We start from the raw sequence: 57,671 nt of genomic DNA on the forward strand, positions 1-57,671 counted from the left end.
AGACGGCAAACCTAACATCATTCCAGGTCACAACCAAGTGTATTCCGTACTCGGGGTTATTATCCTCTGGATCGGTTGGTTCGGATTCAACCCAGGTAGTACATTGTCTGCCATGGGAGATGGATTCTTCGGTTATGTTGCATTAACTACTAACGTAGCTGCTGCAGCCGGTGGTGTTGCTGCGCTGTTGATCTCATGGGCAGTACTTGGGAAGTCTGATATTCCTAGCATGTTAAACGGTGTGCTTGCGGCACTCGTTGCGATTACAGGAGCATGTGCATTCGTTGAACCTTGGGCAGCCCTGGTTATCGGTGCTCTGGCGGGTATCATCACATTCTTCACAGCACAGTACTTCGATCGTAAAGGAATTGACGATCCAATCTACGCTTTCTCCGTACATGGTATTGCTGGTATGTGGGGTGCGATCTCCACAGGTTTGTTCGCTACTCCTGAACTTGCCGAGAATGCTGGTGTAGGTCAAGCGGGTCTGTTCTATGGCGGTGGATTCCACCAATTGGGCGTACAGCTTCTCGGTCTGGCAGGTGCTTTTGCCTTCGTACTGGTAATGTCCTTCATTATTTTGGGCGGAATGAAAGCGATCATGGGCATTCGTGTTACTGAAGAAGAAGAAACAATGGGTCTGGATATCAGTGAGCACGGTACTTACGGATACCCTGAACAAATGAAAAATGTAGATTCTAAATCCAATGGTGGTACGTTCAGCTCCTGAGGTGAATGATGCTGAATCATGCTTCAAGGAGGCTGGACATGATGGAACCCATCTCGTATACAAACTATTCCTGGTCTTATCAGGGAATCGATGGTGCGGTGTCTTCTCAAGAACTGCGCCAGGCACGTGTAATATTACAGAACGAGCTCCAGGAATTGTTGTCCGCTTCCTTGTCGCCGATCGAGTGGTACCAAACGGTAAATGAACTGCATGACCGGATTGCACGGAAAGCAGTAGAGTTATGCATTCAGGGGATGGTTGAGGAAGGCTTCGGCCAACCTCCCGTCCCCTATGCCTTTATCGTATTTGGCAGTTCCGGCAGGGAAGAAGCAACGTTATGGAGTGATCAGGATAATGGCATGATCATTAGCGATACTCCACAAGAAGGTAAAGAGGAATATTTTGCTCAGCTCGGACTGCGAATGACGGATATGTTAGAAGAGCTTGGTTACGCCAAGTGCGAAGGCAAAGTCATGTGCTCTGAGCCACTCTGGAGAAAAACGCTGGCGTCATGGAAGCAACAATTAGCAGATTGGAGCTCGGATCTGAATTGGGAGCCCGTTCGTAATCTGATAATTGCTTCAGACATGCGTTTTGTTGCAGGTGAACAAAGTCTGGCGGAGGAATGGATCACGAGTTTTTATGAACAGTTCAGACTGGTTCCTGAACTTTCGGATGCAGTTCTTCGCAATACGGTTAAACATAAAGCTACATTAAATGTACTCGGACGTGTGGTCACAGAACGATTTGGTGAACATGCAGGCGGATTTGATGTCAAGTATGGCTTGTACATTCCGCTGGTGAACAGTGCACGTTATTTGGCTTTGCAACATGGGATCAAGGAGTCATCTACGTTAAAAAGAATGGAGAGACTGACTTCACTTGAAGCTGTTCCATTTACATTACTGGATGCATGCCAGCGGGCCTTCTTTGCCGCTTTGAAATTTCGCAGAAGTACACCGATTGTCATCCAAGGGGATTTGCAACATAGCAGTGGGTTCCTGGATGAGAAACAGATGAAACAAAAACAGATTCATTATGAGCTCAGGGATACGCTCGGGTTGGTACGACGAGTGCATCGTGCTTTGCAAAGACAGTTGCGTTTTGCAGAAAGGAGACGTCCATGAGAGAGCCGGCAAGGGGCAATACAGGATTCTGGAATTCGCTGCGTCAGGGAGGGGTTCCTTCCGCCATCGCTTCCATTATGGGAGCCCCTACGGCGCAACACATGGCGTTTATCCGCTCTATGATGAGAGAACAGCGCAGACCTGAGGTTCTGCATACACCTCTAAATGAGCTGGACGCAGTTGTATTTGATCTGGAAACGACGGGATTTTCGCCACAGCACGGGGATGAGATTATCTCATTTGGTGCGGTCCGTATACATGGAGGTGTGGTACTGGAAGGAGAACAGTTTTATACGGTGGTGCAGTCCAAGACCGCAGTTCCGGAACATATTACTGAACTTACAGGTATTACACAGGAGATGACGTTGGACGCACCAACTTTGCTGGAAGGGTTGCATGATTTCATGTCTTTTGTAGGTGGAAATGTTCTGATTGCACACGCAAGTGCGCATGACCGAGCTTTTCTGAATGCAGCTCTGTGGCGGACTTCAAAGGTAAGGCTGACACATCGTTTAATCGATACGATGATGTTGGCCCGCTGGCTTGAACCAAGCAGGCCGGGGTATGGTTTGGATGAATTGCTGGAATCCAGAGGGATTCCGATCTATGGACGTCACCATGCACTGGAAGATTCAAAAATGACTGCACAGTTATGGTCCTGCTACTTGGAGGACATGACTCGTAAAAATGTGGAGACCTTGGGTGATCTGTATACCCAGCTAAGTCACGCATAACGGAACGGGAAGCAGATTGTATGAAGGCACAACGTGTTGTGCCGGATCCTGCGATTCCTTCGAAGATTCAATCAGATAACCGTTCAGATGCATATGAGATACTAATCCGGCTGTAAGGTCAGGTGAGCCGATGAGGTACATCTGAAGCAAACCGGCGAAGGCCGGAAGAGCTTGTAAGTCCTCTAAGGAAGGAACAGGCCTGGTCTGGGGATGAGAATGGAAGATACCGATGAGCTTGGGCTCGGAGAATACGCACCGAATCCATTCGGCATCGTCCAGAGTAAAATGGTGCAGCGGGTCAGGTGCTACGTTACGAATGGGCTGAAACCGACTGATTCGTATACCGCCCGCTGCGGTTTCACCCAGCATAACCCCGCAGGCTTCTTGTGGCAGCGAAAGGAACATGTGCTTTGACATCTCTTGTTCTACGGAAGAAGGGATGTAGAAGGCGTTTTGCTGCCCGTGAAGTGCTGCCATTTGTATTCACCCCTCTCTCTTTGGCTCCTGCTACGGCAGGAGTCCTTTTTCATTTTATTTTCTGTGATGCGGATTGTAAAATTTTAAAGGAAAAGGGTACAATAATAAAGAGAACATTTGGGAATCATGTTCTGGTGAACTATGATAGAGCGTGATAAACACTTAGCATGTGCAGAAATTACGGTTTCAGTTTCAATATGCTAATTATATAAAAGGGTGGCGGGTTATGAAACGAAATATATACATACTCCTTGGTGTTGTCTTGCTGGTTGGTATTGCACTGGCCCAGAATGCGGGTGACGGCATTGCAGCCGTCTTTAAGCAGGAAGAACCGATGCCTACAGAGACGGGACCACGTGCGGGTCTTCTGGCACCTGCTTTTTCTCTGACAGCAATGGATGGAAAGACGTACAGTGTGGGCGGTGCCAAAGATAAGGCCACGTTCGTCAGTTTCTGGGCATCCTGGTGTGAGCCGTGTAAGCAGGAAGCTCCAGAGCTGAACAGAATGGCTGCGAAATACAAGGATAAGCTTGACATGTATGGGGTTAATGTAACGTCATACGATAAACTCAAGGATGCCAAAGCTTTTGTGGATAAGTACCAACTGACATTCCCCATTCCTTTGGATGAGAAGGGGACTGTGTATGCTCAATACAATGGGGTGGCTTTTCCAACGAATGTTCTGATTGACTCCAGAGGAGTTATACAGGAGATTGTTCTGGGCATATTACCTGAGAAAGAGTTGGAACGTAAGATTAAAAAGTTAATTGCGAATTAATTTTCATGTAAACAAAGAAGCCTTTGCATCCATGAATCATGGGTACAGAGGCTTCTTTATATTTTCCGGGAAATAAGCGTTATTAGTGGTTGCTTATCCCATGAGCAGGAATAGGGAGTGTGCCCGGCTCATCCTGTAATTTTTCTTGAAGCAATGCATAGCGGAAACTGTGAACGAGTGCTTCCCAACTTGCTTCAATTACGTTCTCGGATACACCAACAGTGTTCCATGTGTTCTCTGTATTTTTGGATTCGATCAATACACGAACTTTGGCAGCTGTGGCATCCTTCTCATCCAGTACACGCACTTTGTAGTCCGACAGATGCATGTTGGCAAGTGAAGGGAAATATTGTACCAGCGCTTTCCGAAGGGCGTTATCGAGTGCGTTAACCGGACCATTGCCCTCAGCAGCGGTATAAGCGCTTGTTCCGGCGATATTCACTTTGACAAAAGCTTCAGAAACAACGGATTTACCCGCCGTTTTCTCCACAAGCATTTTGAATGATTCAAACGTGAACAATTCTTTCATGTCACCGTTCGCTTCACGAATTAACAATTCAAGCGAAGCATCTGCGCCTTCGAACTGGTAACCCTGATGTTCCAGGTCTTTGATTTTCTCAATAATCTGACGTGAATTGGCACTGCTTGGATCGAACTCAAGCCCCAGTTCCTGGGCTTTGGATACAATGTTACTTTGTCCGGCAAGTTCAGAGACCAGCACACGTTGTTTGTTACCAACCAGTTCAGGCACGATGTGTTCATAGGTACGTGAATCCCGCAGGATGGCAGAGACGTGAATCCCACCTTTGTGAGCAAAAGCAGCATTGCCGACATAAGGCTGATTAATCGGCATATTCACATTGGCAATCTCGCTAACATAACGAGCCACGTTTGTAAGTTGTCTCATGGAATCATCAGTAACACATTCATAGCCAAGTTTCAGTTGCAGGTTCGGGATAATGGATGCGAGATTGGCGTTACCGCAACGCTCTCCATAACCATTCATCGTTCCTTGCACCTGACGGGCTCCGGCTTGTACAGCGCTGAGTGTGTTGGCCACAGCCAGTTCACAATCATTATGTGTATGGATCCCGAGATGTGCATGAGGCAGGCTTCTATGCAGTGTGGATACGATCTCGTGCACCTCGTTTGGCATCGTCCCGCCATTGGTATCACACATAACGAGCCAGTCCGCTCCAGCTTCGTGGGCCTTGGTCAAGACCGCTTGAGCATACTCCGGGTTATGTTTGAATCCGTCAAAGAAGTGTTCTGCATCAAAGATCACTTCCATTCCATTCTGTTTCAGATAGGCGATGGAATCATAGATCATGGACAAGTTTTCTTCCAATGTAGTCTGCAAAGCGGTGTGCACATGGAAGTCCCATGATTTACCGACCAGGGTTGCAGCCTGAGCACCAGATTCGATCATGCGCTTCAGGTTGGCGTCTTCACTGGCAACACTGCCTTTACGGCGGGTACTGCCAAAAGCAACAACCTTTGCGTTCAGGTTTAATTCCTTGACTCTTTTGAAAAACTCAATGTCCTTGGTATTGCTGCCGGGAATTCCGCCTTCAATATAATGGACACCCAGGTCATCAAGCTTCTTGGCAATTTTGAGTTTGTCGTCTGCCGATAAGCTGACACCCTCCCCTTGTGTGCCGTCACGTAAAGTCGTATCGAAGATGGAAATGGCCTTTGACATGAAGATCCTCCTTTGAGATAAAGCGCTCTTTTAAAAGTTTGGATTTTAAGTTAGGAAAAGCTGTTAAGTACGTTAGTGGACGAATCCTTCGATTCGGCAACGCTACACTGTGTTAAACTGGGTGCGCTGATTTGTCCTAAAGTCGTCAATTTGTATAATTAATTATTATAGCACCATTATAGCCAAATGCTACATAGAAATCGCAGTTTCATGTAACAATTAACGTATTTTAGAGAAAAAAGAAGGATGTTAATCATAATCCGGATGTATGTTATAATCTATTATTGAGTTTTAATTGGAATATATGGAAGAAAAGGAGGGGTGATTTTGACTTTTTTATGGGAGAATACGATTATTGCTCTGATCACTTTGATACTTTTTGTGAGTGTAGGCTGGTTAATTATTCGGTCTCTGATCAGATCTCGCAAAAAATAAATGCTCGTGACTGAATTAACATAACGGGTTTGATATACTATAGAAGAAAGAAATTCGTTTCATTAATTAGTGTGCATGAAAGGGCGGGGGTTCATGATGTCTTCAGACGGCAATCCTCCAGCAAATGTGGATCAATACTACCCTGCAGCCGGACGGGTGATTCTACATGTCGATATGAATGCTTTCTACTGCTCTGTACATGAAGCCGAGGAACCAGATTTATATAGAGGAAAAGCAACGGCCGTTGCGGGCAGCAGTGAACTGCGAAAGGGTGTAATTGTAACCTGCTCATATGCCGCTCGTAATCGAGGCATCTCAACAGGTATGGTTGTTCACCAAGCCATGAAAAAGTGCCCTGATCTCATTGTGATTCGTCCTGATTTCCATTTATATCGTCAATATTCAAGAGCGTTCATGCAGATTGCGTATAGTTATACCCCTCAACTTGAGGCGACATCCATTGATGAATGTTATCTTGATATTACAGGTTCAAGGCAATTCGGGAATCCGATGGAGATTGCGGAGAGTATTCAGCGTAGAATCAAGGATGAATTGGGGCTGCCATGTTCCATTGGCATTGCACCCAACAAATTATTGGCGAAAATGGCTTCGGATTTGGAAAAACCGAACGGTATCTCCATTTTACGCATGAGAGACGTACCTCGGATTCTTTGGCACAGACCATGCAATGAGATGTTTGGCATTGGCAAAAAAACGGCTGAAAAGTTGAAAAAATTGGGCATTGAAACGATTGGTCAATTGGCCAAGTCGGATGAGAACATGTTGACCGAACTATTTGGAGTTAATGGAGCATGGCTCAAAAATTCCGCGAATGGCATTAACCATTCCGCAGTTCACGCGGAACGTGAGGCCAATAAATCCATTGGGCATACAACCACTTTACCGGCGGATGTATCGGATATGAATGAGATTCATCGGGTGTTCCTCAATATAAGTGACCAGGTAGCCAGAAGGTTGCGCAAGCACGAAATGTTCAGTCAGGGGATTCAGATTACAATCCGGACACCGGATATGAAGACAATCACCCGATCACGTCTAATGGAAGTTCCTACGGAGGATGCAACGGTCATATACCGTGAGGCCTGTAAACTATTTGAGAAGCATTGGGGTAGTGGCAAGCCTGTACGCATGCTGGGTGTGACACTTCAGAACCTGATTCCAAGAGAAGAATCAGCTGTACAGATGGACTTGTTCGAATATGAGCAGAAGCCCAAGAAGGACAATCTGATTCGGATTATGGATCAGTTACGTGATAAATTTGGTGAGAATGCTGTTGTGACCGCCGGCATGCTTGGAGACGATCCTTCCGTGCTGCTTCGTAATCATAAAGTGCGCGGTACTTCCCTGCAAAAAGATAACTTGCAAAGTCTTGATTAAATAAGGGATAATAGAGACTTGTGGTTGCAAAATGTTTGTAATTATCCTTACTTTGTATTAATATGTTTCTAGATAAAAACACTGTACGTTTTGAATTTTAGGAGGAGAGAATGTAAATGAGTAAATATACTTGGGTTGAAAAAGACACATGTATCGCATGTGGCGCTTGTGGAGCAACAGCTCCAGACATCTACGATTATGATGATGAAGGTTTGGCTGAAGTTATCTTTGACGGCGATGCTAACCATGGTGTCAAAGCTATTCCGGACGACTTGTTTGACGATATGCAGGATGCATGCGATGGCTGCCCTACAGATTCAATTAAAGTAGCGGACGAGCCTTTCAATAAAGAAGGCTAAGTATTTCTCACATGAACATAGAGCACTTTCTTTTGTCCTAACGACAAGGGAAGGTGCTTTTTTTGCATTCATTTAACTGTGATTATCTGACTATGGATCAAGGACGAACATTCTCGAACCCCCTTTTTTTCGCCGGGTACTCAAGTCCTATGGATTCAACGCCTGGTTATGCCGATATATAATGATATACGGAAAAAGGCGAAATAGTGGAGGATCGGATGCAAAATACTCATTTAAGAACATATGTCAAGAAACATCCCGACAATAAAATGGCTTGGTACTTGCTTGGAAAGGAGTATTTGGGCGAAGGACAGGAGGCCAAAGCCAATTATTGTTTTCAGCAAGCGGGCGAGGTTTATGAGGCATTTGAACGCAGTAAAGCTCCTGCGGACATCTGGGTAGACTATCAGGATAAACTGGTGGAAATGTCTGAGCAAAAAGAGAAAAAACAACGTAGACGCAAAATGTGGCTTACGTTGCTCATGCTGCTTGTGCTGGCAGGTCTGCCACCTGCGGACGCTCCGGGTTTCAGTCGGGAAGCGGCCGACGCACTGTCAGCAGCACTGGAATCCACAGATGACATCGAAGCGCCTGTAGAAGCGGATAAACAGGTTGGAACTGCATCCATTGCGCCAAGCAATGTGTTCACTGCTGCGGCATTTGGCGGAGGTAATCATGGCGAGGCTGCGCTCGCAGCTGCCTGGTCCGGGTCTGGCCCAAAAGTAGAGACCTCAGCTGTACTGGGGATGCAAACCTCGGATGACTGGTCTTTATGGAAGCGAAATATGCCTGTGAAATACATAGTACAAACCAATACAAGCGGGAAATTGACTGCACAGAGTTATGATGCCAAGCAATGTAACTGTGAACCTCCTGAAATTACACCGAAAATCAAAAAGATGGCCTTGGCGTGGACCGCCAAGCAGGAAGCAGCTGCATCATTATCAAGTGCAATCGTTGCCTATCGCAAAAAAAATGACGCTTGGCCCAAGAGTGTAACGCAAATGGCTCAGCCATTTCCGAACAATATTCTGGGAGAGACTGCGTCAGGGATGACCGAGATGTTTCCGAAGCTGTTAGCTTTGCATCAAGGAAAGGCACAGGAAGGGAAGATCGATTCGAGTGGTAAAGAGAATGGTTCAACATCTTCAAATTTGTCTCAAGGCAAAAATGCCGCTTTTGCAGATACGCTGGGAGGTCAGCCTTTTTTGCAGGAACCGCTGGAGATTGTCATTGATAAGAATAAACATAAACTTGCATTAATTAGTGGGGATACCATTGTTCGTATGTATGATGTGGGACTTGGCGGTGATCGAACACCGGAGGGGTCATTTGTCATTACAGATAAAGTGGTCAATCCGAATGGACGCTCGAACGGGGAGTTTGGAAGCAGAGGTATGCAACTCTCGAATACGAATTATGCCATCCACGGGACCAACGAGCCAGACAGTATCGGACTGGATGAGTCCCTTGGATGTGTGAGAATGCGTACAGGAGATGTAGAAGAGTTATTCGCTCTTGCTCCGCAAGGCACTCCGGTACGCATTGGAGAAGATGTACTGCCAGATCTGACGCTTGTTCCAGAAGCAAAGCAGCGTTATCAGCATACGCTTGTTCCAAAGCAGAATAATCCGAACAAAACGTATCACTGGCTGAATTGATCTGTTTGATATGTAGAATCAGATGGATTCAGCCTGAATCATCTACATGTTGGCAATAATGATAAGAGCACCAATGATGATGATCAGGCCGCCTACACTGGCTGCTGTCCATGCAATGGCTTTGCGATTCACTTCTTCTTTCTTTTGCTGTAATGCAGGTGGTTTACGTTTGGGAGCCATGAGTTATTCCTCCTTATTTGGAATAGAACTGGTGTAGAGTAACCATGCTCTCATTGTAAAGAATTCAACTCGTCATTTCCAGTGGGCGGGTGGATTTCTTGTGAGCATTTTGTATTATTCGATTTGTGCTGTCTATGCGCAAACTACTTTCCTTTTTAATAAGAAACAGATAAACTTGTGAGTAGAGTGTTTTTTTACATATGAAAAGACGGACAACGGCTTTTTGGCGTACCGGACCAGAACGGAGTGAGTGATTTGTTATACAGAAGTCTTGCTAAACCTTTGTTGTTCAAAATGGACCCTGAACAGGCCCATCATCTGATTATTGGCGGCCTTAGTGGCATGGGTAGCATCCGTCCGGTTCCTTCCGGACTGCGTGTGATGTACGGCGTTCGTGAAACGTCTGATCTGGCTGTTGACATGTTTGGGTGTCATTTCCCTACACCTGTTGGTCTGGCTGCGGGTCTGGACAAAAACGGGCAGGCCGTAACGGGCTTTTCTTCCATCGGATTTGGATTCATGGAAGTGGGAACCGTGACACCACTTGCACAACCAGGTAACGATCAACCACGGCTGTTCCGTTTGCCTCCAGATGAGGCGTTGGTGAACCGAATGGGCTTCAACAATCTTGGTGCGGAAGCCATGGCAGGTGAATTGGCACGTCTACAGGATCGGCGTATTCCAGTGGCTGTTAACATCGGCAAGAATAAGGCAACTTCTAATGAGGAAGCTCACCTGGACTATTCGAAGTGCATTCAGGCACTATACGATTATGCTGATCTATTCGTGGTTAATATCAGTTCACCAAATACACCGGATTTGCGTAATCTGCAACATGGGAATGAATTGAAGGAACTGCTCGCTGCGGTTATGAACGAGATGAACGTGCAGCATGCACGAGCGGGCGGAGCGACCAAATCCGTTCTGGTGAAGATCGCACCGGATGTGAATGATCAGGAACTTGAATATATGGTTCGCACAATTGCAGACAGCGGTGTTGCTGGCATTATTGCTACGAACACAACCATCAGTCGTACAGGACTTTCCCACCAACATGCAAAAGAGACTGGCGGTCTGAGCGGTAAACCTCTGCGTGACCGTTCAACGGAGATTATTCGCCAGATCTATCGCCAGACCGAAGGCAAACTTCCGATTATCGGTTCAGGTGGCATTTTCACAAGTGAGGATGCATACGAGAAAATTAAAGCCGGAGCAAGCTTGGTCGAAATATATACAGCATTGATCTATGAAGGACCTGAGGTGAATCGGCGCATTCATGCCGGACTGCGTGAGTTGCTGCGCAAGGACGGTTATCGTCATATCTCTGAAGCGGTTGGTGCGGAGCATCGTTAAGAAGGAATGTGAATCCCCGGAATGAAAAATATAGAAGCATGGGAAGAGCGTAAAATGGTTCGGGACTCTTCCCCCCACCAAACATCATGTATAATGGAATAGAACAGGGGACGCTATAGAGACAGGAGGCATAAGCATGGACGGTAGAGACTGGGGTACATTTTTACTTCCTTATGAACAAGCGGTAGAGGAATTGAAAGTCAAGTTTAAGACAATGCGAGCGGAACTGAAGAAACGGGAAGAGTATGCCCCGATTGAATTCGTTACCGGTCGTGTCAAAAAAATATCCAGTATTCTGGAGAAATCCAGACGGCTGAATGTGTCGCTTGATGACGTGGAAACAGGCATTGAGGATATTGCAGGTATCCGCATTATGTGCCAGTTCGTGGATGATATCCGTCGGGTTGCCGAGTATATTCGAGGTCGTAAGGATCTCACGGTACTCATTGAGAAAGATTACATTACAAATTTCAAAGAGAGCGGCTATCGCAGCTTCCATATGATTATTGAGTATCCTGTTCAGACGGCTCTGGGACAAAAGAAAGTTTTGGCTGAGATACAGATCCGGACGCTTGCCATGAACTTCTGGGCTACCATTGAACATTCGCTGAGTTACAAGTTTCGCGAAGGGTTACCTGATGAGATGAGAACCAGACTGAAAAAAACGGCTGAGGCCGCGTTTATATTGGACAACGAGATGTCTGCAATTCGTCTACAGATTTTGGAGGCGCAGAAGGCATTCGAGGATGATTCCAATATCGTGTCAAGAACATTGAATATCATTCATCAATTATACTTCTACCACCTTGTCAGTGAAGCAATTGAAGCACAGAAGCGATTTAACGATTACTGGGAACGGCATGATATGGAAGGGCTCAAAGACTTGCTGGATGACGTGAAGAAACTTCTGAACAACGCCAGAAAGGGCGAAAACCCGGATGAGCATCTATGAGCCACTGTACGTTGACTACTTAATCTACTTCAATCGGGATCAGGATTATTTCGAGTGCCATGAGGTGCTGGAAGAATTGTGGCTTGAACGGAACCGGGATTCTCTCTATAAGGGATTGTTACAAATTGCAGTTGGTTTATACCACTTCAGGAATGGCAATCTCCGCGGAGGAACGATGATGTTACAGAGCTCACTTGATCTTTTGGAACCTTATCCTGCTACGACTCTGGGCATTGAGCTTGGGATTTTGGTACAGGAAGTAAAGGCAATCGTGAAGCAACTGTCTGAGCCTGACGCTCAGTCTGTGACTTATAGGGATTTGTCCATACGAATTGTTGATGAGGTCTTAGAACAAGAGATATCTAGAAGATCGCTTGAGCTAAAACCTAATATTCCGCAGCGCCGGAGTCCTACCAGAGGGCGAATATACGAAGAGAAGATGAAGGCGATGGATCAGAGTAAAAGTTGAACCGTAATCACGCTAACATTCAAATGAGCATCCCATGGATATGAAGTTCCATGTATATGAAACACCCCGACGATTCCTGTAAAGGGAACGATCGGGGTGTTTTTGAATGTTGCGTCATATTCAGATGATTGCAGGTGGTATAGCCTGTCCTTTAACAGAACAGTTTCTGGTGATACAAGTGCCTGATTGTAGATACTTGTGGGAACGGATCTAGCAGTTAGCTTGCCGAAGGAGCGGCACTGCCTTTATATTTTTGGAAAAATTGTTTGTAATCATCCAGTGTGTAGCCTTGGTCACTGCCATTCTCTTGCAGTCCGCCAACCATACGGTCTTTCTCGACACCAGCCTCATAATAGACGAGTGTAGGCGTGAACTCGATATTGTAATCGGTCCATCCTGCTTCGAATTCACGCAGATTGAACTGCGGAAGCTCAATACCTTCACTGTCAACCAGCGGCATCAACTGAGGTGTTGTTGCACGGCAGTGCGAGCAATCGGAAGCAAAGAAATAAACAAAAAAGCTGTCTTTGTTATCGATTTTGGCTTTGAGATCAGTGGGTACAATAATTTGTTGATAGTTGGGATCACTAAGTAGCTCCCGTGTAGCTGGATTAAGCTTGGAAGCAGCGATGCCATAAGCATTTTCCACTGAATCCATCTGTTTCTTGGATTGCTGGTCTACGACAACCAGTGCTGCAATCATAATGATTAAAATACCCAGGAAAATAAGGATCGCAGCACTTTTCTTTTTCTTCTTGGATTTCATTGGACATCCCCCATCGATCATATCGAAATATAGTTTGGGCAAAAATAAAGGTTGGGATAATATGCATAAACACCCGAATTTTTGCTCAGGAATCAATCTACTTGCCATTATACTACATTACACGCTGTAGTGGAATAGATACGATATGATAGGAAAGCAAAGCTTGGATATGATAAAATAAAACGATATTGCAATCTTACCAAGACAGGATGAGTGGGAATATGGGTGTAAAGTTACCTTTGATATTTGCTGAGCGAATGAAAAGTTTGCTGGGTGATGAGTTTGAACAATTTATGAAATCTTATGAACAGTCTCCACATGCGGGGCTGAGAGTGAATACGCTAAAAATATCGATGGAACAATTCGATGAGATTGCTCCGTTTGATCTAAGACCTATTCCGTGGTGTGAGACAGGATTCTATGTACCTCATGGTGTTAAACCGGGGCTGCACCCTTATTATCATGCAGGCTTGTATTATATACAGGAACCAAGTGCAATGGCTCCAGTTGAATTATTGCAGGTGGAGCCTGGAGATCGTGTGCTTGATCTGTGTGCTGCTCCGGGAGGAAAAACAACACAGATTGCTGCAAAGCTGCAAGGCAAGGGTGTACTTGTGACGAACGATATCCATGCTGAACGCACCAAAGCGCTGGCCAAGAACGTGGAATTGTACGGGGTGCGTAACGCGGTTGTTTTGAATGAGTCGCCAGAGCGGATCGCAAATGCATTTCCTCATTATTTTGACAAAGTATTAATTGATGCGCCTTGCTCAGGTGAAGGCATGTTCCGCAAGGATGAAGACATGGTGAAATCGTGGGAACATCATTCGGTGGAAAAATGTGTGCTCATGCAGCGGGATATCTTGGAGACTGCGGCACGGTTGCTGGCCCCGGGAGGAACCATTGTGTACTCGACATGTACCTTTGCGCCGGAGGAAAACGAAGCAATGATTGCGGAGTTCCTGAATGTAAACCGTGATTTCGTAGTAATGGACATTCCTGAAGAGACAGGGTTCGCTCCAGGACGTCCGGAATGGGTACGTCAGATGATGCCGGAGAAGGCAGAAGAGACGGAAGCTGTACTGGATCAAACGCGTGGCACCGCAAGATTGTGGCCTCACCTTTTGGAAGGAGAGGGGCATTATGTCGCTGTGTTGCAGCATCGTGCAGGGCAAGAAATAGAAACAGATCAACCTGGAGTAGTTAAAGAAGGAGCAATGGAGTATGGACAGGTCGTGGATGTGTCCAGGATTGAAGCAGAGGGGAACAAGGATCACTCTATTGCTGCTTCTTCAATTGCTATGACCAAGGCTGATCGTAAAAAGGAACGTTTATTGCGAATCGAATCCCGAGAGTCCCATGACAGACAGGCTGGTGGCGGCAAGAATTCGGGTAGACAGAGTAAAAAAGGTAAAGATCACGGTGGACGTAAATCGGAACGAGGTCAGGGACGCGGAGCTGATCCGGCAAGTATTGATCCGGTTGCGATATACAGTCAGTTTATGAAAGAACAATTGGAGATTGAGTTAACTGGAGAGACGGTATGTTACGGAGATCGGGTGTATCAATCATCAGTTGGTGCAGCTCGGTTGGAGGGACTGAAAGTCATTCGTCCAGGCTGGTTTATGGGCACGATTAAGAATGGACGATTTGTTCCGTCCCACCCGCTTGCGTGTGCTTTGAATGCATCTGAAGCACGGCGAAGCGTAAATCTGTCATCCGCTGATGGCGAAGCCGTGAGATACCTCAAGGGTGAAACGTTAAATATTGAAGAAGAACGAGTGGTGCTCAAGGCGGATACGTTTGCCAAAGGGTATGTTCTTGTATGTGTAGATGGTTATGCCGCTGGCTGGGGAAAATGGCTTGATGGTGTACTGAAGAATGAATATCCGGCAGGTTGGAGGTGGACATCGGTATGAGTGGAAAAGGAAAACAAACGTTGCGTCTGGATAAAATATTAAGCCATATGGGTGTGGGAACACGAAGTGAACTCAAAAAGATGGTGAAACAAGGCAGAATCCATGTGGACGGCAAAGCGGTGAAAGACAGCGGGGTACAGGTGAACCCCGAGGTCAACGTCATTGAAGCCGATGGAGAGCGGATTGTGTATCGGGAGATGATCTATCTGATGTTGCATAAACCTCCGGGTGTCGTGTCTGCTACCGAGGACAACAGAGATAAGACGGTACTGGATCTGCTGCGCAAAGAGGATCGGGTGTTCAATCCTTTTCCTGTGGGACGACTGGATAAGGATACGGAGGGACTGCTCATTCTTACGAATGACGGTCCACTTGCCCATGATCTGTTATCTCCACGCAAGCATGTGCCCAAAACCTATGAAGCCCGTGTGCTGGGAAACGTGGATGAAGCGGATGTGCAACGTTTCAAGGCGGGCATTCAATTGGATGACGGGTACGAGACATTACCTGCTCAGCTGACTATACTCGGTCAGGAAGAGACGGAAGAAGGTACGATCTCGTCGATCTCGCTTATTATTCACGAAGGGAAGTTTCACCAAGTGAAACGTATGTTTCAGGCGGTTGGCAAGCGTGTGGTCTATCTGAAGCGCGTAGCCATGGGTGAGCTGGAACTAGCTTCCGATCTTGCGATCGGAAGCTATCGTGAACTAACCGCAGATGAGTTGAATCTTCTGCGGAAGTAAAGCTCCCGTCCTTTGCGAAGCAGAGCAGGGAGTGGTGGAGGGAAGCGAAGCCCCGATACTAACCGCCGCAGGCGAGAAAGCTCCCGATCTTCACGAAGTGAAGCAGGGAGCCGGGCAGAGAGCGAAGCCCTGCCCGTAATGGTCCAGGTTAAGCTTGGGCGGGACCGCCGCTGACCAGCGGTGTGCTCGGCAACAAGCGTTCCAACAACAACCGTGACATAGCAAGACCCGACCTACCACCGGTGAGCAAGATGGGAGTCCAGAGGGCAGAGCCCTCTGGGGCCCTCCCTTGGAAGGGAGGGTTTGGGTGGGTGCGACTACTAACAGATGAGGATGAAGCCAGAATGACTTATAAATTAATTGCACTTGATGTAGATGGAACATTGCTGAATGATCATCATGAACTTACCGAATGGACTCAGGAGACCTTGATCCAAGCTTCCCGTCAGGGAGCAGAGATTGTCCTGTGTTCAGGTAGAGGTCCTGCCAACACGATTCCTTTTATGGAGCAGATGGGACTGGATGGATATGTGATTACGCATAACGGCGCCGTTACCGCGCAAGTCGATACCCGTGAGGTAGTTCATCATTTTGCATTAGATGGACAAGGACTGGAGCCGATTATATCTTACTGTCGAACCAATGGAGTACATTTTGACATCAATACGGCATTTGGTCTGTATGTGGATCAACCGGAAGGTTTGGGGTTGCAGGTGCGTGAGATGTATTACAACTTTATGGCCGAGCCGCTGAAGTTACCCAAGTGGGTTGACATGACAGAACCGCTGGCGAAGTTCACTGCATTTGGTCCGATTGAACAGATGGATTCAGTACTCCAGGAATGGTCTACCTGGAATCTGCCTTATTATATGACACGGAGTGGTGACTTTTTTATTGATCTGATGCATCCCGAAGCGTCCAAAGGCGCTGCACTGAAAAGGCTTGCCGAATCGAAAGGAATCATGCCTTCGGAGATTATGGCGATTGGCAACTACTTCAATGATATTACGATGCTGACCTTTGCGGGCAAAGGCATTGCCATGGATAACTCACCGGACGAGGTGAAAGCTGCTGCGGACGAGGTTACACTCTCCAATAACGAGCAGGGTGTGGCACACGCAATCCAAAAATATGTGTTATCCGTCTAACCCTACATCTTATACTTAAAATGCACGCTTTCCTCATAATCTACCGTCCTCAGGGGCATCCTAAGAGAATAACGTTAGGAATGGAGGAGGACACGTGATGAATTATGATGTGGAATTGGTTGCAGACCTGCGGACATCAGGTGGAGAAGTACAGGACGTGATGGTCAATGGTCAATATGCAGGCTCACTTTTCCTTGTGTATAGAGAAGGAGATCGTTTATCAGGTAGTCTTCAGATCGAGCAGGAGTCTCTGCCAGATGATACAGAGCAACGTATCGTGGAAAAAGTGCATGCCTATGTCCGATCTCTTGCAGATGCGTTGGAAGCTGCGTATTATGAAGTGCTGGTTAGTTGTGGCTCATTACATACGGTTCTGCATATGCCTGAGTCAGAGAAAGTGTGGCCGTCTGAAGAGATGAATCATGACGAAGGCAGCTATGACGATATAGGTAGCAGTGGAAGTAAGGTAATCCCTGTTTCACAAGCCGAATCGTTTACATATGAAGATCGGGATCAGGTTCTGGAGATGGAAATGGTAAGCGCAGGACGCAGCATATCGACTTATATTTTCAATGATGTCGAAGGGCAGGAACTAGCAGAAGCTTCCTTAAAACAATATGGCGCTGATGTACAAGGTGAAATACACTGGTATGACGAGCCGGAAGAGAATCAATTGGAAGCTGCGGCAGAGTTGCTGGTCAGAGAGCTGGATGAAGATATCATCGATACGATTACAATCCGCATGTGGCATCAGGGCAACGAACTCGAGACACTAGAGTGGGTACATCGCGATTTCTCCGAGGAATTTGAGGATACCGATGAATCGGATCTGGATGAGCTGGAAGCTGCTGAAGAAACATGTTATGTCATGCTGAAGCGTAAGGATCGGGAGTTCCGGGTATATGAGCTGTTTCTTCAGGAGCGAGGTGGATTGCCTGTGGGAACAGCAACAATAGACACTTCTCATTCCGATCTGACAGGATACATTGATTACGAGGTTCCTGGTACCAGCATTCAGCGAAAGAGCCTGGTCGAAGTGTTGATGCAGGAGTTGGACAAGGAAATGGAGTTTGACACCTTGCACCTGACGATGTTGTATCGAAATCAGATTATTGATGAAGCCAGAATAGATGGGTAAAGGGCAACCGCCTTTTACCTTTTTTTGTTCTCGTTTTGACGAAAAATCCATTTCCCGGTATAGTACCATTAGTTTAAAAGAGATCAGGAAGCGGAGGAGAACAATGATGCACTCATTCAGGATCAGTAGCGAATATATTAACGATGGTTTTCAAGCGGTTCAGGCGAAGCCGGAAGATACGGAGGATGTGATGTCGCTGCTGGTGGAGACAGCCGAATGGTTACAGAGCCAAGGTTCTTCCCAATGGAACGCTTTGCTTAAAGGTGAAGATTCACATGATACGGCAGGGGCGATTCGCCGTGGGGATGTGTTTGTATTCAAAAAAGGGGCGGACGTAGCGGGGATGGTCATCCTTTTGGTTCAGCCAAGTCCTTGGGATATTCATCTTTGGGGTTCAAAAGCTCATGCCGAGGATGGCGCAATTTATCTGCATCGGCTAGCGATTCGAAGAAAATATGCTCAGAGCGGTTTAGGACGGTCCATTTTGCAATGGTCCAGCAGCGGGATACATTTTGAAGGCAAACATACTGTTCGGTTAGATTGCGGAGCGAGCAATGCTACGTTGAACGCCTTTTACGCGCGGAACGGGTATACTTTTTTGGGAGAGACCGATGGTTACAGTACATATGAGAAGCCCGTGGAGCTACTGAGCTGAGAATTCTGACTATCCTATGAATATGTTGACGACAACTGCAAGCGATGGTCTGCTGAATTAGAGCTTTTGCTTCTGAGGGGAACGTTTCATGAATATGTTGTATATACGAGTTATCGTAATATAGATGTTCCGGCTTCCCTATGTCATAATGGATAGTAGAGTAATAAGTAAGTTAGAAAGGGGGAAACTAACGGTGAAATTGCTGCAGGCGCTTTTCTTTCCTCCGGAGCAGCCCGGAGGTGTATCCTCTATGATTCCGTATATGCAAGAGAGATTTACAACCCCGAGGTGGGAAATGGATCTGTTCTCCTTGCCAAAGCGAATTCGCAACAAGGGCAGAGAGGAAGTTCAGTTCGAAACGTTTGACTGGACGGAATATCAGGATAGTCCTGTTGTCCAAAAATATATTCAAACTTATCGTGATTATCTTTGGTGGACCAAACTGCGTATTCAGAAGCCCTATGATCTGATTCATGCCCACCATCCAATTGCAGGACTTGCGATGAAAACGGTTTTCCCGGATACACCCCTCATTCAGACGATTCACTCCAGTTATGAACGAGAATTAATCCTTAATGGACGCATTGAAACGGATGGACCGGAGCATCGATTCCTGCTTGCGATATATGGTGAGCTGGAACACCAGGCAGAGCGCCTCTTGACGGTGTCGGATTCGTTCCGTAGTTATCTCGCTCCCTACTTGAAGGAACCTGATGTCATCGGTGTGATTCCCAATGGATTTGATGAGAAGCGCTTTAAGCCGATCCCTCATGATAATGCGATACCACAACTGGTCACGGTATGTCGGCTTGTCCCGGCAAAAGGGTTGGATATTCTTTTCAAAGCTTGTGCGGAACTGAAGGACCGAGGTCATGATTATGTGTTACATATTATTGGAGATGGACCGATTCGTCCTGATCTGGAAGAATTGGCGCAACGATTGGGGATCTATAATGAGACCATTTTCTATGGTTACACACTGCACCCTGAGGAATTCATGCCATTCTTTGATATTTTTGTACTTCCTTCACGGGCAGAAGCATTTGGTTCCGTCTTCGCTGAAGCGGCGCTGAGTTGTCTTGCCCTTGTGGGTACGGATGTAGGTGGTATACCGGAACAGATCGAGAACGGTAGCAATGGGTTGCTTGTACCGGCAGAAGATCCTTCTGCATTGGCTGAAGCGCTTGAAAAGGTGATGCTGGACCCGGCTTATCGTTATGAACTTGCTCGTTCAGCGTGTGAAAAAGCCAAGACACATTACTCGCTCGGCAGATCGGTCAATGAGTTGAAAAAGATGTATCTACAGTTTCCTAGCCAAGCCTAAAACGTAGAGCAAAAAGTGCGAGCCGCTGTGCCAAACAGCGGCTTTTTGTCATGTTTAAGGAAAGAGTACCCGCGGTGACTTGTGGTTATGAAGTAAAAGGATGCTCGTATTCATGAAGTACATAACCGTGAAGTTTATATATTGTTGCGTTTACGAAAGGCGCCCCAGCGGTTCAGTACCAATTTGGCAGCCCAGATTAATGCCATACTTCCAAAGATGGGGTAAAGGATGGACAGCAGGGAACTGAATCCAAACTGGCTGAGTGAGTAACACAACAGCATAATGGTTAATGTAATGAAACGGGGATGGACACGTATATGTTGTCTCAGTTGCAAGGTCATTCCATAGATATCGGCTACAAAGGTAGTGAATATTTCCATGAAAATAAGGGATACATATACAGATTGCACTGCCCATCCAAGTTGAAAGGCAATGCTGCCCATCGGGATTTCGAATTGAATGATGCCGGGCATCTGAGCTGACATGGCAAAATGAGCTGCCATCAGCATGAAACCAACGCCAATTCCACCCAATACTCCACCCCACTTCAGCACATTCCGACTACGAATCTGGTTACCTACAGGCACAAGAACAGCTTGAGCCAACACCAGATTGAATGAAGTATACAATAGTGGAGACAGCCACACTTGAATAGGGTTTGAGTCTGTCGTCAGTGTGATGAATCGGGAAGCACCTGGATGATGGATGGTACTTGTGATCATGAGCAGAGATAACAGGAGCATCATGGGCACGACGATGCTATTCATTTGTAGGATGGCTTGAATGCCCCTACCGAGAAGCAGATATGTCCCTACAAGTGTGACGATCAGACCTGTCTGATAATGCAAACCCAGATGTTCGACAAAAACGGAGCCTGCTCCGGCAAGCATGACACTGTTCACGCCAATGAGAATGAGAAGGGTCACCCAGGTGATCCATTTGCCCGCCTTATGGCCGAATAAATGTTTGTTCAGATCCTCATAAGAGCGGGACCCGGTATCGTGAGCGATCAGCATCATTTTGGTACCTAACCAGACAAAGAGCATGGTGGATAAGCCTATGGTGATGGTGGCCCATTTGCCATACTGGGTAAAAAACTGCAAAATTTCCTGCCCTGTAGCGAAGCCGGCTCCGACAACCGTTCCGATGTATGTAAATGCGATCTGCAGCACCCGAAATGCCTGTTTCATGTGTTTCCCCTCTCAGGCCCCTGTATAGTTTGGACATGCGGGTACCATGGTACAAGGTATGCTTGACCCACGAAAGTCATGACAATCGATAATGAGCTTTGGCTTGAAATGCGTCTCAAGGACAGCGCCCAGGCAATTTCGCTTGAACTTATAGATAGATATATGATACTTTTACCTCATAGGATAGGCTTGGGAGGTCAAATCATGGAATTATTGAAACAACGAATATTACAAGAAGGTGTGGTTATCTCGGATCAAGTATTAAAGCTGGATGGTCTGTTGAACCACCAGATTGATCCTGCATTAACGATGGAGATGGGACGTGAGTTCGCTGCCCGTTTTCGTGAAAGTGGAGTAACTCGGGTAATCACGGTAGAATCCTCAGGGATTCCGGTTGCTTTTGCAGCAGCCTATGAACTTGGGGTGCCCCTTGTATTCGCCCGTCGTAAAAAAACACTTCTGGCTGATCCTGATGCTTACTGTGAACGTGTACCGTCCTTTACCAAAGGAATTGTAACTGACATTATGGTATCCCGCGAGTTCATTCATGAGAATGACCGCATTTTGTTCATTGATGATATCATTGCCAATGGAGATGCCGCTCGTGGCGTCATCAAAATTATCGAGCGTTCCGGTGCGGAACTCGTCGGATTCGGCGTTGTGGTCGAGAAAAGTTTCCAGGCAGGGGCACGCACGATTCGTGAACAGGGTATTCCGGTGGAAGCCTTGGTACGCATTCGTTCCCTGAACGATGGAACAGTACAATTTGACGATAACGAAATGTGACATTTTAAAGGAATAGGGCCTATTTTTTGAACTATGCCTTTGCATGACCGCCGATTTCATTTATAATGGGGTTATGTTAGGGAGAGGAGGCAACACCATGGGGAACCAACCGGCAACAGAACAATTTTTTAATGATAAGCTGGCGGAATCGAAAGTTCATTTTGAACGTGCCCTGGATTGTAAACATACGGAATTCGATGACCTTTATCCCTATATGATTGAACATCCTCAATTTTTCTGGTACAAACGCTATGTTGCCTGGTCAGAATTACTGACGATTGTAGGCTTGTGCGAAGAGTTGTCCTTCTCTTGGAAAGAACAATTTACACCGCATCAAGTGGAGTACCTTGAAGAACGTGTGATGTCCGCCAAAGTGCTTGATTTTTGGTTCGAGAAGAACGACAGCAAAGAGCACGCGCAGCGGTAACTTTCAGTCGGGACATAATTTCGAATGACATGACAGTCCAATACAGTCACGTGAGACCTAAATGACTTTTCATTTAGGTCTCTTTTTGTAAATAAATTTGAAATATAGGAGCCATGAAGATGATTAGTGATACAGAATTGGACGCCCTGCGTCTGTCAGGTGAGAAAGTTAGAGTCGTACGGGACGAGCTGGAATCGAACGACGTGAAGGGGATTGTGGTTGCCTGGGATGGCGAGCAGGTACTTATCCGTCGTCAGAATCGACGTGTAGTTAAGCTGGACCGAGGTTACAGCTATCAGCTGTTCAGCGAGCCGCGCCAGAGTCCACTTAGTGAGTAACAGCTTGTAATTATGGCAGGGCCATGAGCGTTAAATGTTTGGAATTACCATGATTTCTTGGCATAATTGGCTCACTCGGGAGAGAAGATAGGTACAGTGAGGAAGATCTGTAACTATAGCCGAGAGGGTGTGCTACAAGCCATGACATTGATGAATGATAAAGTTCATGCCTACAAGGATCAGATTGGAGCATTAAGCGATGTGCTGCCAGGTGTGGTGAAGTCGTATCATGAGTTTACCGGAGAATGCTTCCAACCTGGCGTGATTGATGCCAAGACAAAACAGCTCATTGCGCTCGGCATTGGATTGTTTGCCAACAATGAGGTATGTACCTTCTATCATGTAGAAGAAGCACGTGCCAAGGGCGCTACAGATCAGGAGATCATGGAGACCGTAGCCGTGGCCGGAGCTGTAGGAGGCGGACATGCCCTGTCTCAGGGTGCGATGCGAGTGCAGAAGGCGTTGCATTAAACTTAAGAAAATTTGCAAAAATAAAACATGGTCATACCCTGTTAGCACAGGAGTATGACCATGTTTTATTTAAAGTTCATCTTTACTTGTTTTACTGTTAAGTGTTTTATTGTATTTGTCCACGTCCGCAAATTTTTCCATTACGGAATAGCGTGCCTTATAATTTATTACTGATGATTTAGTCCGATATTCAATGGTGGATCGGTCACTGGTCCACTTATAAATAAAAGCGTTATTATAGCTTTCGAGCTCTGGTTTACCATATTTGTTCGTAAGCTCTTCCAAAATTTCATCAGATTCCGGATTAGTTAAAGTACGAAAATCGTAACTTGCTTCAATCAGTAAGTAATCATCCAAAGGATATTCATATGCTTGCTTCATCATGTCCTCTAATTGCTCATCCAATGTCTTTCGTATCTCATCTTTTCTTGCGTCTGTCGTATTTTCGTTATCAAGTTCCTCACGCAATTTGTTGTTATCTTCTATTTTTTCTGATATTCCTTCATTATCCAATAAATTAGTAAAGGAGTATTCTGCGTCTGCAGTCTTACCCAGAACCACCACATCGGAATAATTAATACTTTTTTCATGATCATTATGTACTTTTTCTTCATAGTTTGTGTTTCCGTTTTTTTCTTCAGATGAAATGACCTTGTTTATTTTACTCCCCCAAGATACTTCTCTGAAATCTTTAACTGTTTCACTACTGCAACCTAAACTACCTATTACTAAAATAACAAAACTTAAAACAAACATTAACTTTTTCAATTGTTCTCCTCATCTCCTTTTATTTCCTAAAACATTTTACATTGTTTAAGAAAGCAGTTGAAGACAAAAAATGGTTAAACAAAAAAGGCATCCGGTTAATAACCGATGCCTTTTTGTATGTGAATTACATTTTACCTAACATTTTATCGTACATAAACTGTCCAGTTACCCGACGTGCTGTTACGTAGCGGTCATTGAAGTATGGATTCGATAACTTCGTGATGCTTACACCTTTACTGCTGGAGGCATGAGCGAATTGTCCGCCGCCGATATATACACCTGTATGTGAAATGCCTTTGCCTGTTGTATTAAAGAACACCAGATCACCTGTCCGAACATTGCTCTTGGATACGGGAGTACCTGCTTTGGCTTGCTGCTGCGAAGTACGTGGTAATTCAATGCTGTATTTGTTGAAAAGATATCTCATAAAACCAGAACAGTCGAAGCCGGCTACAGTTGTGCCACCCCATTTGTAAGGAATACCTGTCATGTTGTTCACTACGGAGTTGATACTGCTTGCCTCTGTGCTTGTTGCCCCGGATGTAAATAATACAGCTGCTCCAAAAATGGAGATAATCAGTTTTTTCAAAATCAATGTTCTCCCTTCGATGCCTACGGAGTTAGCTAAGGGTTCGGTAGAAGGTTCCCTATATTTCCTATGTATAAGAATAATTCACCCAAATTGGTTCCCCCGTTTTCAAACATGAAACTCGGCAATGAATAATTAAGTTTTTGTAACTATTTGAAACTATATTGCATAAATGCGTAATTGTCAAACCCATTTAAACCCTTTCTTAATACCTCAATGTTAGCGGAATTAAGGTTTTTATATGAAAAAAGGGATCGAGTTTGGGTATCATTCATGACAAAAACGTCATTATTGATTCGTGTAAGACGAATTTGGATAAATAGATAGGTTTGTCATGAGTTAAAAGAACTATTCCGTTATGTAGAATTAGAGAGATTATATTCATTAAGTTGCATATATTGACAAAAATCGATTTTTTGCATATTATCTGATTATCCAATCCACATATTGGATTAAAATTGATTTTATTATGCGATAAATACAAATAAAGGAGGTTTAGAGACGCGTATCATAGGTAAAGTAGAAGTGGAAGATTTATAAAAACGAACATAGGAGAGTGTTACATTTGAAAGCGAAGAAAATAATTACTTTTGTCCTGGCATGTACGATGGTGTTCTCAGCAGTTGGAATGGCAGTTCTCCCTGTAGGGACGGTATCTGCTGCAGATGCGTCGGGTACTACAGCGAGTATTTCTGATATTTTGAAGAACCAGCTGCCGGATGGAGGTTGGAGAAAAGATTATAAACAGACAAGTGGAGAGTGGGCAAAGTCCACGATAGACAACAAGGCTACATACTCAGAAATTAGAAGATTGGCGAAGGAATTTAAAAAGACGAATGATCCGCGTTACTCCACAGCTGCAATCAAAGGAATTAACTTTTTGATCAACATGCAGTATTCAAACGGCGGGTGGCCACAAGTTTACCAAAGCTCCGGATACCACAAGCACATCACTTACAATGATGATGCCATGATTAATGTAATGATCATGCTGGATGAAGTAGCGGCACGCAAAGGTGATTTCTCATTTATCGACAGTACACTTGCTAACCGCAGTAAAAATTCAGTTGCCAAAGGTGTGGAGGCGATTCTGAATACACAGGTCGTTTCAGGTGGTAAGCTGACAGCATGGGGACAACAACATGATTCCAGCTCTCTTAAACCAGCGAGCGCAAGAATCTACGAAGTGCCATCGCTGACAGCTGGAGAGAGTGTAACGATTGTTAAATTTCTGAAAACCAGACCTGCTAACGCTAAAATTACCGCATCCATTAAAGGAGCGGAGGCTTGGTTTAACAAAGTGAAAATTACGGGTTACAAGTATGAAAGAGCTAATGGAGATAGTAAAATTATCGCTGATTCCAAAGCTGCACCAATTTGGGCACGCTTCTATGAGATCGGAACGGATAAACCAATCTTTATTGGTCGTGACGGGGTAGTTAAATACAAATTAAGTGATATTGATAAAGAAAGAAGAGGCGGTTATGCATGGTATGGCAACTGGCCTTCCAAGCTGTAATTTGTAGTATGCTTCCGTATTAATGAACCAAACTATTAGCAACAGTTAAAGGTAAGGCCCGAATCGACATGGACGTCTGATTCGGGCTTTATTGTTATTATTTTCAGTGTTGACATGATAGATTACGCATGATATATTATTTCTTGTCGCCGATATGGATGACGAAGATACAATATGCGGTCGTGGCGGAATTGGCAGACGCGCACGGTTCAGGTCCGTGTGGGCTAACCCCCGTGGAGGTTCGAGTCCTCTCGACCGCATCTAATAAAAAGACTCCTTAAGCTAACGCTTAAGGAGTCTTTTTTTGCATTTTTTGATATAACACTAACTTTAGTGATGAGTATTCAAGAGGTTAGTGCTTAGCTGCACGTACAGCAAATGTCTTCCATCAGCCATACGGAACGTTTATTGTGCTGCGGTAACATTAACGCTGTCAATATTCGGTCCTTCCGATCCGGTGGTAACCACTTTCAATGTATTGGTCCCCGTGTTCATGGGGACCTGTATTGTTTTTTCAACCCAAGTGGACCAGCTTCCCGTAGCCGGAAAGGGCTCGTTGCTGATGACTTTGGTTCCGTTCACAAAAATGTCGAGGTTCCGAGTGCCGCTTTCCAGCGCATAACGAAACTTTACGTTTTTGGTACCTGTTGTCGTGTTATTAATGCCGTTCCATTGAATGGCCGAACCAGTCATCGCATTGAAGTTAACATACCCGGACCCAGTGTAACCGGTGTAGATTGTTTCAATGGCAGCTTCCGTAAGTGACGTTCCGGTCTCGGCTTCATACGTAGTGCCACTGCCTGTATTCCCGCCGCTATTTCCGCCAGTAACGTTGGCAACAAACGTTGTTACGCTCTGAGGCGGGAGCTGTGCCGTGAAGGCTCCATTGGATACGTTAAGCGAGGTTCCGCTTGCCAGATTTCGACTGCTGTCCGTAATCCATGAGGACACAGTAGAGGCATTACCATTCTGCAGAACGAATTTTTGGCTTGTGGCTGAAGTTCCACGGTTAATTGCCACGACGACGACTTTGTTATCACCTTTATAGGCTGAGACAAATGTGTTCGTATCCGGATTTTTCGTTGCATCGACTCGCAGGTAGCCTGGACGCACGAATTTAGAGAAATGAGCCATATTATACCCGCGTTTGCTTATGGTACCGTCCTCTTTCATCGGACCATACTGTCTGCGGATGTACCACCACACGTAGGCCTGGAAATCACCTTCTACCATGGCATTGTGCATGTGATAGGAAACGTCTAATGCTTCAGGCCAGCGGTCTGCCGAGTTGTTGTCACTGTTTGGAACATACACTTCAGTCATCCACAGTTCTTTACCGGCTCCTTTTTGCTTAAAGAGAGGGTAGGCAAAATTCGAAATCTGGGTTCCATACGTATGTGCTCCCAGAATGTCCATGTTGGCAAGTGCCTGCGGATCATTCAGGATTGGGTCGGATATGTTCTTTAAGTACTGGAAGGATTCAGGCGCCATGACTTTGGTACCTTGGATGGACCCGGCATTTTCTTTCATGAATCGAAGGATCTCTTGTGGAGTCCACCAAGTCCAGTCATGAGCATAATCCGGTTCGTTTTGCACAGAAATGGCATACAGATCTACGCCGTTATTTTTCATGTAGGTTACAAAGTCGTTCAGATGTTGCGCATATGCGGTATATTTGTCGTATTTCAGACGTTTGGCATTTGTGTCCCCATTGCGGTTGAACGTTTCAACCATGCTGCTTGGAGGATTCCATGGGGATGCAAATACAATAGCACCCTTTTCGATAGCTCGTTTGGCTGTGGCAACTTCACGATACCAGTTATTGGAATCTGGATCAACGTAGATCCTGAGAATGGAGAAGCCTAATTGATTCTGGTCATTACCAAAAGCAGTTTCACGTTGAGCGGGAGTCAGATCACCAATCCAGGCAGGAAGGTTAATGCCCCCAAAGCCCTTGATCAGCTGTTTTTCCGAGGACAAATTAATGTTGGCATCACTGGCTGCTGACACATTTGTCGGGGTTAACATCAAAGGCAGGGCTGTTAAACAGGCCAAAAGAACATTAATCGTCTTTTTTAGTTTGAATTTCACTACTTTCATCCTCCTCGATAATAGTAAATGGTTACATAGAGAAACCGCGACCAGGAAAACAAACAAGAATAGCGGATTGTCTGGCATTTATTTTATGTAAACCCTTTCAAAACCTCCTTCCATAAATCATAGAATAGAAATGAAGCATAGAACCTCTTTCATTTGTTGATTCTACTAAATAATTCCTAAACTGAAAACCTGACAAATTACAGTATTTTTTCTAATTAATCTCTATTTTCTAACTATCCAATGACAGTTCTTGTCTGAATGCTAAGGAGAAAACGGGAATGATGGAGATCTTCACTTGAGATAGAGGTCTTCAATGGCGGGGATATGATCATTAAGGAAGGCTTTGGCTTACATATTCCTCCCTTCATTATCAAACAATGAGATCACAGAAGTTACGGGGAGGGAATCATGATGAAGGTACAGAGAAAGAATTATCGATTCATTTCAGGTATCATGGCATTATTGATTGTGATTTACGCAGGCATCTCGGCAGGAGGGCCTACAGCGGCAGCTTCAGAGTCCACATCGAATCACAAACGGTTAGCGATTATCATCGATGATGTTGGTAATGACATGAAGGGTACGACAGAGATCCTGGCGATGCCAGTTAAACTAACGGTAGCGGTTATGCCTTTTTTGCCAACAACAAAAAAAGATGCGATAGCTGCACATGAAAAGGGGATGGATGTGATTGTGCATATGCCCATGGAACCAAAGAAAGGACGACCGGAATGGCTGGGCCCGGGTGCAATCACATCCAATCTAACAGATGAAGAAGTACGGGAACGTGTGGAGAAAGCGATTGATGATGTGCCACACGCCATTGGCATGAACAATCATATGGGTTCCAAAATTACTTCGGACAAACGCATCATGTCCATTGTGCTCGATGTATGCAAGGAGCGGGGCCTCTTCTTTGTAGACAGCCGTACGAACTTTCGATCTGTGGTGGGGGAACTGGCCATATCCAAAAACATGCCACCTGTAGGCAATGACATTTTCCTTGATGATCAAAACTCCAAGCAACACATTCGCAAGCAACTGGATCTGGCTGCTCAGCGTGCGATCGATAAGGATATCTGTGTTGTCATTGGTCATGTCGGCCATTCAGGGATGAACACATCCGCAGTAATTCGTGAATCTGTCTCCCGTCTGCAAAATCAGGTTCAATTTGTAGGAATCGGTGATCTGGTTCGAGATGTGTGGCAATGGCATTCTGCTCCTACACTACCGACAGATAATAAATAATGCCATTGGCAATGGACTGGGCGATTCGTTTTTGCTCAGTGGGGTCACTCATTCTGGTTCGATCTGCCGCATTGCTCAAAAATCCGGTTTCGACGATGACGGCAGGTTGCTTCACGTAATTCAATATATAAAAGGGCTTGCCCCATACGACCCCGTGCTCCGTTTCGTATAACTCGTTCATGGCGTCCTGAATGGATTGGGCCAGCAAATAACTCCTGCCTTCTTTCTGGTGCAATACCACCGGGCCGTGTGCATTCGATCGGGGACTCCAGTTCGCATGAATGCTGACCACGATATCTGTACTTACTTCTTCGCTAAGGCTTTTACGTTGGGCAAGATCTCTGGTATGACGGGAGCGGCTGTTCAGCCAGCGGTTCTCATCACTAAGTGCATAATCACCAAGCCGATTGATGATAACGGCATAACCTTTGCTGCGAAGCAGGAGATAGACCTTTTGGCTAATGGCGAGGTTGATATCTTTTTCCAGCACACCTTGGGCTGACGTACCACCGTCAATACCGCCATGGCCTACGTCGAGCAGGATAACGGGTGCTGCAAAGGCATGATGACTTGAGCGATAAGCATCTCCATCGGTCACTGGCAGCATGGATGGACTGTTCTGGGACGGGGCTGCTTTTTCATGCGCGACATGGTGGGGCAGGATGGGAAGACAATGGAAGCTAATGAGCAAGGCCACCGAAGCGGTCAGCAGCTTATACATGGGAATACACACTCCTTCATGAAATAGGTACTCGATGCAGATTACAGACTGTATGGATACCTTTGGCATTAGACTGTGCATTTTGAGGGTTTTCATACTTCTTTCAATAAAAAAATGTTTAACCACTGCACATCCTGCACACAATAGAACTATCGTAAGCTCCGCGAATGTGCAGGAGCGAAGGAGGCAGAATAATGGCCAAAAGTGATGAGTTAGTAAAATACATTACGCAGCGTGTTGTTCATTATATCGATACGCCGAAGGATGAGCGGAAAAGTCGCACCAAAAGGAAAGAGCCGTGGGCGATGAAGTGGTTTGGTATGATCCCTTTTGCTGTATCCCTGTGGGTGGGGAAAAAGGAAAAAGAATTTGATACACAGTCTCATAAACGAAGTTCTTCGGGTAAAGGGTGACTATCGCTTACCTATTTCACTAATGGTAAACCAAAAGACGCAATCCCTTAATAAAATGGGAAGGCGTCTTATTTGTTGTTTAAAGGTTATCTGACTGTGTCTTAAGAATTTGCTGATGATCAAGGATTTACGAGGTAAAAATGGCCCTCTTGCTGCAATGTGCTCAAAGGGACAAAGCGTTGAATGGATGATTTTCCACCTAGCGCTACATATAGAATGGACTCTGCTTCCTGATCTGCATGCCATAGCTGATAACCGCTAACGGGTAGAGGACCACCGTATACAGCGTTACGATCACCCGCTGAGAAAACAATCTCTTGATTCTCCCCGTGTTGTATCACATCTTGTGCCCGGTCGGCAGCAACAGGTTTGGAGGTAATCCACAACAGATTGTCAGCCGGATTGAAGACGGGGCGGAGATGAAGTGGATCGACTGATAAAGATGGCGTTGTGGATAAATCAGTTATACTGGCAGAGGCATGTTTGGAATCAGCCTCCAGTAGGTTCAGAAACTCTGAAGGTAGTACATCTCCGTTCGTAGCATCAATATAAAGTGCAGGATGATTAGGTTGTTCCACTTTCCAATAAGCCAGTAGGGGAAGAGCATAACCAAGATGAAGCTCTCCTCCGCCAGCAAGTAATACCTCAAGATTCACATGTTGTCGATCCAAGGTTTGTCCAAGAAGTTCATTGTTGTATGGTGACTGTTCTCCATGACCATATTCACTAAGCATCAACTGACCTTGCTCTGTGGCTGTAATAATCATATATCCGATAGGTTTGCCTTCAAACTCAGCCTGTACGAGCCAGCTATGTAAACCCGGCCCCAGAGGGTAGAAGTCCAGGTCGGCGTTCTTCCAATGCACTTCGCCGTTAGCTGTACCAAGTGTAACAGCTTGTTGCTCTGCAAACCGTTGTACAGCAGCGGGAGCTAGCTTTTCATTCTGAATGGCATGATGTTCAGGGCTATACTCTGTTGAGGATGCGTGGGATAGCGAAGAGGTTTTTTGTTCCTCTGCATTGGCTATCGACCAAAAAGAGAATAGGGCAAGACAACTGAGCAAGCCCAAGGTTATATAGGTTGTTTTCCGAGCGTTGTTCCAACACGTATGAAAGAATCGTTTCAAATTTACACCTACTTTTTCATTTATCCGTTACCTGAGCGGGTCCTAGTTTCATTCTAGGGGACAGGCTATGCAAAGGTTGCTGCAACCTGTCGGGCAGCTGATCATAAATAAACACTACTTTTGCCAGCATTTGCAGGAAAAGTAGTGTCTTCGTCTATCTTAAGTGAAACATGCCGCTGCTAATGGCAGTCACTTTCACTTTGGGTTCATATTGCCAGATCATCTCGGTCCGGCGTGTCTCATACTGCAGTTTCATAGCTTCGCGATCGATTGCCGCCTGTTTTGCTTTCTCTTCTTCGGCATCTGTCTCGGAGTCGATCGGTACTGCGGCCTCTGCCGCCAGTTCTACATCTGCTCCAATGGGTTTAGCGTTAGTTATATCCACAACTTTTTTCAGTGGTACAGGTGGCGTGCGGTTAGAAGGGACATTCTCCGTGTCTGAGGTTATGTTACCTGGTGATTCTACTTCAGGCATATCTTCTCGGAGTACCGCCTCATAGTAGGTGTCCAACACGTCGAGCTCCAGATCAAGCCGCTCTTGGGCTTTCTCTGCCCAGCTATAATCGAGTTCCAGCAAGCGGTTCGTCAAATGAGATTCCAGAGCAGCTCCGGCATCAAATAACGAAACTTTAGCTGTCTGTACATGCATGTTCTCCGCAAGCCTCGGACTAAGATCACGTCGGTTCAGCTTAGTGCCGAATTTTTCTATAATTTCACCCGAGCGAAGGGAGATGCCGAGAAAATGTAATTCCTCCCGTTTCAAATCACAGGCGAATTCCACCTTGAAACAAACACCAAGCCAAGGCTCATATACAGCTGGAGCTGTAGCCCGCAATTGCCGTTTGGCAGCCTGTTCGAACAGGTTCACGAAGGCACCGCCCTCACGGGCAGCGCCGAAAATCTGCTGGAGTCTGCGACTGCCATACACCACTTCTTCACGCAATATTCGTCCTGGCCCCAGCTGTGGCAGCGATGGCGTAATACCGAAGTAACGGCCTAGAATAGTTTCTTTTGGTGGCTCGCCTTGAGGACTGCCGTTGGTTACGCCATTCGTTCCATCAGGGTTAGTTCCAGCAAGAGGTGATGCTTGCGCAGCTTTGGCTTCTGCTGCTTCAATGGCCTGCTGATAACTGTCAGGATCAAATATAAATGTGAAAGACATCGTCTCAGCGGGTGCTCCGGTTCGTTCCACGAACCCCCAATAATAGGGGCGATTGGTCAACGCTTTGTCCGCCTCAGGCGAGAGTTTGACTGTAACATGGGCAGGGGAACGCTCCATAATCTGACAATCCAGTGCTTCCAGATAGGTGAGAACATAAGCCTGCACTTCATGGGGAGTCATGGTCATGAGTTAGCTACCTCCTTTGCGAAGATCTAACAACCCGGATACGGCAGGCCCTTCATCTGAAACCTCACGTTGAATAGAGTTCAGCGATTGTCCAAGTGAATCCATTTTACGGCGAATATCTTCATCAGTTTGTGATTCCAGCATGATTTTGTACAAACTTTTCTCAATAGACTCCTTTTTCTCCAGCCGTTCCAGAATGACATCCAGCCCGCCGATCACCATCTCAAACATATTGATCTTCTCATGGAGCAGATTCAAAATATGTTCCTCAATGGTTCCCGTCGTGGATAAATTGAAGATGTTCACGTCATTTTGCTGTCCCAGCCGGTGTACCCGACCGATCCGCTGCTCTACCCGCATAGGGTTCCAAGGCAGATCAAAGTTGATCATATGATGGCAAAATTGCAGATTGATGCCCTCACCACCCGCTTCGGTTGCAATCATGGCCTGTACACGCCCGCGGAAGAGGTCCATCATCCAGTCTTTTTTGCCTCGATTCATGCCACCCCGATAGGGTACAGCCGTAAGCCCATTGTTGCGGAAATAGTTTAGCAGATACTCCTGCGTGGCCCGGTATTCAGTGAAGATAATTACTTTTTCATTCATGTTCCGAACCAGTTCCATCGTTTTCTCCGCTTTGGTATTCTCCTTGATCGCTTTAATATGGGCAACGAGTTCCCAAATCTTGTCCCGAAGGGGAGAGTCCAGCGGAAGTTTCTTCGACAGATTAACCAGCGTCACGAATACAGCATCCCGACTGCTGCACACTTCACGCTGCAATGTAACAAGGGAGAGCATGCTGCTCAGGTTGCCGCCAGCTTCCTGGTACTGGTCTTTAACAAAGGAAGTCACGCCATCATAAAGCGCTTGTTCTTCGGACGATAGTTGCAGATTCACGTTGGAGACATTCCGTTTGGTAAATTGAACAGGGCCTTCGCCGCGGCGGTTACGAATCATGACTTTGGATAACTCGTTCTTAAGCTGTTCCTGATTTTTCGGAACCCGTTTGTCAACAACAAAGTTGGCTGCAAAGTCACCCTGACGACCCAGTTGACCGGGCTTCAGCAGGTTGATCAGATTGAACAATTCACTCATATCGTTCTGCACAGGTGTAGCTGTAAGCAGCAGACAATACTTTTTGCGCAATTTCAGCATGAATTGATAGTTGGTTGTTTTCTTGTTTTTGAGTTTATGAGCCTCGTCAATAATAATCATGTCGTAGTCGGTATTCAGCAGCATATCTTTATGCGGGTTACGTTTGGCTGTATCCATGGAAGCAACAACCACTTCATTCTGCCAGGAATAGGCCTTTTTCTGGGCAATAGCAGGGATGCCAAATTTTGAATTCAACTCCCGTACCCATTGCAGTACAAGAGAGGCAGGCACGAGAATGAGTACCTTGGATACGAGACCTCGAACCATATATTCTTTCAGAATGAGACCGGCTTCAATGGTTTTGCCAAGACCCACCTCATCGGCGAGAATGGCCCGGCCTGACATTTCAAATAATACTCTGCGAGCAGTGTCCATCTGGTGAGGGAGTGGAGTGAGGCCTTGTAGATGCTTGAGACATTGGATCTCGTCAAAATTGGGAATCAGGTTGGTCTCTTCGGCTTGAATGCCCAGTTGGAAGAGTCGATAATCCCCCCAAGGACCTCCTTTATCCAGTCGTGATTCCAATTGATTAATCCAGGTCCGATCAAATTCCAAAGGAACGGGCAGCTCAGCTACAGGTTGATTCATGTGGTGCGGGTTTTTCCGGTTCATGGTGTTTCCTCCCCTGCCATACGTGATGACGTTTTATTCGTAGGTAATAGTATGGACGAATGAGAGTCAGTTCATAACTATGTGGGTTCAAATAAGGAATATTTACACTTGTCACTCCGATGACAGAATAACCTTCCAATCGCTGTTATCCCCAGATTTTTTTTGATTCCCTTGTCCAAAGGGGGAAAACCCGGGGATAGCGTATGCTTTCGATGCAGCTTTCTTTCAGAAAGCTTTTAGGCCAACGCTTCGCTTCTTCAGGTTATTTCTGTCCTCTCCGTTCTTGTGTAAAAAGTTTAGTTGAACCAATGTGAACTACAGTTTATTTACAAGAAGCTTGTCCGAGTATATGAAGATGGATTATGATAAAAGTCATATGGAAAATCAATATATGGTGTATTATACTGAATTTATATCACTATATGTGGTGTCTCATCATAATTTACTCATATAGTGAACATGGAGCTTTATACCGGGGAGGTTGAATGTAGCGATGAAATCGAACCAACGATCGTACCAATTAGAAGGACTTAGCGAAAAAATATTTCTGGACCGATACGCTTGGAAGGACGCTGATTCGAATCATGCCAAGGTCGGAGATGTGGTATTGGTATTAACGAAGGATGATCCGAAGTTCCCAACCAAGGAAGTGGGCGAAATCATAGAACGTCAGGGTCAGCTTGTACAGGTAAGGACTCGAAGCGGAGAGATGATTGAGACAAGTGTGGAGAAATTGACACTCAACATAGAAAAAACACCGGAAGAAATGTGGGACCGTCTTGCCAAAGCGATGGCTTCTGTCGAATCCACAGCCGATCAGCGGGCAACGTGGGAGTCCAAGTTCCGCTCTGTGTTGGAAGATTGGAAGTTAGTACCCGGAGGCCGCATTGCTGCGGGTGCGGGGGCAAGCGACGAGTTGACACTCTTCAATTGTTATGTCATTCCGTCTCCGCAAGACAGTCGGGGTGGAATCATGAAGACTTTGACCGAGATGACGGAGATTATGGCACGTGGGGGAGGTGTTGGCATTAATTTGTCCTCTTTGCGTCCTCGCCGAGCGGTGGTGAAAGGTGTCAACGGATCATCCAGCGGTTCCGTATCGTGGGGCGGATTGTTCAGTTATACGACTGGACTGATTGAACAGGGCGGAAGCCGCCGGGGTGCGCTCATGCTGATGATGAATGACTGGCATCCGGATGTGCTTGATTTTATTACCGTGAAACAAACGATGGGGCAGGTGACCAATGCCAATCTGTCTGTATGTGTGAGCAACGCATTTATGGAGGCTGTCAAGCAGGACGGAGATTGGGACTTGGTTTTCCCCGATACGAACGATCCGGACTACGACATCGAGTGGAACGGGGATATGCAGCAATGGAAAGCCGCAGGTCATTCGGTGGTGCACTATCGTACACTGAAGGCGCGCGAAATCTGGCATACCATTATTGAATCAGCCTGGAAATCGGCAGAGCCTGGTGTGGTATTCATGGAGTACTATAACCAGATGTCCAACAGCTGGTACTTCAATCCGATTATCTGTACTAATCCGTGCGCGGAACAGGGTCTGCCTGCCTGGGGTGTATGTAATCTGTCTGCGATCAATCTGTCCAAATTCTACGATGAAACAAATCATGATGTGGCATGGGATGAACTGGCGGAAACCACTCGTATCTCGGCTAGATTTTTGGATAATGTCATCGATGCAACACCATATCATTTTGAGGAAAATAGACTGAATCAGCAGCGTGAACGCCGGGTTGGGCTTGGCACAATGGGACTGGCAGAGCTGATGATTAAGCTGCGTATTCGATACGGCAGTCCTGAATCTCTTGTTTTTCTGGATAAACTGTATGGATTCATGGCGAAGGAGGCCTATCTGGCATCGGCAGAGATTGCAGCAGAGAAGGGAGCTTTTCCAGCTTTCGAAGCTGAACCGTATTTACAGAGTGGATTCATGAAAAACATGGTTGCGACGTACCCTGAAGTGGGAGAGGCCATTCGTAAACAGGGCATTCGAAATGTCACACTGATCACACAAGCGCCAACGGGAAGTACAGGTACGATGGTGGGCACATCAACAGGTATTGAGCCGTATTTCGCCTTCAAGTATTTCCGTCAAAGCCGTCTAGGTTATGATGAACAGTTCGTACCGATTGCACAAGATTGGCTGGATGAACATCCGGGTGAAGCTTTACCAGATTATTATGTGACGGCGATGGATCTGTCGGCTGAGAATCACATACGGGTGCAGGCAGCGATTCAGCAATGGGTGGATAGTTCGATCTCGAAGACGGCCAACTGTCCGGCTGATTTTACAGTGGAGGATACAGCAGAATTATATGAACTAGCCTTCGATCTTGGCTGCAAGGGAGTAACGATATACCGCGACGGCAGCAGGGATGTGCAGGTGTTGTCCACGTCGAAGAAGGAAGCGACCCAGGCTGAAGATGAGAACACGGCGGAAGCTGAAGAGAAGACAGTCGTATCTGCTATAGAAAACCCGAATAATGCTGAAGTACAGGCAAGTGATGGAACTTCCAATAGCCAGGTTGGTGTTAGAATGCATTCTTCCGATCAAGCCCCTTCCTCTTCTACAGTACTGGATAAACAATACAGAAGCCGTCCTCAAGTACTGCGCGGTGCGACATACAAAATCAACACGCCATTTGGTATGGCTTACATTACGATCAATGATCTGGAGGGAACCCCGGGTGAGATCTTCCTGAACGTGGGCAAAGCGGGATCGGATGTGTTTGCCATGGCTGAGGCACTCGGTCGAGTATGCTCTCTATTCCTTCGATACGGAGATCATGGGCACAAGGTTGAACTGTTGATCAAACATCTCAAGGGAATCGGTGGTTCGGGAGCAATTGGCTTCGGAGCCAATAGGGTTGAATCGATTGCTGATGCAGTCGCCAAAGCATTGGAAAGTCATGTACAGAGCGATGTGCAGGAGAACGAACCTGGAGCATTACAAAAACAGAATCAAGTGGAGAGCACGTATCCAAAAGTGGAGGATCAGAAAACCTTTATCGAATCGAGAGATTTATGTCCTTCATGCGGCTCGGCATCCCTGATGAATGTGGAAGGATGCAAAACATGCAGCAACTGTGGGTACAGTAAATGCAATTAAATATCTTTTGAAAAAAAGAGCAAAAGAAAGGCATTCCTGACTCCATCATGAAGTCAGGAATGCCTTTTTGTCATTTAGCTAACTAACACCAATCCTGGCATCGATCTGCAAGTGATTGCAATTCATTAAATACAACACCAGCATGGTAGCCGTCGCACACGGCGTGATGTAACTGAACGGATAAGGGAAGATATACTTTATCGTTCTGTTGAACATATTTCCCCATCGTGAATATAGGCAACAAGTAGGTTCCCTCATTGTAAATATTCAGATTAAATCCCGTAAAGTTCACCCAAGGAATACTGGAAACGGGAAAAGTATTTGGCGGTTCATTGGGTTTGGCAACAAATTTTTTGTGATCTTTGTAATTCTTCATATCTTCCAGATAACGAATGTGGAACGTCTCGAAATCTTCATGGAATGCTGTCCAGATCGTTGAGAAACTTTTGTTGTCCTCATGAAAAATCGTATAACTCGGAGACATTTCGTCCCAGTAGCCCAATCTCCCCTCGGCATCAAAACAAGTTCGAAATTCTCTGTGTGCATTGACGACCGTAGAGATCATATGAATAAGAGCCGGATAGAACTTCAATCCTTTAAGCTTCAGTTCGTTGATCAATAGAGTGATATCCAGATTAGCAGTTATGCTGTAGGTACATCTGACCTGATTCAAGTAGTGGTCAAAGTATGGCTTTCGATCCCACTGATCTAACACGATTGAATTAAACATAAGTTATAACCTCCTAAATTTGAATAATGTCTTTTATTTAGGAGGTATATTTGACTGATTTGACCATATCCTATCACATTCCCAGTATCGTATTTTTAGAAATTGATCCATCTCAGTATAACATGATACTGAATGTGTCGCTTATAGCGAAATCCTCTGCAAAACGCTTTTTCAACCTGTTTCTTTCCTTTATAATTAAAGTTGTCTTTATAACGAAGAAGAGAGGGGATTAGATGCGTCAGCCGATAGAAGAACCCATATTTTAATCTTATCCTGGAATGGTAGCGGTGGTGACTTCACGTCATGAGGGAGTCCAGAATGTGATGGCGTCCGGATGGCATACATACATCGGGTCATCACCAGGCGTATATGGCATCTCGCTTCGTAAGGAAACATACTCCTATGAACTCATTGAGAAGAGTGGCGTATTCGGTGTTCATTTCCTGCCAGGTCATCGATCAGAGTGGATTCAAGCTGCAGGAACGTTCAGTGGGAGAGATACGGATAAATTCACAAGATTCGGCATTCCGTATGAGGAAGGAATCAAGGTAAGTGTACCCATTTTGACAGACGCTTATTTTGCTTATGAATGCAAGGTTATGGAGATTACGACATATGGTGACCATGAATGGATTGCAGGCGAAGTGTTGCAGCGATATCAGGATCAGAAGTACTTCCTGGAGAATGGAATGGTTGATCTGGAGAAGTTGCAAATCCCAATGTACACAGGGCGTTCAGCATACCGGATCATGGATTCGAGGACAGAAGAAAAGATTCACCCGTTCCACCTCTAGGGTCCTAGGCAAGAAGAAGCAATTATGAGCAAAACTTTCAATCCGGTCTGACATAGGTTTATAATGGATATTGGCTGCTGAGCAAGTCGGCAGCCTTTTGTTATGAATTCAATTGTTTCAATCGATGTGTGCGTGGGTATGCTGGTTTGCGCAAGCGGGACAGGTAATTTTAGCCACTCGATGAAAAGTACTATATTTAACGACAAAATTAGAGTATGATTTTACAGCTATATGAGCTGGCAGGAAAGGTTACATCGGTTTAATCGTTTGTAACTATTCCTGTAAAGTATAAGGCTTAATACGGGCGTATAATGCTAAACGTGAACTCACGAATGAATATAAAGAATATTTTAATAATTAAACTTAATGGACAGGCAACTCGTCTTCTTTAAGATTATAGAATTCACACAGAATGTCGCATCATCGGATCGTGCTTCGAACAGAAGCTTTTCTTATGTTGTAAATGAAAGATGGAAGGTGCAATACGTATGTTAATGACAACCAGAACGATCAGGAGTTCCTTTATGCCCCCAACACCGATGTTGTTGACTCACAGTAACAAGGAGGGGCATGCATGTCACAATCGTTAAATCGTAAGAGACATATGAACGGACTTGACGGCTTGCGAGCCATCGCTGTACTTGCGGTAATCGCGTATCATCTGAATTTGGATTTTATTCCGGGCGGACTGCTCGGTGTAGGTATATTTTTTGTTCTCTCGGGATATTTAATTACAGATATTCTCGTGTCACAGTGGCAGGAACATGGACGCATTTCACTCGGTGATTTCTGGGTAAGACGGGTAAGGCGTTTGCTTCCAGGCATGCTGACCATGACAGCTGTGGTGATGATCTGGTTGGCTTGTACAGATCCATCCCGGCTTGCTGCGCTTCGTGGTGATATCGTTTCGGGTGTATTATACATAAGCAATTGGTGGTATATCTTTCACAACGTTTCCTATTTCGAAAGTTTTGGCCCTCCATCACCGTTTGGACATTTCTGGTCACTGGCTGTGGAAGAGCAATTTTATCTTATATGGCCTCTTCTACTGATCGCAGCAATCGTAGTGTTCAAAAGAAAGGGATGGCTGGTCGTTTTCATTGTCGTCGCAGCTGAATTATCTGCTGGCGCAATGGCCATCATGTATAATCCGGATTTGGACCCGAGCCGTGTATATTATGGAACAGACACGCGGGCATTTGCACTGCTTGCTGGTGCTGCTCTTGCCGTGGTGTGGCCTAGTCGCAAGCTATCGAACTCTCTGTCTGGCATGAACCGGCTTGTGCTCGATGTGTCGGGACTTGCTGCGCTCGCTTTGTTAATCTACATGATGCTGAACAGCAGTGAATACGATCCGTTTCTGTATCAAGGGGGCATGGTGCTTCAGGCTATCGCAACAACGTTGCTGGTAGCGGTGTTGGCTCACCCATCGTCTTTACTGGCACGTATCATTGGCGCGAAGCCATTACGCTGGATCGGAGAGCGATCCTACGGATTATATCTGTGGCATTATCCTGTCATTATTTTAACCAATCCCGCGGTGGATACGGGAGGAGCACATCCTGTACGCATCATTTTACAGGTTGCTGCAACGGTTGTACTGGCCTCATTGTCCCTTAAATATATTGAAAATCCGATTCGGTACAATGGATTCCGTGATTCTTGGTCCCGATTATGGGGAAGAGAGCGGTCATCAATCGGTATACGTAACGTATGGTGGAAGCGGGCAGGTCTGTTGATGACGATTCTGCTGTTGTCCTATACAGTATCTCAGATGATGGTCTCCCATGCAGCGAACTCCGATTCCCATTCGGTATCGATGTCCAACACATTAAATGGAGAGAATTCCGTAGCGGAGGAACAGGGACAGGATGTGTTGCCGGCTATTACAGGAACGTCAGGCTCTGGCCAAAAGAACGATGCTCATACCCATAAACCGGAAGCAGGAACGAAAGATGATTCGGGGAAAAATGAGAAGCCAACAGGAGAGTCTGCTCCAGATTCAAAACCTGACGAACAAGACAATTCAGTGAATGCTGGCAAGGACGGTCAGTCTGAAGATAAGCCGACTGATGACTCCGTGACTAACGAGAATGATACACCAGATGACGCTGGAGCGAATCAATCCGATAATACGGATCATGCGGATGTTGCACCTGATTCATCTCAGGACAATGAAGAAACGGCTCCTCCTGCCGAGGATGGAAAGGTTCATTATACCGTTATTGGAGATTCGGTGATTTTGGATGCAAAACCGTATCTGGAGCAAAGTATATCAGGAGTGTATGTGGACGGACATGTTGGTCGTCAGATGTGGCAGGCAGGCGATGTATTGGAAGGTCTGAAGCAAAACAACCAAATGGGCAGCAAAGTGGTGCTGGAGCTCGGGACGAATGGTTCCTTTAACTCCAAAAACTTGAATGCTGTGCTTGATTATCTGAAGGATGAGGATCGGGTATATCTGGTTACTGTGCGCGTACCTCGTCCATGGGAACGAACGGTGAACAGGGCGTTGAATGAAGCAGCATCCAAATACAGCAATGTCTCGTTAATTGACTGGAACAGTGCAAGTGAGGGACATGACGAATATTTTGAAAAAGATGGCGTACATCTCACTACGCAAGGGTCCGAAGCTTTTGCAGAACTGGTGAAAAACAGTATCCAATAATACGCAATCCATATTTAATACGATTTAGCACTTATTCATTATATATAGGCTGGGGTGAAGCAGCCGACGGCTGCAACAAGAAAGAGCTCTCATTGTGAGGGCTCTTTTTATATGTTATGAACAAATAAGTCAGCAAAGTAAATTCCAAACAGGGGAACCGATTTTTTTCACCCCTGCATCCGTGGATCGTCACCTTACGGTATGATAGCGTTACCATTTACAATAAGTGTATTCAAATCGCCGAGGGGGATTATAGAGATGTTGAAAAAATGGCTTTCAGGTTTCCTGGCAATAACATTGTTCTCCATTATTCTGGCTGGCTGTGCTGGCGGGGACACTTCAGAAGGAGGCAGCGGCAATGACAAAGTAACCGTCACACTCTGGCACAACTGGACCGGACAGGATGCAAAGGCGGTTGCGATGCGCAAAATAATTGAAGATTTTCGCGCGGCGCATCCAGATATTGAAGTTGTGGATGAAGGCCTGCCAACAGATGGTCTCAAAACCCGGCTTCGCACGGTGGCCGCTGCCAACGAGATGCCAGACCTGTTCGTGATGTGGCCGGATGCCATGACGAAGGAATTTGTAAAAGGGGACCTGTTACAGCCCATTAATGCAGAGCTGGACGCAAAGCCGGAGTGGAAAGATAACTTTATCCCGAATGCATTGGACGGATACACCGTAGACGGGAATATCTACTCCGTGCCGATGAATCTGGCGCCGAGTTCCTTCATTTATTACAATGAAGCTCTTTTCAAGCAGTACAATGTAAAAGTGCCTGAGACATGGGCGGAACTGGAACAAGCGATTGCTACTTTTAATCAAAATAAAGTCATTCCCATGGCACTTGGCAACAAAGCCAACTGGGTAGCTCAATCAACGATATTCAGTACACTGGCTGATCGGATTACCGGTACGGACTGGTTCCTGAAAGCGGCAGCACAAGAGGGTGCTAGCTTTACCGATCCACAATTTATTGAAGCCTTGAACAAGATGCAGGAGCTTGGCAACACCAAAGCATTCCAAGATGGATTCAACAGTATCGATGAGACACAGATGATGCAGCTTTATTTCCAAGGTAAGGCAGCGATGGTCATGAACGGCGGATGGGCCTTGGCAAATCTGGTGAACAATGCACCTGAAGAGGTGTTGAACAACACACATATTACGATTCTTCCTCCAGTGGACGGAGGTCAGGGTGAACCAAGAACAACATCCGGTGTAGTAGGAACCGGATTGGGTGTAAGTAAAAAGCTGAGCGGTGCACAAAAAGAGGCAGCGATGGAGCTGTTCTACGCGCTGGCAGGACCTGATGGTCAGAAGGCCACATTGGAAAGCAGCACATTGGTGAGTTACAAGATTGATCTGGACAAAACCAAAGCACATCCATTGTTCGTAGAATTATATGATCTGATGCAGGAAGTGAAGATCACGCCAGTATACGATTCCAAGCTGGGATCGGCAACGGTTGAGGTTATTAATAATGCATTACAAGAGTTGCTAATGGGCGGCAAGGCTGAAGACATTGCAGCCAAAATTCAGGCAGCTCAAGCCAATGCAGTTAGTCAGTAACCATTCGTTAAAACCCCTTCCCGGCAGGGGAGGGGTTTTAAGTATGAATGGGACAGTCAGTTGCAAGTTGGTAAAGGAATTTATAGAAGGGGAGTGAACAGATGAACGCACTGCGCAGTCGGCGTTTTATTATGCTGGGGCTGGCCCCGGCAGTCATCATTTATGCATTATTTGTATTTGTACCGGTGGTGTGGTCGGCATACTACGGTTTCTTCAACTGGTCCGGCATCGGCGCATCCAAATATATTGGTGTGGATAATTACGTGGAGATCTGGCATGATCCTGTGTTCTGGCGGGCACTGAAAAATAACGTTATTTTTGTGTTGGCATCGGTGTTTGGACAAATTCCGTTAGCGTTGATGTTGGCGGTCATCTTACACAAAAGCAATCCATTACAGCGGTTTCTGCGCTCAGCCGTATTTCTGCCGATGGTGTTATCCACTGTCGTTATCGGTATGATCTGGCAGTATATCTATCATCCGCAGATTGGGATATTGAACTTTCTGCTGGACGCACTGGGGCTTGAAAGTTGGAAGCTGCAATGGCTTTCCGATGACAAGATTGCCATTTTCTCATTGGTACCGCCGCTGCTCTGGAGCTTTGTCGGGTTGTATCTGATTATCTTTATCTCGGCACTACAGAATATTCCAGGCGAGATTCATGATGCTGCCAAAATAGACGGTGCTTCAGGAATCCGGAAACTGGTATCGGTCTCTTTGCCTATAATCTGGGGTACGGTTCAGGTAGCGATCATTCTATGTATTTCGGGTAGTCTGAAATCATTTGATCTGGTCTACATCATGACCAAGGGTGGTCCGGCACATGCGACGGAACTGCTTGCAACGTATATGTACAATTCAACCTTTACAACATACCGATATGGTTTTGGTAGTGCGATCTCCACAACCATCGTACTGATCTCCCTGCTGCTGATCGGAACAAGCCAGTGGCTAACTAGTCGCAAACGAAAAGAGAATCAATAGAGAGGAGGAGCTATCATGCGCGTGACACCTGTATCCATGCCATCACCTCGAAGCAGCTCGGGCCATCCGATTCGTCGCTTACGTAGCGGAATTGTTTGGACGCTGCTAACGGTCTATGGTATTTTAACATTGTATCCGTTCTACTGGCTCGTGATTAGTGCATTCAAAACAAATGAAGATTTCTATAGCAGGCCCTTTGGTCTGCCGGAAAACTGGAATGTTGCCAATTTCAGCAATGCATGGGAAAGCTCCAGGCTAGGGACTGCTTTTGGCAATTCACTAATCGTATCGGTGGGTTCACTTATTCTGACGCTGTTTATTGCAGCGCTGGCTTCATTCATCCTGGCTCGTTTCCAGTTTCGCTGGAAAGGGTTGATCATGACCTTCTTTGTTGTTGGTATGCTCATTCCGATCCATAGTACACTTGTCCCCTTATTTATTTTAATGAAACAGATGTCCTTGCTAAATACGTACTGGGCCTTAATATTACCTTATACGGCTTTTGCATTGCCTACGGCTATTTTTGTGCTTACGGCTTATCTGACAAGTGTTCCACGTGATATTGAAGAGGCAGCTTTTATTGATGGAACAGGACTTTGGGGGCTGTTTACCCGAATCATGCTACCCATGTCTGTGCCTGCGTTGTCAACGGTTACGATCCTGAGTTTCCTGCATGCGTGGAATGACTTTTCATTTGCGCTTGTATTCATCAACAAAACCGGATTGAAAACGTTACCGCTGGCCATTGCGAACTTTGCGGATGGGTATCAAACCGATTACGGATTAACGCTTGCTGCCATGACCCTGTCGGTCATTCCAACCATTATCTTGTATCTCATATTCCAGGAACAGGTTATGAAAGGCATGACAGCAGGAGCTGTCAAAGGGTAAGCGAAAGCGCATCCAGAGGAGGAGAAACGTTTGGCACGCTGGCTCACATCTTCGTTACAAAGGAAGCTATCGGTCGTCGTGACGGCTTCAATGATTGTGCCATTGCTGGCGTTGGGTCTGTTCGCCTTTCTGATCTCTTCCCGCATTACAGAGCAAAAAACAAAGCTGTCCGGCATGGATACGCTGAAACAGGTGGAAGCGAATCTTCGTTATATGTTACAAGATGCCGAGAACCTATCGATTTTTCTGATTGGAGAACGGGACATCCAGCAGTATCTTAGCCACAATGAAGATCATGAGCTGGACCGGGTGGATATCCTGGGCAGGATGACCAATCTGGCGGCTTCCAAGAAATATATCGCCAACATCGCCATATATCCGGGACGTTTTGATGCCACATTGTCAACCGCTACCTGGTATGTATCCAATGAATCCAACCTTTCGTATCCCTCTGTTCCAAGCGGTGAAGCAGTCAAACAATGGACAGGGGTATACCCGGTGCAGAATTACGCGGGTATTCAAAATGTGATCACATTGGTTCGGCCAATCCGTAGTATCCATGATTATCGACCCATCGGCTGGTTAGCCATTAGTCTGGATGAGAAGGCCATATCCAAGGGATGGGCGGCTCTGGGATTAGGCAGAGGGCAAGGCAGACTGGAGCTCATCGGCAGTTCTGGAGAGATTCTGTCTTCGATGGACAAATCCCGGCTTGGACTTAAGCTGGAAGGTGTCGAACCAGGGATTACGACGTTAATTCAGGATGGCGGTAGCGGAACCACCACGTATGGCAGTGGTGACGATAAACGGACGTTGCTCTATTATCCGGAAGAACTGACCGGTTGGACGTTGGTTGGAACGGTTCCCTATGACCAGTACAAGTCGGAGAATCGGTATATCCTTATTCTAACCGGGTGTGCCGTTGCGATGTCTGCTGTGATTAGTGCTGGCTTGGTCTGGTTTACGGTTCGGCGTGTGACGAGACCGCTTCGTGTGCTTACCAGACATCTGTCCCGAATTGATCCGGAGCGTCCTCTTCCGCTGTTCCGGTCTGAAAGTGATGACGAGATTGGCAGGCTTGGGGAGAGTTACAATCTGCTCGGTGCACATATTCAGTTATTGAAGGAAGAGGTTATTCGAGGTGAAGCTCGCAAAAAAGAAGCAGATCTTCGAGTGCTTCAGGCGCAGATTAACCCGCACTTTCTCTATAACACGCTCTCTTCGATTCACTGGATTGCCTTAATGTCTGAAGAGAAGCGGATTGCGGATATGGTTGAGGGCCTGAGTGATTTTCTGCGTATCAGCTTGAATAATGGTCAGGATTACTGCCCTGTGGAACAGGAGATTGCTCATATTCGCCATTATGTGCGTGTGCAGTCGATTCGTTTCCCTGATCAATTTGTGTTGCATTATATCGTAGATCCAGCGCTTGAGAAGCGAATGATGCTGAAGCTATTGCTGCAACCGCTTGTTGAGAACGCAATGATTCATGGCATTCAGCCCAAAGCAGGTGTGGGTACCATCACCATAATGATTCGCAAGGACCCGGATAATGAACAGATAAATGTGTTGGTGCTGGATGATGGTGTAGGCATGGAGCCGGACAGACTGGAGCAATTAAGGATAAGCATTAGGGAATGGAAGGGAAAACAGCCGGAAAAACAGCTAAACCAAGGCGGTTATGGGCTCTGCAATGTGAATGAGAGACTGCTGCTCCATTATGGAGCGGATGCACAGCTTGAAGTAGACAGCAGGGTTGGGGGAGGTACCCGGATTTCGTTTTCCATTCCAATCTTGGAGGGTTTACCATGAGACTATTAATTGTTGATGATGAAGTGATTATCCGTACAGGGCTTGCCAGCGTTATCGCGTGGCATGAACTCGGAATTGAGCTTCTTCAACCTGCTGCCTCGGCAGAGGAGGCGTTAACACGTTTGGCTGAGGAACGTCCGAATATCCTGATGACGGATATTCGGATGACAGGCAGATCGGGGTTGGAACTGGCAGAAGAGGGACTACGATTGTTACCTGAGCTGGAGGTCATTATTTTGTCTGGATACGATGACTTTTCTTATGCCCAACAGGCCATTCGCCAAGGCGTTACAGATTATCTGCTCAAAACAAGCAAACCGGAAGAGATCATCAAAACCGTATTACAGGCCAAACAGCGAATCACGGAACGTTGGGCAGAGAAGTCCAGAGAGGGACAGCTTATGCGGGAGAATCGAGAGCGGTTATTTGCCGGGTGGATCATTGATGGTGACACCGCTTCGGGTCATTTTCCTTCATTTTTGCGATCTGATGCTGGAAAAGAGGCAGGGGTTGTTGGCCTTGATGATGAACAGATTCTTAGACAAGTCATTATTCTTCGAGCAGAGGGTTGGGATCGATCCTCGGATGCGCTATTACGATTTGCGGTGCAGAATACCCTGGAGGATATGTTACCTGGTGCCATTGCTCATGTAGAGAAACAGCAAATTATCTGTGTAGTTGCATGGCCGCCTGTGGAACATGAAACTACGTTCAGGCTGGAGAGTGCACTACGTCGGGTGGAGCAATTACTGAAGTGCACCCTGCGCGCAGCGGTAGGTCTGCCTATGCGTGGATATGCAGATCTGCACGAAAGCTATAGAACTGCTTCAGCTGCCTTCCGATATCGGGGTTTGATGGATTATAAAGTATGGCATTATGAGCACGTTCAGGATCGCCAAGGTGGTAAAACTGTACTTACGCACGAAGAGGAGACCAGACTTGGTACAATATTGCTGGATAATGATTCAGTCACGTTAACGACATGGACGCGGGAACTTGTGGCTAATCTGATTACAGAACCGGAGATCACACCAGAATCGTTCAGTGCTTGTCTACACTCGGCCGTTATTGCAGGTCATCGCTGGCTGACTCGCACAATGCGAGCAACAGGGCGTGAAGAACCCGCAAGGCTCGAGCCCTGGTTGCCGGAACCGGATGCCGAAGCTGCGGAGCTCGGGGATATGCTGTTTCATCATCTGTATGGTCTGATGCATGTCTATCATAGCCGAATGGGCCAGGGACAGGCTGCCCATGTGCAGAAGGCTATCGGTTATATTGAATCATCATTGGCGCAGGATATTAATCTGCAGCAGGTAGCTGGACATGTTCATTTGCATCCGGGTCACCTCAGTGAGCTGTTTAAAAAAGAAATGGGTGTGACCTTCGGAGATTTTGTCACCGATATGCGTATACGAAGAGCGATGGATATGCTCGCGGTGTCTCCAGCGAAGGTCAGTGAAGTCGCTGCCATCAGCGGCTACGAGGACGTGAAATATTTTAGCAGACTGTTCAAAAAACATACGGGCAAAACCCCGAGTGAATATCGCGAAGAGGCAATGTCGTTCAAGCCTTCGGGAAGTTAGAAATGAGCAGATTAGGAAACATGTCTTGCCTTATTGCAAACGTTTTCGATATGGTATTACTCAGGGTTATTGGAGAGTGAGGGCATACTGATGAAGACCTATAGTTCAAGTCAGGATTTATCGGGACAATGGAAGATACAACATTTTGAAGTTGGAGAGAAGCGGGCAATGGATGTGGCAGCAGCTGCGCTGGATGACCGTTTCTGGATTGGGGCTGAAGTGCCTGGCGATGTACATGCTGCACTGGTTGAGCGCAGTATCATTGATCCGCCCTATTACGGACATAATGATGCCAAAAGTCGCTGGATTGAGCAAAAGGAATGGTGGTACCGCACAACCTTCAATCTGGTGAGCGATGCAGAGACAGAGGAGCACTTTGAATTGGTGTTCGAAGGATTGGATACGTTTGCAACGGTATATGTCAACGGCCATGAGGTCGGGAAAACGGCCAATATGCTTATGTCACATACGTTTAATGTAACGTCTCTGGTACGCAGCGGCTGGAATGCGATTGCTGTCAAGTTTGATCCGCTTCACCTGCATCACCGGGACAAAGAAACCTTTGACTGGTCCTCGTATACGAAGGAACGGCCATGGTTGCGAAAAGCAGCGATGAATTTTGGCTGGGACTGGGGTCCACGCATGGTTACGGTGGGGATCTGGGGTGCGGTAAGGCTGGAAAAACGAACAATCGCCAAGCTGGAAAATGTGTATGCTCGTACGGAATCAGTCAGTTCAGAGTTGGCAGTCTTACATGTCACAGCGGATGTGAAGTCGGTCTTGTCTTACCGTAGCAGACAGAAACGTGAGCAGGCTGTGGTTGCGACCTGTAATGTTCGTCTGTTGGATCGCAGTGGACACGAGGTGGCAGGTGTCACTGAACTACCCGTAGAGGGTGGTATAGCAGATACCACATTAAACGTTACGTCACCTCAGTTATGGTGGACTCATGATCTGGGTGAACCTTATCTGTATACGCTGGAGGTTACATTATTCGCAAATGGCGTTGAAGTGGATCGTTATAACGAGCCTTATGGGTTACGAACGATTGAGCTGGCTCTTCACAATGAAAGGGGTGAAGATGCATTTACTTTTATTCTGAACGGAGTCAAAGTATATGCCAAGGGTGCCAACTGGATTCCGGCTGATCATCTGATTGGTGCCATACCAAACTCCCGGTATCGTGAGCTTGTCGAGCTGTCGGTGGAAGGGCATATGAACATGTTGCGTGTCTGGGCTGGTGGTATATATGAGAAGGATGTCTTCTACGATGAGTGTGATCGGCAAGGGGTGTTGGTGTGGCAGGATTTTGCATTTGCGAATGCACTGTTCCCGGATTTCAATCGTGATTTCATGGATAATGTACGGCAAGAGGTAGAAAACAATGTCTTACGTCTGCGTAACCGTGCCTCGCTTGCCCTCTGGTGTGGGAATAATGAAATAGATTGGCTCTATGATATGAAGTCTGCAAGTGGAGATATTACCAGCCCGTTCTACGGTGAACAGATCTATCATGAGCTAATCCCTGAAGTGCTGGAGCGATTGGATCTGTCTCGTCCGTACTGGCCTTCTTCGCCGTTCGGGGACAGTAACGGTCAGGATGCGAATGACCCGGATGTGGGGGATCGCCACAATTGGCAGGTATGGCATGGTTCGGTCTATCCAAGGAAGCATGGAGAGCCGCCGCTGCTGGACTACAGCATTGAAGGTGTAACGTTCAAAAATTATAAAAAGGATCATGCGCTGTTCAGCAGTGAATTTGGTATGCACGCCTCGGCCAATCGTTACACACTGGAGAAAAATATGCCCGCAGGGCAGTTTTACTGGGGCAGTCCGGAGATGGCCTATCGTAACAAAGATACCAACCACCAGAAAGGTATTTTGCTGATGGAGGGTTACACAGGGATTCCGCAAGATATAGAAGAGTATATGAACTACTCCATGCTTACTCAAGCAGAAGGGCTACGATATGGAATTGAACATTTCCGGCGCATCAATTACCGCAACAGCGGAGCTCTTGTATGGCAATTGAACGATAGTTGGCCAGGAACAAGCTGGTCCATGATTGATTATGAACTGCTGCCGAAGGCATCCTTTTATTATGGGAAAATATTCTTTCATCCTGTTCTGTTGTCACTGGAGCATGAGCCATGTGAGCCGCTTGCGTTGTGGGTTGTGAACGATACTCGGGACGTCATGAAAGGCCAGCTGCGGCTCAATGTCTATACATTGAATGGAGAGAAGATCTACTCCAGCTCACATGCTGTTGAAGTAACATCCCAATCCTCACGGTGTATTGCTGAATTAACTGAAGTAGAGGTGCTACAGGGTAGACGCGCGGAGGAAGTAATGGTTGAGTTGGTATCCGAAGGATTTGCGGCACCGAGCAATCGATACTTCTTGCGTGATCCTAAGGATGTGACGTTGCCAGAGTCGCAATTGAACGTACATGTGAACGAAGAGGAACAGTCTGTAACGGTTACGGCCAGTGGAGCGATTGCACGATTGGTAAAGTTGGAGCTTCCCCTTGGGCGTGTCCGATTCAGTGACAACTATTTCGATCTGCTCCCTGGTGAGAGTCGAACAGTAAGACTTCGTCATCCGGAGCAGTCGTCTCTGCCTCTGACGGAACTTCGAGTTAGTGCCATGAACGGCAGAGAAGGATAAAATAATAAGCATAGACTTCGAATCTTATTCGAGGTTCAAGGTGGTAATCCTGATCAGGGATGCCACCTTTTTTGCTTTTGCAGCAGGGTGAGTTCCTGTCGTTGTGTCAGGTGGTTTTGTCCTTATTCCACAAGCGAAACTTCCAATCGGGTTCACATCTTGGCACATTCGGGTTAGAATGATAAAGAAATCGTTTTCAAAAGGAGGTGGATTCATGTCATTTGTCTTTTATCCCGAAATGGTTATATTCATTCTGATGTTGATCCTGCTGATTATTGGTATTGTATATATCGTTCGTAAAAGCAAACAAGTATTGCGCCGCTTAAGCAATCTGGAGAAAGCAGTATATGAAAAAGATAACATCTCATCCTATCCGAAGGATGTTGATACTGTACAAGAAGCACCCAGAGAAGATACGTTTGCTCCACGCAAACGAAAATGAAGAAGGATACGGAATTACATAAAAAAAGATAAACCAGCAAGTCAAACAGCCGATTCTTCTCTATGAGGAAGTGATCGGCTGTTTGGGCATATAGGATTTTATCCGTATTAACTGGGTTTAGAGAAAGGATTCATAACGCTGTTGGAAAGAGGATTCCATCTCCACTTGCCGAGCAAGTTGCTGTTGTACCTTTGCACCGCGAATCGTCTGAAGTTCCTGAAGTTGTGCAGTGGAACTGAATTGATCTGAGGCCATTTGAACAAGCAATTCCGAGAGCACATCCGCATCTTCGAGCGCGGCATTAAGTCCAAACGCACCGGTTGGTGTCATGGTATGAGCGGCATCACCGATGAGTACGACATTGTCCTGTGCCCACGACTGGCAATAGCTGCTTTCAACAGATAACAGAACAAAATCACTCCAGCTCTGAATGTTGGCAGCTACTGAATCAGACAGGCAAGGAAAAGCAGATACAAGTTTATCTACAAAAGGCGCAATCGGCTGCTCTCGCAGCTTGGAGTATGCTCCCTCGGGAATGTTCCATCCAATCTGAACATAACCGCCGAACTGTGAGAATAGTGCGAGCTGTTGACCATCCATGCTGGCCATCCGAACAGCGGGTTCCCAACCTACGGGTGCCGGAATGCGTGCCCAGAGCAGATCATACCCATGCTTGCGAATCTCCGGTGTCATACCGGAATGCTTGCGTACAGCAGAGTATCTGCCATCAGCACCCACAATTACAGATGCTTCAATGGAGGCAGGAACACCTTTCTGCCGAATGTTAATACCAACGACATGGCCGTTCTTGTCTCGTAACAAACCGGTCATAATCGTATTGAATAGTACTTGTTCATATGAACTGTGCTGCTGAGCGTGTGATACGATGGCTTCCAGGAGATGATTTTGGGGTACATGAATCCCGACATGAGATTCTTCATTACCCGGTAGTACCGTATGAATAATCTGCCCATTTTCCCAATACTGAATCTGTTCCAAGAGCAGCGCTCCGCGTTCCTGAATGAGGGAATAGAGGCCGTGTTTATTTAAAATGGCTTCGCCGTCCACATTAAGCAACTCCCCGCGAAACGACTTGTGCAGGTGGGGCTGCCGCTCAATGAGCATCGTGGAGATTCCTTTTTGATTCAGTAAATAAGAAAGCAAAGCACCGCCAGGTCCAGCGCCGACGATGCAAACGTCCGTTTTGAGTTGTGATTGTGTATTCTGATTCATGTGCATAAGTCCCTTGCATTATAATGGTGACGCTTTATTTACTTTATAACAACAGATTTATTAAAATCATTAAGTAACTAAAAGTAACTTTAAAGATATAGGTTATTATAAACAAACCAGTTGTCATAATGCAATAGGCGAAACCCAAAATAAAACAAGAGTCTTGCAGTCAACGATAGGGTGTCGGATACAAGCGCATTTTTCACAAACATCATAGTGTAAATATGTTACAATATAAGGTAGGTTATGATGAAAGGCAGGAGGAACGTTTATGAGCCCGGATACGGAGCGAAACTCTCAATTGGCAAATGTGGATCAATTGTTGGAGGCCTTCTTCAGATATAAAAATAAAGTATTGGATCAGCAGCAGAAGACCGAAACCAACTGTAAACTGAATCCGACAAAAAGTCATATATTGGGCATGATTTTACGTGAAAAACGCTGCATGGCGGTTGATGTGGCCAGACAACTCAGTTTGTCTTCCGGCGCAACCACCATTGTACTGAATCAACTGGAGACGGAAGGGTTGATCCAGCGGGTGCGCAGTGAAGAAGATCGGAGAATTGTTTGGCTGTCCTTAACGGATGAAGGCGCGCAGCTTGCCAAGACACTTAATGCGAATCGCGGCCGAATGACGTGGGAATTGTTGCAAGCACTTTCCGAAGAGGAGCAACAGCAGATGTTTGGCATGCTGAAGAAAATTGAACTGAAACTGCTGGAGAACATGAAGTCGTTTGAGCAGATCCACCGGTAGTCCATAATATGACTTGATTCCTTGAAGACGTCAGTCCTCATGAGTTCGTCCCTAATTGCGGGGGGATGAACCTTGAAGACTGGCGTTTTTGAGTTGGTTTACAAATGAAAGCGAACCACATGATCTGTCATGCCTTCTTGGATCAAAATTTCTTTTTGCTTGCTGCCCATCAGGTCAAAGTGGGGAAAGGGCTGCCGCCGATGAATGTATCGCGGGTCCAGCCCATGATCGTTGCACCAACGTTCGAGACGTTCCAGATCTGCACAGCCAACTTTGGTGACACTGGTGATACCGGGGAATCGGTTGTCAATCCAGAAGTGAGTGAGGTACGCAATCTCACCACGAGCCACTTGTTCCTTCCACGCAGCAAGCTCCTGTCGTTTAATTCCAAATGCCATAGATGCAAGTTCCTTTCCAAACGGGTATTGTCCTGAGCATATTGTAACATCTTATATACAGAATCCATCAGAAATCTTTCATTCAGACTAGTCTGAGGCGAGTTGATTGGGTATATGAATATGACAACATTTTTATAATAAAGGTTGGATTATGTTAAAATAAACCTATACAACAAAGGTTTCACCACTTCTATAGCGGAAAGGGATTGTCATCATGGAAATATTTATTGCCGTACTTGTGTTACTGGTACTGATTGGTTTATCCAATATTTTAAACCGGTTTGTACCCTTTATTCCCATTCCGCTCATTCAAATTGTGCTTGGTGTAGCTATAGCTTTGCTTCCCGCAGGTGTTCACCTGCCATTGAATCCGGAATTGTTCTTTGTACTGTTCATCGCACCTTTGTTATACAACGATGGTAAGCGAACGCCAAGGAATGAATTATGGAATCTGCGTGCACCGATACTTCTGCTTGCACTAGGGCTTGTATTCGTGACAGTAGTCGTGGCGGGATATGCCATTCACTGGCTGATTCCTTCGATTCCGTTACCTGCTGCTTTTGCTCTTGCAGCCATACTGTCCCCGACAGATGCTGTGGCCGTTGGCGCCATGGCGGGCCGGGTACATTTGCCCAAAGGCATACATAGGCTTCTTGAAGGTGAAGCATTAATGAATGATGCATCTGGCCTCGTGGCCTTCAAATTCGCAATTGCAGCCACGGTTACAGGTGTATTTTCCCTGGCGAATGCAACCTTCAGTTTTATTCTGATTGCGATTGGCGGACTTCTTGTCGGGGCTTTGTTATCTTTTCTGTTAATCAGGCTAGGGGTATGGATCCGTAGACTGGGCATGGAAGATGTGACCATTCACATGCTGCTGCAAATCCTGACGCCATTTATCATCTATCTGGTGAGTGAAGAAATTGGGGTATCAGGTATTCTTGCGGTAGTGGCAGGCGGTATTATCCACGCCATTGAGCGTGACCGCGCTGAATCGGTTCAGTTGAAAATGCAGGTGGTATCTGCGAGCACATGGTCAGTCATTTTATTTATACTCAATGGTCTGGTGTTTGTTATTTTGGGTGTACAGGTCCCGGATGTGTTGAGTACCATATTTGAAAATGTTTCGTTTAATAATCTGCAGGTGTTGGGATATGTGGGCTTGATCTCGGTGCTACTGCTGGTTCTGCGTTTTCTCTGGATCTATCTGTTCTGGCAAGGGAATGAATTGCTGCGTACCAAATCTTCTATTGGCCGGCCCAGATTCAAGGATATTACGATCATTTCCCTCTCTGGAGTGCGGGGAGCTGTTACATTGGCGGGTGCGTTTTCCATTCCTTATGTGCTTCAGGATGGATCACCTTTCCCTGAACGGGATCTGATTATTTTCCTCGCGGCAGGAGTTATCCTCTTCTCTCTGATTGCAGCGAGCGTGTTTCTTCCAGTTCTGGCCAAGGACGATGGGAAATCTACAGAAGAAACACCGCAGAAGTCAGAACGAAAAGCACATGACATTATGCTGAATGCGGCAATACGAGCTGTCAAATCCGAAATGAACGATGAGAACAAAGCTGCGGCACTCGCGGTTGTCTCCGACTTGTCCAAGTACATCAGACAGGCCGCAGGTCAACTCACCGCCGATAAACGCAAAGATATTCAGAAACAAGAAACGGCTATTAACCTGATTGCCACCCGGGCGGAGCGTAAAGAAGTTGAAGTAATGTTAGACGAAAATGCAATTGCTTCTGATGCGGCCTTCAAATGTGACAGCTGGCTGGATCGCAAGGAAATGATGCTGGCGAATCGTGCAAACACTCAGTTCATGACTTCGATCAGCGAGATCGGTCGTGTGTTAGGACATCTCTTCACCAACCGGTCCCAGAAGCCGAATCAACCATTCATGCTTGAAAATGCAGAACTGTTCCGTCAGGTGAAGCTGCGCACCTCTGAAGCGGCAATAAAGGCTATTCGTGCCCATATGAATGATGGGAATCGAGTCGTCGCACTGTCGGTCATTGCCAAGTATGAGCGTGTAATTGCCAAATTGCGCACCTGGAACCAGGGTAAAACGGAAGATCCGTTTAATCAGGAGAAATTGGAGTTGCAGATGGTGGCGATTCAGGAACAGCGCAATACAGTGCAACAACTGTATGAAAACGGCGAAATCACCCGTGATGTGGCTGCGAAACTGCGCCGGTTTATTAACGACGTGGAAGCAACTGCGCTGAAAAACACCTAATCCGATAAATCCGATATTTTAAATATGCTAAATGGTTTGATATAATATGGGACAAGAAAGACGTTACAACTAAATTGTACTTATTCGATCAGTGAAGGAGAGATGAGACATGGCAGAACAACAAATTCGGTTGGGCAAGACGGATCTGATCGTGAATCCCATTGGATTGGGTGCGAATGCAGTAGGCGGACATAATATATATCCGGACATGCTGAATGATGAGACAGGTAAGGAAGTGGTTCGTACAGCTTTGAAAAAAGGTATTAACTTTGTGGATACGGCGTACATCTATGGACCGGAGCATTCCGAACGACTGATTGGTGAAGTACTGAAGGAAACCGGTCAGCGGCAGAATACCATCATTGCAACCAAGGCAGCTCATAAATTAGTGGATGGCAAAATTGTCATAGATAACTCACCTGCTTTTCTGAAAACATCCGTGGATGAGGCGTTGAAACGTCTGCAAACCGATTACATTGATCTGTTCTACATCCACTTTCCGGATGAACACACGCCTAAGGATGAAGCGGTAGATACGTTAAAACAATTAAAAGACGCTGGCAAAATTCGTGCCATTGGCGTATCTAATTTCTCCATTGATCAGTTGCGTGAAGCCAACAAGGACGGGCATGTAGACGTACTGCAATCTGAATATAATCTGTTCAAAAGAGATGCGGAGAAAGAGCTGTTGCCGTATACGGCTGAGCATAACATTTCTTTTGTTCCTTACTTCCCTCTGGCAGCGGGACTGCTGGGCGGGAAATATAATCGTGATACAACCTTTCAGGATGGACGGGCAAAGAACCCGCTGTTTACAGGTGAAGCTTTCATTGAAAATCTCGATAAAGTTGAACAACTGCGCAGCATAGCACAATCCAAAGATGTTGAGGTCGCTCATCTGGTTCTGGCCTG

Annotated in this window: 51 protein-coding genes, 1 tRNA gene and 1 riboswitch (2 of these 53 only partly in view); of the genes, 37 read left to right on the top strand and 15 right to left on the bottom strand. The window is 46.1% G+C overall.

Going from position 1 to position 57,671, the window contains the following annotated elements; translation table 11 throughout:
• The 3 genes in view from EL84_RS16475 to EL84_RS16485 are tightly spaced (at most 41 nt apart) and all read left to right on the top strand, a layout consistent with a single transcriptional unit that may run on beyond the window.
• Positions 1–730, top strand: the 3' portion of a protein-coding gene (locus EL84_RS16475) for an ammonium transporter (RefSeq protein WP_036609643.1). 671 nt of this gene lie to the left of the window's left edge; 730 of the gene's 1,401 nt are visible here — the last part of the coding sequence; its start codon lies beyond the left edge, outside the window; its stop codon occupies positions 728–730.
• A gap of 41 nt (positions 731–771) precedes the next feature.
• Positions 772–1,857, top strand: coding sequence for a DUF294 nucleotidyltransferase-like domain-containing protein (locus EL84_RS16480; RefSeq protein ID WP_047842382.1), 1,086 nt, complete (start codon positions 772–774; stop codon positions 1,855–1,857).
• Positions 1,854–2,591, top strand: a complete 738-nt coding sequence (locus EL84_RS16485) for an exonuclease domain-containing protein (protein WP_017689374.1) — start codon at positions 1,854–1,856, stop codon at positions 2,589–2,591. Before EL84_RS16480 ends, EL84_RS16485 begins: the two co-directional genes overlap by 4 nt.
• Here EL84_RS16485 and EL84_RS16490 read toward each other — a convergent pair.
• Positions 2,577–3,068: a M67 family metallopeptidase gene (locus tag EL84_RS16490; protein ID WP_047842383.1), complete on the bottom strand. Its 492-nt coding sequence runs from the start codon at positions 3,066–3,068 to the stop codon at positions 2,577–2,579. The genes EL84_RS16485 and EL84_RS16490 overlap by 15 nt on opposite strands.
• Positions 3,069–3,294: 226 nt before the next feature.
• Between EL84_RS16490 and EL84_RS16495 the strand changes: the two genes are divergently transcribed.
• Positions 3,295–3,846, top strand: coding sequence for a TlpA family protein disulfide reductase (locus tag EL84_RS16495; protein ID WP_047842384.1), 552 nt, complete (start codon positions 3,295–3,297; stop codon positions 3,844–3,846).
• 82 nt (positions 3,847–3,928) lie between these two features.
• Here the strand turns inward: EL84_RS16495 and cimA are convergent, their stop codons facing one another.
• Positions 3,929–5,548: a citramalate synthase gene (cimA, locus tag EL84_RS16500; protein ID WP_047842385.1), complete on the bottom strand. Its 1,620-nt coding sequence runs from the start codon at positions 5,546–5,548 to the stop codon at positions 3,929–3,931.
• 531 nt (positions 5,549–6,079) lie between these two features.
• Here cimA and EL84_RS16505 point away from each other — a divergent pair.
• The 3 genes from EL84_RS16505 (at position 6,080) to EL84_RS16515 (ending at position 9,401) form a co-directional block, all read left to right on the top strand.
• Positions 6,080–7,381: a DNA polymerase IV gene (locus EL84_RS16505; protein WP_047842386.1), complete on the top strand. Its 1,302-nt coding sequence runs from the start codon at positions 6,080–6,082 to the stop codon at positions 7,379–7,381.
• A gap of 116 nt (positions 7,382–7,497) precedes the next feature.
• Positions 7,498–7,740, top strand: coding sequence for a ferredoxin (locus EL84_RS16510; protein ID WP_017689369.1), 243 nt, complete (start codon positions 7,498–7,500; stop codon positions 7,738–7,740).
• Positions 7,741–7,958: 218 nt separating this feature from the next.
• Positions 7,959–9,401, top strand: a complete 1,443-nt coding sequence (locus tag EL84_RS16515) for a L,D-transpeptidase family protein (RefSeq protein WP_047842387.1) — start codon at positions 7,959–7,961, stop codon at positions 9,399–9,401.
• 42 nt (positions 9,402–9,443) lie between these two features.
• Here EL84_RS16515 and EL84_RS32290 read toward each other — a convergent pair whose 3' ends face one another.
• Complete coding sequence (locus EL84_RS32290) at positions 9,444–9,581, bottom strand: hypothetical protein (RefSeq protein WP_017689367.1); 138 nt, start codon at positions 9,579–9,581, stop codon at positions 9,444–9,446.
• A gap of 255 nt (positions 9,582–9,836) precedes the next feature.
• Between EL84_RS32290 and EL84_RS16520 the strand changes: the two genes are divergently transcribed.
• From EL84_RS16520 to EL84_RS16530, 3 genes are all read left to right on the top strand, one after another.
• On the top strand, positions 9,837–10,934 hold the full coding sequence (locus EL84_RS16520) for a quinone-dependent dihydroorotate dehydrogenase (protein ID WP_047842388.1): 1,098 nt from the start codon (positions 9,837–9,839) through the stop codon (positions 10,932–10,934).
• 136 nt (positions 10,935–11,070) lie between these two features.
• On the top strand, positions 11,071–11,886 hold the full coding sequence (locus EL84_RS16525) for a GTP pyrophosphokinase family protein (protein WP_036609636.1): 816 nt from the start codon (positions 11,071–11,073) through the stop codon (positions 11,884–11,886).
• Positions 11,873–12,355 carry a DUF309 domain-containing protein gene (locus EL84_RS16530; RefSeq protein ID WP_036609634.1) on the top strand — a complete coding sequence of 161 codons (483 nt, stop codon included), beginning with the start codon at positions 11,873–11,875 and terminating at the stop codon, positions 12,353–12,355. Before EL84_RS16525 ends, EL84_RS16530 begins: the two co-directional genes overlap by 14 nt.
• 217 nt (positions 12,356–12,572) lie before the next feature.
• Here EL84_RS16530 and EL84_RS16535 read toward each other — a convergent pair whose 3' ends face one another.
• The gene (locus tag EL84_RS16535) at positions 12,573–13,121 is read right to left on the bottom strand and encodes a thioredoxin family protein (RefSeq protein WP_047842389.1); all 549 of its coding nucleotides are present in this window, start codon (positions 13,119–13,121) and stop codon (positions 12,573–12,575) included.
• 221 nt (positions 13,122–13,342) lie between these two features.
• On the opposite strand from EL84_RS16535, the gene EL84_RS16540 reads away from it, so the two are divergent.
• The 6 genes from EL84_RS16540 (at position 13,343) to EL84_RS16565 (ending at position 20,048) form a co-directional block, all read left to right on the top strand.
• Complete coding sequence (locus EL84_RS16540) at positions 13,343–15,040, top strand: RsmB/NOP family class I SAM-dependent RNA methyltransferase (RefSeq protein ID WP_047842390.1); 1,698 nt, start codon at positions 13,343–13,345, stop codon at positions 15,038–15,040.
• Complete coding sequence (locus EL84_RS16545; protein WP_047842391.1) at positions 15,037–15,783, top strand: pseudouridine synthase; 747 nt, start codon at positions 15,037–15,039, stop codon at positions 15,781–15,783. The genes EL84_RS16540 and EL84_RS16545 overlap by 4 nt, the downstream gene beginning before the upstream one ends.
• 344 nt (positions 15,784–16,127) lie before the next feature.
• Positions 16,128–16,931, top strand: coding sequence for a Cof-type HAD-IIB family hydrolase (locus EL84_RS16550; protein ID WP_047844234.1), 804 nt, complete (start codon positions 16,128–16,130; stop codon positions 16,929–16,931).
• Positions 16,932–17,028: 97 nt separating this feature from the next.
• Entirely contained in the window at positions 17,029–18,069 is a 1,041-nt protein-coding gene (locus EL84_RS16555; protein ID WP_047842392.1) for a hypothetical protein, read from the top strand.
• Between the two features lie 106 nt (positions 18,070–18,175).
• The gene (locus EL84_RS16560) at positions 18,176–18,724 is read left to right on the top strand and encodes a GNAT family N-acetyltransferase (protein WP_036609623.1); all 549 of its coding nucleotides are present in this window, start codon (positions 18,176–18,178) and stop codon (positions 18,722–18,724) included.
• Positions 18,725–18,917: 193 nt separating this feature from the next.
• The gene (locus EL84_RS16565; RefSeq protein WP_047842393.1) at positions 18,918–20,048 is read left to right on the top strand and encodes a glycosyltransferase family 4 protein; all 1,131 of its coding nucleotides are present in this window, start codon (positions 18,918–18,920) and stop codon (positions 20,046–20,048) included.
• 134 nt (positions 20,049–20,182) lie between these two features.
• On the opposite strand, the gene EL84_RS16570 is transcribed toward EL84_RS16565, so the two are convergent.
• Positions 20,183–21,238 carry a membrane protein gene (locus EL84_RS16570; protein ID WP_047842394.1) on the bottom strand — a complete coding sequence of 352 codons (1,056 nt, stop codon included), beginning with the start codon at positions 21,236–21,238 and terminating at the stop codon, positions 20,183–20,185.
• A 204-nt stretch (positions 21,239–21,442) separates the two neighbouring features.
• Between EL84_RS16570 and EL84_RS16575 the strand changes: the two genes are divergently transcribed.
• The 4 genes from EL84_RS16575 to EL84_RS16590 all read left to right on the top strand — a co-directional run bounded on the left by EL84_RS16575 (position 21,443) and on the right by EL84_RS16590 (position 23,260).
• On the top strand, positions 21,443–22,024 hold the full coding sequence (locus tag EL84_RS16575) for a xanthine phosphoribosyltransferase (RefSeq protein ID WP_036609617.1): 582 nt from the start codon (positions 21,443–21,445) through the stop codon (positions 22,022–22,024).
• Between the two features lie 97 nt (positions 22,025–22,121).
• On the top strand, positions 22,122–22,451 hold the full coding sequence (locus tag EL84_RS16580; RefSeq protein ID WP_036609615.1) for a hypothetical protein: 330 nt from the start codon (positions 22,122–22,124) through the stop codon (positions 22,449–22,451).
• Positions 22,452–22,570: 119 nt separating this feature from the next.
• The gene (locus EL84_RS16585) at positions 22,571–22,789 is read left to right on the top strand and encodes a hypothetical protein (RefSeq protein ID WP_036609613.1); all 219 of its coding nucleotides are present in this window, start codon (positions 22,571–22,573) and stop codon (positions 22,787–22,789) included.
• A gap of 141 nt (positions 22,790–22,930) precedes the next feature.
• Positions 22,931–23,260 carry a carboxymuconolactone decarboxylase family protein gene (locus EL84_RS16590; protein ID WP_017689352.1) on the top strand — a complete coding sequence of 110 codons (330 nt, stop codon included), beginning with the start codon at positions 22,931–22,933 and terminating at the stop codon, positions 23,258–23,260.
• A 69-nt stretch (positions 23,261–23,329) separates the two neighbouring features.
• Here EL84_RS16590 and EL84_RS16595 read toward each other — a convergent pair whose 3' ends face one another.
• Together EL84_RS16595 and EL84_RS16600 are read right to left on the bottom strand one after the other, a co-directional pair.
• A complete protein-coding gene (locus tag EL84_RS16595; protein ID WP_047842395.1) occupies positions 23,330–24,028 on the bottom strand; it encodes a hypothetical protein in 699 nt (232 codons plus the stop codon).
• Positions 24,029–24,152: 124 nt separating this feature from the next.
• On the bottom strand, positions 24,153–24,617 hold the full coding sequence (locus EL84_RS16600; RefSeq protein WP_036609611.1) for a C40 family peptidase: 465 nt from the start codon (positions 24,615–24,617) through the stop codon (positions 24,153–24,155).
• Between the two features lie 5 nt (positions 24,618–24,622).
• Positions 24,623–24,754: riboswitch (cyclic di-AMP (ydaO/yuaA leader) on the bottom strand.
• Positions 24,755–25,173: 419 nt separating this feature from the next.
• Between EL84_RS16600 and pelA the strand changes: the two genes are divergently transcribed.
• Both pelA and EL84_RS16610 read left to right on the top strand, forming a co-directional pair.
• The gene (gene pelA, locus EL84_RS16605) at positions 25,174–26,136 is read left to right on the top strand and encodes a pectate lyase (RefSeq protein WP_036609609.1); all 963 of its coding nucleotides are present in this window, start codon (positions 25,174–25,176) and stop codon (positions 26,134–26,136) included.
• Positions 26,137–26,312: 176 nt separating this feature from the next.
• A tRNA-Leu gene (locus tag EL84_RS16610) sits at positions 26,313–26,396 on the top strand.
• 145 nt (positions 26,397–26,541) lie between these two features.
• On the opposite strand, the gene EL84_RS16615 is transcribed toward EL84_RS16610, so the two are convergent.
• Positions 26,542–28,236, bottom strand: coding sequence for a carbohydrate-binding protein (locus EL84_RS16615; protein ID WP_036670169.1), 1,695 nt, complete (start codon positions 28,234–28,236; stop codon positions 26,542–26,544).
• A gap of 408 nt (positions 28,237–28,644) precedes the next feature.
• Between EL84_RS16615 and EL84_RS16620 the strand changes: the two genes are divergently transcribed.
• On the top strand, positions 28,645–29,484 hold the full coding sequence (locus EL84_RS16620; RefSeq protein WP_082219044.1) for a divergent polysaccharide deacetylase family protein: 840 nt from the start codon (positions 28,645–28,647) through the stop codon (positions 29,482–29,484).
• Here EL84_RS16620 and EL84_RS16625 read toward each other — a convergent pair.
• Complete coding sequence (locus EL84_RS16625; protein ID WP_047842396.1) at positions 29,459–30,205, bottom strand: N-acetylmuramoyl-L-alanine amidase family protein; 747 nt, start codon at positions 30,203–30,205, stop codon at positions 29,459–29,461. The genes EL84_RS16620 and EL84_RS16625 overlap by 26 nt on opposite strands.
• 194 nt (positions 30,206–30,399) lie before the next feature.
• Between EL84_RS16625 and EL84_RS16630 the strand changes: the two genes are divergently transcribed.
• Positions 30,400–30,618: a YqzE family protein gene (locus tag EL84_RS16630; protein ID WP_047842397.1), complete on the top strand. Its 219-nt coding sequence runs from the start codon at positions 30,400–30,402 to the stop codon at positions 30,616–30,618.
• Between the two features lie 119 nt (positions 30,619–30,737).
• On the opposite strand, the gene EL84_RS16635 is transcribed toward EL84_RS16630, so the two are convergent.
• From EL84_RS16635 to EL84_RS16645, 3 genes are all read right to left on the bottom strand, one after another.
• Entirely contained in the window at positions 30,738–31,745 is a 1,008-nt protein-coding gene (locus tag EL84_RS16635; RefSeq protein ID WP_047842398.1) for a hypothetical protein, read from the bottom strand.
• A 154-nt stretch (positions 31,746–31,899) separates the two neighbouring features.
• Entirely contained in the window at positions 31,900–33,093 is a 1,194-nt protein-coding gene (locus tag EL84_RS16640) for a YqhG family protein (RefSeq protein WP_047842399.1), read from the bottom strand.
• Positions 33,094–33,096: 3 nt separating this feature from the next.
• On the bottom strand, positions 33,097–34,860 hold the full coding sequence (locus EL84_RS16645) for a DEAD/DEAH box helicase (protein WP_047842400.1): 1,764 nt from the start codon (positions 34,858–34,860) through the stop codon (positions 33,097–33,099).
• Positions 34,861–35,353: 493 nt separating this feature from the next.
• Between EL84_RS16645 and EL84_RS16650 the strand changes: the two genes are divergently transcribed.
• On the top strand, positions 35,354–37,993 hold the full coding sequence (locus EL84_RS16650) for an adenosylcobalamin-dependent ribonucleoside-diphosphate reductase (protein WP_047842401.1): 2,640 nt from the start codon (positions 35,354–35,356) through the stop codon (positions 37,991–37,993).
• A gap of 82 nt (positions 37,994–38,075) precedes the next feature.
• On the opposite strand, the gene catA is transcribed toward EL84_RS16650, so the two are convergent.
• Entirely contained in the window at positions 38,076–38,723 is a 648-nt protein-coding gene (gene catA, locus EL84_RS16655) for a type A chloramphenicol O-acetyltransferase (RefSeq protein WP_047842402.1), read from the bottom strand.
• Between the two features lie 278 nt (positions 38,724–39,001).
• On the opposite strand from catA, the gene EL84_RS16665 reads away from it, so the two are divergent.
• The 9 genes from EL84_RS16665 (at position 39,002) to EL84_RS16705 (ending at position 52,135) form a co-directional block, all read left to right on the top strand.
• Positions 39,002–39,517 (top strand): flavin reductase family protein, encoded by a 516-nt coding sequence (locus tag EL84_RS16665; RefSeq protein ID WP_152683035.1) that lies wholly within the window; start codon positions 39,002–39,004, stop codon positions 39,515–39,517.
• Between the two features lie 574 nt (positions 39,518–40,091).
• Positions 40,092–42,185 carry an acyltransferase family protein gene (locus EL84_RS16670; protein ID WP_047842404.1) on the top strand — a complete coding sequence of 698 codons (2,094 nt, stop codon included), beginning with the start codon at positions 40,092–40,094 and terminating at the stop codon, positions 42,183–42,185.
• Between the two features lie 258 nt (positions 42,186–42,443).
• On the top strand, positions 42,444–43,757 hold the full coding sequence (locus EL84_RS16675; protein WP_047842405.1) for an extracellular solute-binding protein: 1,314 nt from the start codon (positions 42,444–42,446) through the stop codon (positions 43,755–43,757).
• Positions 43,758–43,858: 101 nt separating this feature from the next.
• Positions 43,859–44,740, top strand: a complete 882-nt coding sequence (locus EL84_RS16680) for a carbohydrate ABC transporter permease (RefSeq protein WP_047842406.1) — start codon at positions 43,859–43,861, stop codon at positions 44,738–44,740.
• Between the two features lie 36 nt (positions 44,741–44,776).
• Positions 44,777–45,631, top strand: a complete 855-nt coding sequence (locus EL84_RS16685; RefSeq protein WP_164783106.1) for a carbohydrate ABC transporter permease — start codon at positions 44,777–44,779, stop codon at positions 45,629–45,631.
• A 30-nt stretch (positions 45,632–45,661) separates the two neighbouring features.
• A complete protein-coding gene (locus EL84_RS16690; protein WP_047842407.1) occupies positions 45,662–47,443 on the top strand; it encodes a sensor histidine kinase in 1,782 nt (593 codons plus the stop codon).
• Positions 47,440–49,026: a helix-turn-helix domain-containing protein gene (locus EL84_RS16695; RefSeq protein ID WP_047842408.1), complete on the top strand. Its 1,587-nt coding sequence runs from the start codon at positions 47,440–47,442 to the stop codon at positions 49,024–49,026. The genes EL84_RS16690 and EL84_RS16695 overlap by 4 nt, the downstream gene beginning before the upstream one ends.
• Before the next feature lie 90 nt (positions 49,027–49,116).
• The gene (locus EL84_RS16700) at positions 49,117–51,693 is read left to right on the top strand and encodes a beta-mannosidase (RefSeq protein ID WP_047842409.1); all 2,577 of its coding nucleotides are present in this window, start codon (positions 49,117–49,119) and stop codon (positions 51,691–51,693) included.
• A 214-nt stretch (positions 51,694–51,907) separates the two neighbouring features.
• Positions 51,908–52,135 carry a hypothetical protein gene (locus EL84_RS16705; RefSeq protein WP_047842410.1) on the top strand — a complete coding sequence of 76 codons (228 nt, stop codon included), beginning with the start codon at positions 51,908–51,910 and terminating at the stop codon, positions 52,133–52,135.
• 117 nt (positions 52,136–52,252) lie between these two features.
• Here the strand turns inward: EL84_RS16705 and EL84_RS16710 are convergent, their stop codons facing one another.
• Positions 52,253–53,368, bottom strand: a complete 1,116-nt coding sequence (locus EL84_RS16710; protein ID WP_047842411.1) for an FAD-dependent monooxygenase — start codon at positions 53,366–53,368, stop codon at positions 52,253–52,255.
• Positions 53,369–53,639: 271 nt separating this feature from the next.
• Between EL84_RS16710 and EL84_RS16715 the strand changes: the two genes are divergently transcribed.
• Positions 53,640–54,122, top strand: a complete 483-nt coding sequence (locus EL84_RS16715) for a MarR family winged helix-turn-helix transcriptional regulator (RefSeq protein ID WP_036609579.1) — start codon at positions 53,640–53,642, stop codon at positions 54,120–54,122.
• Positions 54,123–54,220: 98 nt separating this feature from the next.
• Here EL84_RS16715 and EL84_RS16720 read toward each other — a convergent pair whose 3' ends face one another.
• Positions 54,221–54,520 (bottom strand): hypothetical protein, encoded by a 300-nt coding sequence (locus EL84_RS16720; RefSeq protein ID WP_047842412.1) that lies wholly within the window; start codon positions 54,518–54,520, stop codon positions 54,221–54,223.
• Between the two features lie 214 nt (positions 54,521–54,734).
• Here EL84_RS16720 and EL84_RS16725 point away from each other — a divergent pair, with 214 nt between their 5' ends.
• Together EL84_RS16725 and EL84_RS16730 are read left to right on the top strand one after the other, a co-directional pair.
• Entirely contained in the window at positions 54,735–56,759 is a 2,025-nt protein-coding gene (locus tag EL84_RS16725) for a Na+/H+ antiporter (protein ID WP_036609574.1), read from the top strand.
• Between the two features lie 109 nt (positions 56,760–56,868).
• Positions 56,869–57,671: the 5' portion of an aldo/keto reductase gene (locus EL84_RS16730; RefSeq protein ID WP_047842413.1), read on the top strand. It continues 136 nt past the right edge of the window; only the first 803 of its 939 coding nucleotides appear in the window; it begins with the start codon at positions 56,869–56,871; its stop codon lies beyond the right edge, outside the window.

Source organism: Paenibacillus sp. VT-400, from assembly GCF_001029205.1.
Classification (GTDB): Bacteria; Bacillota; Bacilli; order Paenibacillales; family Paenibacillaceae; genus Paenibacillus; species Paenibacillus amylolyticus.

Excerpts from the sequence above, each read along its gene's own strand:
- EL84_RS16480 (WP_047842382.1), top strand. The coding sequence starts at position 772 with ATGGAACCCATCTCGTATACAAACTATTCCTGGTCTTATCAGGGAATC.
- EL84_RS16485 (WP_017689374.1), top strand. The coding sequence starts at position 1,854 with ATGAGAGAGCCGGCAAGGGGCAATACAGGATTCTGGAATTCGCTGCGT.
- EL84_RS16490 (WP_047842383.1), bottom strand. The coding sequence starts at position 3,068 with ATGGCAGCACTTCACGGGCAGCAAAACGCCTTCTACATCCCTTCTTCC.
- EL84_RS16495 (WP_047842384.1), top strand. The coding sequence starts at position 3,295 with ATGAAACGAAATATATACATACTCCTTGGTGTTGTCTTGCTGGTTGGT.
- cimA (WP_047842385.1), bottom strand. The coding sequence starts at position 5,548 with ATGTCAAAGGCCATTTCCATCTTCGATACGACTTTACGTGACGGCACA.
- EL84_RS16505 (WP_047842386.1), top strand. The coding sequence starts at position 6,080 with ATGTCTTCAGACGGCAATCCTCCAGCAAATGTGGATCAATACTACCCT.
- EL84_RS16510 (WP_017689369.1), top strand. The coding sequence starts at position 7,498 with ATGAGTAAATATACTTGGGTTGAAAAAGACACATGTATCGCATGTGGC.
- EL84_RS16515 (WP_047842387.1), top strand. The coding sequence starts at position 7,959 with ATGCAAAATACTCATTTAAGAACATATGTCAAGAAACATCCCGACAAT.
- EL84_RS32290 (WP_017689367.1), bottom strand. The coding sequence starts at position 9,581 with ATGGCTCCCAAACGTAAACCACCTGCATTACAGCAAAAGAAAGAAGAA.
- EL84_RS16525 (WP_036609636.1), top strand. The coding sequence starts at position 11,071 with ATGGACGGTAGAGACTGGGGTACATTTTTACTTCCTTATGAACAAGCG.
- EL84_RS16530 (WP_036609634.1), top strand. The coding sequence starts at position 11,873 with ATGAGCATCTATGAGCCACTGTACGTTGACTACTTAATCTACTTCAAT.
- EL84_RS16535 (WP_047842389.1), bottom strand. The coding sequence starts at position 13,121 with ATGAAATCCAAGAAGAAAAAGAAAAGTGCTGCGATCCTTATTTTCCTG.
- EL84_RS16540 (WP_047842390.1), top strand. The coding sequence starts at position 13,343 with ATGGGTGTAAAGTTACCTTTGATATTTGCTGAGCGAATGAAAAGTTTG.
- EL84_RS16545 (WP_047842391.1), top strand. The coding sequence starts at position 15,037 with ATGAGTGGAAAAGGAAAACAAACGTTGCGTCTGGATAAAATATTAAGC.
- EL84_RS16550 (WP_047844234.1), top strand. The coding sequence starts at position 16,128 with ATGACTTATAAATTAATTGCACTTGATGTAGATGGAACATTGCTGAAT.
- EL84_RS16555 (WP_047842392.1), top strand. The coding sequence starts at position 17,029 with ATGAATTATGATGTGGAATTGGTTGCAGACCTGCGGACATCAGGTGGA.
- EL84_RS16560 (WP_036609623.1), top strand. The coding sequence starts at position 18,176 with ATGCACTCATTCAGGATCAGTAGCGAATATATTAACGATGGTTTTCAA.
- EL84_RS16570 (WP_047842394.1), bottom strand. The coding sequence starts at position 21,238 with ATGAAACAGGCATTTCGGGTGCTGCAGATCGCATTTACATACATCGGA.
- EL84_RS16575 (WP_036609617.1), top strand. The coding sequence starts at position 21,443 with ATGGAATTATTGAAACAACGAATATTACAAGAAGGTGTGGTTATCTCG.
- EL84_RS16580 (WP_036609615.1), top strand. The coding sequence starts at position 22,122 with ATGGGGAACCAACCGGCAACAGAACAATTTTTTAATGATAAGCTGGCG.
- EL84_RS16585 (WP_036609613.1), top strand. The coding sequence starts at position 22,571 with ATGATTAGTGATACAGAATTGGACGCCCTGCGTCTGTCAGGTGAGAAA.
- EL84_RS16590 (WP_017689352.1), top strand. The coding sequence starts at position 22,931 with ATGACATTGATGAATGATAAAGTTCATGCCTACAAGGATCAGATTGGA.
- EL84_RS16615 (WP_036670169.1), bottom strand. The coding sequence starts at position 28,236 with ATGAAAGTAGTGAAATTCAAACTAAAAAAGACGATTAATGTTCTTTTG.
- EL84_RS16620 (WP_082219044.1), top strand. The coding sequence starts at position 28,645 with ATGATGAAGGTACAGAGAAAGAATTATCGATTCATTTCAGGTATCATG.
- EL84_RS16625 (WP_047842396.1), bottom strand. The coding sequence starts at position 30,205 with ATGTATAAGCTGCTGACCGCTTCGGTGGCCTTGCTCATTAGCTTCCAT.
- EL84_RS16630 (WP_047842397.1), top strand. The coding sequence starts at position 30,400 with ATGGCCAAAAGTGATGAGTTAGTAAAATACATTACGCAGCGTGTTGTT.
- EL84_RS16640 (WP_047842399.1), bottom strand. The coding sequence starts at position 33,093 with ATGACCATGACTCCCCATGAAGTGCAGGCTTATGTTCTCACCTATCTG.
- EL84_RS16645 (WP_047842400.1), bottom strand. The coding sequence starts at position 34,860 with ATGAACCGGAAAAACCCGCACCACATGAATCAACCTGTAGCTGAGCTG.
- EL84_RS16650 (WP_047842401.1), top strand. The coding sequence starts at position 35,354 with ATGAAATCGAACCAACGATCGTACCAATTAGAAGGACTTAGCGAAAAA.
- catA (WP_047842402.1), bottom strand. The coding sequence starts at position 38,723 with ATGTTTAATTCAATCGTGTTAGATCAGTGGGATCGAAAGCCATACTTT.
- EL84_RS16665 (WP_152683035.1), top strand. The coding sequence starts at position 39,002 with ATGGTAGCGGTGGTGACTTCACGTCATGAGGGAGTCCAGAATGTGATG.
- EL84_RS16670 (WP_047842404.1), top strand. The coding sequence starts at position 40,092 with ATGTCACAATCGTTAAATCGTAAGAGACATATGAACGGACTTGACGGC.
- EL84_RS16675 (WP_047842405.1), top strand. The coding sequence starts at position 42,444 with ATGTTGAAAAAATGGCTTTCAGGTTTCCTGGCAATAACATTGTTCTCC.
- EL84_RS16680 (WP_047842406.1), top strand. The coding sequence starts at position 43,859 with ATGAACGCACTGCGCAGTCGGCGTTTTATTATGCTGGGGCTGGCCCCG.
- EL84_RS16685 (WP_164783106.1), top strand. The coding sequence starts at position 44,777 with ATGCCATCACCTCGAAGCAGCTCGGGCCATCCGATTCGTCGCTTACGT.
- EL84_RS16695 (WP_047842408.1), top strand. The coding sequence starts at position 47,440 with ATGAGACTATTAATTGTTGATGATGAAGTGATTATCCGTACAGGGCTT.
- EL84_RS16700 (WP_047842409.1), top strand. The coding sequence starts at position 49,117 with ATGAAGACCTATAGTTCAAGTCAGGATTTATCGGGACAATGGAAGATA.
- EL84_RS16705 (WP_047842410.1), top strand. The coding sequence starts at position 51,908 with ATGTCATTTGTCTTTTATCCCGAAATGGTTATATTCATTCTGATGTTG.
- EL84_RS16710 (WP_047842411.1), bottom strand. The coding sequence starts at position 53,368 with ATGAATCAGAATACACAATCACAACTCAAAACGGACGTTTGCATCGTC.
- EL84_RS16715 (WP_036609579.1), top strand. The coding sequence starts at position 53,640 with ATGAGCCCGGATACGGAGCGAAACTCTCAATTGGCAAATGTGGATCAA.
- EL84_RS16720 (WP_047842412.1), bottom strand. The coding sequence starts at position 54,520 with ATGGCATTTGGAATTAAACGACAGGAGCTTGCTGCGTGGAAGGAACAA.
- EL84_RS16725 (WP_036609574.1), top strand. The coding sequence starts at position 54,735 with ATGGAAATATTTATTGCCGTACTTGTGTTACTGGTACTGATTGGTTTA.